At 54.0% G+C, this 57671-nt stretch carries 50 protein-coding genes (2 of these 50 cut by a window edge); 47 read left to right on the forward strand and 3 right to left on the reverse strand.

Annotated elements, in window-relative coordinates; all coding sequences use genetic code 11:
* Positions 1-1067: the 3' end of a leucine--tRNA ligase gene (gene leuS, locus MHH82_RS08985; protein WP_340965297.1), read on the forward strand. Its footprint begins 1375 nt before the window's first position; 1067 of the gene's 2442 nt are visible here — the last part of the coding sequence; the start codon falls outside the window, past its left edge; the stop codon is at positions 1065-1067.
* On the opposite strand, the gene comER is transcribed toward leuS, so the two are convergent.
* Positions 1048-1890, reverse strand: coding sequence for a late competence protein ComER (gene comER / locus MHH82_RS08990; RefSeq protein WP_015734168.1), 843 nt, complete (start codon positions 1888-1890; stop codon positions 1048-1050). The two genes, leuS and comER, sit on opposite strands and share 20 nt — an antisense overlap.
* Before the next feature lie 171 nt (positions 1891-2061).
* Between comER and MHH82_RS08995 the strand changes: the two genes are divergently transcribed.
* From MHH82_RS08995 to holA, 6 genes are all read left to right on the forward strand, one after another.
* Positions 2062-2703, forward strand: coding sequence for a ComEA family DNA-binding protein (locus MHH82_RS08995; protein ID WP_340965299.1), 642 nt, complete (start codon positions 2062-2064; stop codon positions 2701-2703).
* A 48-nt stretch (positions 2704-2751) separates the two neighbouring features.
* Positions 2752-3270, forward strand: coding sequence for a deoxycytidylate deaminase (locus tag MHH82_RS09000; RefSeq protein WP_009590851.1), 519 nt, complete (start codon positions 2752-2754; stop codon positions 3268-3270).
* A 117-nt stretch (positions 3271-3387) separates the two neighbouring features.
* On the forward strand, positions 3388-6102 hold the full coding sequence (locus MHH82_RS09005) for a ComEC/Rec2 family competence protein (RefSeq protein WP_340965300.1): 2715 nt from the start codon (positions 3388-3390) through the stop codon (positions 6100-6102).
* A 184-nt stretch (positions 6103-6286) separates the two neighbouring features.
* The gene (locus MHH82_RS09010; RefSeq protein WP_009590814.1) at positions 6287-6835 is read left to right on the forward strand and encodes an RNA polymerase sigma factor; all 549 of its coding nucleotides are present in this window, start codon (positions 6287-6289) and stop codon (positions 6833-6835) included.
* A complete protein-coding gene (locus MHH82_RS09015) occupies positions 6832-8106 on the forward strand; it encodes a zf-HC2 domain-containing protein (RefSeq protein ID WP_340965302.1) in 1275 nt (424 codons plus the stop codon). The genes MHH82_RS09010 and MHH82_RS09015 overlap by 4 nt, the downstream gene beginning before the upstream one ends.
* 287 nt (positions 8107-8393) lie before the next feature.
* Positions 8394-9413, forward strand: a complete 1020-nt coding sequence (gene holA, locus MHH82_RS09020; protein ID WP_015734173.1) for a DNA polymerase III subunit delta — start codon at positions 8394-8396, stop codon at positions 9411-9413.
* 242 nt (positions 9414-9655) lie between these two features.
* On the opposite strand, the gene rpsT is transcribed toward holA, so the two are convergent.
* Complete coding sequence (gene rpsT / locus MHH82_RS09025) at positions 9656-9928, reverse strand: 30S ribosomal protein S20 (RefSeq protein WP_009590780.1); 273 nt, start codon at positions 9926-9928, stop codon at positions 9656-9658.
* Positions 9929-10090: 162 nt separating this feature from the next.
* On the opposite strand from rpsT, the gene gpr reads away from it, so the two are divergent.
* From gpr to MHH82_RS09115, 18 genes are all read left to right on the forward strand, one after another.
* Positions 10091-11092 carry a GPR endopeptidase gene (gene gpr, locus MHH82_RS09030; protein ID WP_015734174.1) on the forward strand — a complete coding sequence of 334 codons (1002 nt, stop codon included), beginning with the start codon at positions 10091-10093 and terminating at the stop codon, positions 11090-11092.
* A gap of 162 nt (positions 11093-11254) precedes the next feature.
* On the forward strand, positions 11255-12628 hold the full coding sequence (locus MHH82_RS09035; protein ID WP_340965305.1) for a stage II sporulation protein P: 1374 nt from the start codon (positions 11255-11257) through the stop codon (positions 12626-12628).
* Between the two features lie 60 nt (positions 12629-12688).
* Positions 12689-13102, forward strand: a complete 414-nt coding sequence (locus tag MHH82_RS09040) for a hypothetical protein (RefSeq protein WP_340965307.1) — start codon at positions 12689-12691, stop codon at positions 13100-13102.
* Between the two features lie 89 nt (positions 13103-13191).
* A complete protein-coding gene (lepA, locus tag MHH82_RS09045) occupies positions 13192-15009 on the forward strand; it encodes a translation elongation factor 4 (protein WP_251493611.1) in 1818 nt (605 codons plus the stop codon).
* 206 nt (positions 15010-15215) lie between these two features.
* Positions 15216-16382 carry a radical SAM family heme chaperone HemW gene (gene hemW / locus MHH82_RS09050; RefSeq protein ID WP_015734178.1) on the forward strand — a complete coding sequence of 389 codons (1167 nt, stop codon included), beginning with the start codon at positions 15216-15218 and terminating at the stop codon, positions 16380-16382.
* Positions 16383-16457: 75 nt separating this feature from the next.
* Positions 16458-16919, forward strand: coding sequence for an N-acetyltransferase (locus MHH82_RS09055; protein WP_036666086.1), 462 nt, complete (start codon positions 16458-16460; stop codon positions 16917-16919).
* A gap of 108 nt (positions 16920-17027) precedes the next feature.
* On the forward strand, positions 17028-18062 hold the full coding sequence (gene hrcA / locus MHH82_RS09060) for a heat-inducible transcriptional repressor HrcA (protein WP_015734180.1): 1035 nt from the start codon (positions 17028-17030) through the stop codon (positions 18060-18062).
* Positions 18063-18075: 13 nt separating this feature from the next.
* On the forward strand, positions 18076-19611 hold the full coding sequence (locus MHH82_RS09065) for a TCP-1/cpn60 chaperonin family protein (protein ID WP_340965313.1): 1536 nt from the start codon (positions 18076-18078) through the stop codon (positions 19609-19611).
* Positions 19612-19670: 59 nt separating this feature from the next.
* Entirely contained in the window at positions 19671-20285 is a 615-nt protein-coding gene (grpE, locus tag MHH82_RS09070) for a nucleotide exchange factor GrpE (protein ID WP_340965315.1), read from the forward strand.
* 84 nt (positions 20286-20369) lie between these two features.
* Positions 20370-22208 carry a molecular chaperone DnaK gene (gene dnaK, locus MHH82_RS09075; RefSeq protein WP_340965317.1) on the forward strand — a complete coding sequence of 613 codons (1839 nt, stop codon included), beginning with the start codon at positions 20370-20372 and terminating at the stop codon, positions 22206-22208.
* 92 nt (positions 22209-22300) lie between these two features.
* Positions 22301-23419, forward strand: a complete 1119-nt coding sequence (dnaJ, locus tag MHH82_RS09080; RefSeq protein ID WP_009590783.1) for a molecular chaperone DnaJ — start codon at positions 22301-22303, stop codon at positions 23417-23419.
* A 241-nt stretch (positions 23420-23660) separates the two neighbouring features.
* Positions 23661-24032: a hypothetical protein gene (locus MHH82_RS09085; protein ID WP_036666185.1), complete on the forward strand. Its 372-nt coding sequence runs from the start codon at positions 23661-23663 to the stop codon at positions 24030-24032.
* A gap of 50 nt (positions 24033-24082) precedes the next feature.
* Positions 24083-24283: a YfhD family protein gene (locus MHH82_RS09090; protein ID WP_009590798.1), complete on the forward strand. Its 201-nt coding sequence runs from the start codon at positions 24083-24085 to the stop codon at positions 24281-24283.
* 184 nt (positions 24284-24467) lie between these two features.
* Positions 24468-25445 carry a 50S ribosomal protein L11 methyltransferase gene (gene prmA / locus MHH82_RS09095; protein WP_015734183.1) on the forward strand — a complete coding sequence of 326 codons (978 nt, stop codon included), beginning with the start codon at positions 24468-24470 and terminating at the stop codon, positions 25443-25445.
* Positions 25446-25447: 2 nt separating this feature from the next.
* Positions 25448-26140: a site-2 protease family protein gene (locus tag MHH82_RS09100; protein WP_015734184.1), complete on the forward strand. Its 693-nt coding sequence runs from the start codon at positions 25448-25450 to the stop codon at positions 26138-26140.
* A 72-nt stretch (positions 26141-26212) separates the two neighbouring features.
* The gene (locus MHH82_RS09105) at positions 26213-26983 is read left to right on the forward strand and encodes an RsmE family RNA methyltransferase (RefSeq protein ID WP_015734185.1); all 771 of its coding nucleotides are present in this window, start codon (positions 26213-26215) and stop codon (positions 26981-26983) included.
* A 2-nt stretch (positions 26984-26985) separates the two neighbouring features.
* On the forward strand, positions 26986-28329 hold the full coding sequence (gene mtaB / locus MHH82_RS09110) for a tRNA (N(6)-L-threonylcarbamoyladenosine(37)-C(2))-methylthiotransferase MtaB (protein ID WP_015734186.1): 1344 nt from the start codon (positions 26986-26988) through the stop codon (positions 28327-28329).
* A gap of 87 nt (positions 28330-28416) precedes the next feature.
* Entirely contained in the window at positions 28417-28872 is a 456-nt protein-coding gene (locus tag MHH82_RS09115) for an NUDIX hydrolase (protein WP_015734187.1), read from the forward strand.
* Here MHH82_RS09115 and MHH82_RS09120 read toward each other — a convergent pair.
* A complete protein-coding gene (locus tag MHH82_RS09120) occupies positions 28869-29840 on the reverse strand; it encodes a Na/Pi cotransporter family protein (RefSeq protein WP_015734188.1) in 972 nt (323 codons plus the stop codon). The two genes, MHH82_RS09115 and MHH82_RS09120, sit on opposite strands and share 4 nt — an antisense overlap.
* A 209-nt stretch (positions 29841-30049) precedes the next feature.
* Between MHH82_RS09120 and MHH82_RS09125 the strand changes: the two genes are divergently transcribed.
* The 22 genes from MHH82_RS09125 to glyQ all read left to right on the forward strand — a co-directional run.
* On the forward strand, positions 30050-31423 hold the full coding sequence (locus MHH82_RS09125; protein ID WP_036666082.1) for a class I SAM-dependent rRNA methyltransferase: 1374 nt from the start codon (positions 30050-30052) through the stop codon (positions 31421-31423).
* Between the two features lie 305 nt (positions 31424-31728).
* Complete coding sequence (addB, locus tag MHH82_RS09130; RefSeq protein WP_340965324.1) at positions 31729-35259, forward strand: helicase-exonuclease AddAB subunit AddB; 3531 nt, start codon at positions 31729-31731, stop codon at positions 35257-35259.
* A 5-nt stretch (positions 35260-35264) separates the two neighbouring features.
* On the forward strand, positions 35265-39377 hold the full coding sequence (gene addA, locus MHH82_RS09135; protein WP_340969876.1) for a helicase-exonuclease AddAB subunit AddA: 4113 nt from the start codon (positions 35265-35267) through the stop codon (positions 39375-39377).
* 54 nt (positions 39378-39431) lie between these two features.
* Positions 39432-40616, forward strand: coding sequence for an exonuclease SbcCD subunit D (locus MHH82_RS09140; RefSeq protein WP_340965326.1), 1185 nt, complete (start codon positions 39432-39434; stop codon positions 40614-40616).
* 1 nt (position 40617) lies between these two features.
* Positions 40618-44061, forward strand: coding sequence for an AAA family ATPase (locus MHH82_RS09145; RefSeq protein ID WP_340965328.1), 3444 nt, complete (start codon positions 40618-40620; stop codon positions 44059-44061).
* 282 nt (positions 44062-44343) lie between these two features.
* Entirely contained in the window at positions 44344-44703 is a 360-nt protein-coding gene (locus tag MHH82_RS09150; RefSeq protein ID WP_015734194.1) for a histidine triad nucleotide-binding protein, read from the forward strand.
* Between the two features lie 184 nt (positions 44704-44887).
* Positions 44888-45061 (forward strand): 30S ribosomal protein S21, encoded by a 174-nt coding sequence (rpsU, locus tag MHH82_RS09155; RefSeq protein WP_005547957.1) that lies wholly within the window; start codon positions 44888-44890, stop codon positions 45059-45061.
* 16 nt (positions 45062-45077) lie between these two features.
* Positions 45078-45518, forward strand: coding sequence for a GatB/YqeY domain-containing protein (locus MHH82_RS09160; RefSeq protein ID WP_006209020.1), 441 nt, complete (start codon positions 45078-45080; stop codon positions 45516-45518).
* Positions 45519-45783: 265 nt separating this feature from the next.
* Positions 45784-47145 carry an NfeD family protein gene (locus MHH82_RS09165; RefSeq protein ID WP_340965334.1) on the forward strand — a complete coding sequence of 454 codons (1362 nt, stop codon included), beginning with the start codon at positions 45784-45786 and terminating at the stop codon, positions 47143-47145.
* Between the two features lie 93 nt (positions 47146-47238).
* A complete protein-coding gene (floA, locus tag MHH82_RS09170; RefSeq protein WP_036666067.1) occupies positions 47239-48246 on the forward strand; it encodes a flotillin-like protein FloA in 1008 nt (335 codons plus the stop codon).
* A gap of 21 nt (positions 48247-48267) precedes the next feature.
* Entirely contained in the window at positions 48268-48846 is a 579-nt protein-coding gene (locus MHH82_RS09175; protein WP_340965336.1) for a hypothetical protein, read from the forward strand.
* 202 nt (positions 48847-49048) lie between these two features.
* Entirely contained in the window at positions 49049-49342 is a 294-nt protein-coding gene (yqfC, locus tag MHH82_RS09180; RefSeq protein ID WP_009590797.1) for a sporulation protein YqfC, read from the forward strand.
* Entirely contained in the window at positions 49339-50532 is a 1194-nt protein-coding gene (gene yqfD, locus MHH82_RS09185; protein ID WP_340965340.1) for a sporulation protein YqfD, read from the forward strand. Before yqfC ends, yqfD begins: the two co-directional genes overlap by 4 nt.
* Positions 50533-50538: 6 nt before the next feature.
* On the forward strand, positions 50539-51510 hold the full coding sequence (locus MHH82_RS09190) for a PhoH family protein (RefSeq protein ID WP_009590792.1): 972 nt from the start codon (positions 50539-50541) through the stop codon (positions 51508-51510).
* A gap of 14 nt (positions 51511-51524) precedes the next feature.
* Positions 51525-53825 (forward strand): HD family phosphohydrolase, encoded by a 2301-nt coding sequence (locus MHH82_RS09195; protein ID WP_036666063.1) that lies wholly within the window; start codon positions 51525-51527, stop codon positions 53823-53825.
* 2 nt (positions 53826-53827) lie between these two features.
* Entirely contained in the window at positions 53828-54325 is a 498-nt protein-coding gene (gene ybeY, locus MHH82_RS09200; RefSeq protein ID WP_036666062.1) for an rRNA maturation RNase YbeY, read from the forward strand.
* Positions 54325-54708, forward strand: a complete 384-nt coding sequence (locus MHH82_RS09205) for a diacylglycerol kinase family protein (RefSeq protein ID WP_340965345.1) — start codon at positions 54325-54327, stop codon at positions 54706-54708. Before ybeY ends, MHH82_RS09205 begins: the two co-directional genes overlap by 1 nt.
* A gap of 21 nt (positions 54709-54729) precedes the next feature.
* On the forward strand, positions 54730-55137 hold the full coding sequence (cdd, locus tag MHH82_RS09210) for a cytidine deaminase (RefSeq protein WP_009590810.1): 408 nt from the start codon (positions 54730-54732) through the stop codon (positions 55135-55137).
* A gap of 72 nt (positions 55138-55209) precedes the next feature.
* Positions 55210-56112, forward strand: a complete 903-nt coding sequence (era, locus tag MHH82_RS09215; RefSeq protein WP_015734202.1) for a GTPase Era — start codon at positions 55210-55212, stop codon at positions 56110-56112.
* Positions 56113-56250: 138 nt separating this feature from the next.
* On the forward strand, positions 56251-56391 hold the full coding sequence (locus MHH82_RS09220; RefSeq protein WP_009590824.1) for a YqzL family protein: 141 nt from the start codon (positions 56251-56253) through the stop codon (positions 56389-56391).
* A 36-nt stretch (positions 56392-56427) separates the two neighbouring features.
* Positions 56428-57183, forward strand: coding sequence for a DNA repair protein RecO (recO, locus tag MHH82_RS09225; RefSeq protein WP_340965349.1), 756 nt, complete (start codon positions 56428-56430; stop codon positions 57181-57183).
* Positions 57184-57553: 370 nt separating this feature from the next.
* Positions 57554-57671, forward strand: the 5' portion of a protein-coding gene (glyQ, locus tag MHH82_RS09230) for a glycine--tRNA ligase subunit alpha (protein ID WP_015734204.1). Its footprint extends 770 nt past the window's final position; 118 of the gene's 888 nt are visible here — the first part of the coding sequence; it begins with the start codon at positions 57554-57556; the stop codon falls past the right edge of the window.

Below are 57671 nucleotides of genomic sequence, written 5' to 3' on the forward strand. Positions count from 1 at the left end.
ATGTGGACCAGATTAAACCGTCCGGCACCGGCGAATCGCCGCTGGCCAACGTGACGGAGTGGGTGGAGACGGTTGATCCCGAAACGGGCATGAAAGCCCGCCGCGAAACCAATACGATGCCGCAATGGGCCGGCAGCTGCTGGTACTACCTGCGTTACATCGATCCGGATAACCATGACGAACTGTGCTCCAAGGAGAAACAGAAGGAATGGCTGCCGGTTGACCTGTACATCGGCGGCGTGGAGCATGCTGTGCTGCACTTGCTGTATGCGCGCTTCTGGCACAAAGTATTGTATGACCTGGGCGTCGTCGATACAAAGGAGCCTTTCCAGAAGCTGGTCAATCAGGGCATGATCTTGGGGAACAACAATGAGAAAATGAGTAAATCCCGCGGCAACGTCATCAATCCGGACGATATCGTGAACGAATATGGCGCTGACACGCTGCGCGTATACGAAATGTTCATGGGGCCGCTGGAAGCGACGAAGCCATGGAACACCAACGGCGTTGAAGGAACGCACCGCTTCCTTTCCCGCGTATGGCGTCTGTTCATCGGAGACGACGGTCAATTGAATCCTAAAATCGTGGATGGCGAGGGTACGGACGAATTCAAACGCACGCTGCACAAAACGATTAAGAAAGTGACCGACGACTTTGAGCATCTGCGCTTTAACACAGCGATCAGCCAGTTGATGATATTCATCAACGAGGGGTACAAGAGCGAAGTGCTTCCTCGCAAGGCGATGGAGAACTTCGTCCAACTGCTTTCCCCGCTTGCCCCTCACCTGGCTGAAGAGCTGTGGAGCCGTTTAGGCTACACGGAGAGCGTAACTTACGTGCCATGGCCTGAGTTTGACGAGGCTTGGACCGTAGAGGCAGAAGTCGAGATCGTGGTGCAAGTCAACGGCAAAATCGTGGAACGCGCCAAAATCGCGAAAGACATGGACCAAGAAGCCATGCAACAACATAGCCTCTCCCTTCCAAATGTCAAGCAGGCGCTGGAAGGCAAGAGTATTCGCAAAATCATTGCCGTACCGGGTAAACTGGTCAATATCGTGGCCGGTTAATCGTAAAACCGAAGGCAGCATCCAGTTTGGCCAAATCCTCCTCATACTTGTCGTGTGTGGTTTGGATCAATTGGTAGAACAACCCGTTCAGGTTCGATTCCAGCAGTGCCAGAGCCTGGGCCGTGATGCCTCCGGGAACCGCCACCCGCTTTTGCAGCTCTTCGGGGGAGAAGCCCTCCTCCGTTAGCAGCTTGCCGGTGCCAAGCAGCATTTCGCCAGCTAGTGCATTGAGGGACCTGCGGTCGATTCCGGTCATTTCAACGGCAGCGTCGATCCATTTTTCCATGAATAAACTTAAAAAAGCAGGCCCGCAGCTGGAGAAATCGGAAGTGATTCGCGTGTGCGATTCCAGTATCTTGAGCGGCCTGCTGATATAAGACAGGAGGCTTTCTATAAGCTGCCTGTCTTCTTCTTTTATTCGGGAACCATACATGCATAACGATGCTCCGCCTCCGGTGATGTTAGTGATGCTCGGTATGATTTTCGCTACCTTGCAGGGCAGCGATGATTCCAGATGGATCAGTTGGACCGGACTTGTGATGGATATGGCGATTTGCCGGGTTTCGAGCCGATCCTTGATTTCGCCGATGACCGCTTTGAATTCCAACGGCTTGATACATAAAAATAACAGGTCGCTTTGAGAAGCCGTCTCCGTGTTACAGCTGCATACCGTCAGACCGGGATGACGTTTTGCCAGCTGCAGCGGCTTTTCAGGGCTTCGGTTGCTGACCCGAATCTGCTCAGGCAGGAGTGCGCCCGATTGAATGAAGGCATCGATCAACAGACTACCCATGCTGCCCGTACCGATAAAACCGACCTTCATGTGTATGTTCCCTCCTTTCGCGCTTTACGGCAGAAATGTACCGTCCTTACGTCTAATGTATGCGGGGAAGATGCCGATTCATGACGGTTTTTCATGCGATTCCGGTGGGGAAGCCGAAGATTATTCCAGAGCTTGTACGAATTGAACTTTGAAGTTAAGGAGAGGTCTTGGATGAAACGGATATCTTTAGGTTGGAGTCTTGCCGCAACGCTTGCGGGCTGCGGACTCATCTTGTTTGCCGGCGGTACGGAACAGGGGATCGAGGGCTGGCAGCCGTTAAACGAACAGCTGGAGCAAGTCATGACCATGGAGGAGAGCGCCGGTGCGAAGGCGCTTGCTTCCGATTCCCGGGATAAGGATGCGGGAGGGGCTGCAGCCCCTGCTGACGCTGCAAAGACCGCTCAGGGTGGACAAGGCGAGCCCGCTACGAACGCGAAGGAACCAGTGCCAAGTCTGGACCCGGCTGCTGCGGCCGGGAACGGCCAAGGAGCGGAAACCTCACCATCTTCAGCTTCCGATCAGGCAGCCGTTTCCCCGGCTTCATCCCCGACGGAGGCTGTCGGTCAATCGGTCTCTGCCAATGAACCTCCAGCGCTGCCGCCGTCCATTCCGGATCCGTCCGGATTGATCAATGTGAATACTGCGGATGCAGCCACGCTGATGGAGCTGCCCGGCATAGGCGAGGCGAAAGCCAAGGCCATTATCGATTATCGGAATCAGTTCGGCCCGTTTCGAAGTCAGGCCGACTTGATGAACGTAAAGGGCATCGGGCCCAAAATGCTGGAGAAGATGAAGCCTTACGTAGGACTTTAGCTATGTGCTACAATAAAGGAGATATTGACAAGGAACAGGTGACAGATGATGAGTGCAGATCAACGTAAAGATTGGGATACTTATTTCATGGATATTGCCTTTATGGTATCTACCCGTTCTCAATGCCCTCGGCGTCATGTGGGAGCGGTGCTGGTGCAGGGCAAGAAGCTGCTCGGGACAGCTTATAACGGCGCGCCGATGGGGGTGCCGGATTGCTCGGAAGCAGGTTGTATGATCGCGGAGGATTATGAATTGGTCGTGCAGGACGGCAAGGAAAGCATGGTGAAGAAGCAGCGCTGCATCCGCACGATTCATGCCGAGCAGAATCTGCTGCTGTTCACGGACCGGATCGACAGGGAGGGCAGTACGGTGTACGTGACAGACGAGCCTTGCTGGACCTGTGCGAACATGCTTGCCAACAGCGGCATTGTCGAGGTTGTGTTCCATCGACCTTATCCCAAGGACTCCGGCAAGGTGTCCCGCATGATGGAACAGAAGGGGATTTCGTTCCGGCAGCTTGAAGCATACGAGCCGCCGCGCGAAACCTTGATGACGGTAGCGGAATAAATCATGCATTGACGATTGCGATTGATAGGAATAGAAAGTTATGGAGGAAGAACCTTTGACTGAGATTTGCAGGCAAGGGTTCTTTTTTATTTCGTCAAGAAGGGGATACATTCAAAAATGATGAAGCGAAGGCCATTACTTGTGTTTACCGTGTTATGGGTGATCGGCAGCGGTGCTGCATGCCTGTATGACGGATGGAAGCTCGCCGTGATCGCGGTCGGGCTAATTCTTCTATTATTAACTGTATGCCAGTGGGTGGGCACAGGGCGCCTGTTTACGATCTGCATGATATTCTCATTGTGCGTATCGGGGTCGTACTGGGAATGGCATGATGCGGCGAATGTAAGTGATTTCGAGTCGGTCCTTGCAGCGGAAGAGTCGACTGAACCCATTCCTGTTACTGCGTTCGGGGTGATTTCTTCTCCTGTCGAGGTGGATGGCGACCGGGCTGATTTCCAAGTAACCCTGCAGCGGGCAGATCTGATCCAAGCCAAGCATCCGGCGGTGCAAAATCAAGCCGATCCGAATGGCAGCATGATGCTAAAGACAGACGATATCGTTATGGTCCAAGTGAAACTGCTGGACAAAACGGAGCTGGAGATTGTGAACCGATGGCAGCGCGGGGACCGTATACAGCTGAGCGGGGAAATGCAAAAGCCTGGAGTGGCCCGCAATTTTGGCGGGTTTGATTACCTTCAGTATTTGCGCACTCAGAAGATTCATTGGATCGTCAAAGTGAAGGGCTCGGAACAAGCGGTGGTCCAACCGCCCGACAGCTGGAAATTAAGCCATGTTCTCAGATGGAATGATGCCCTTCGCGACAAGCTTGGAAGCAAGCTGGATCAATTGTACGGCGGCATCCATGCGGGTTATATGAAAGGACTTGTCATTGGCAATCAGGATGATCTGGATCCCGATACATTCATGGAGTTCTCGCGTTTGGGATTGACTCATATTCTTGCGATATCGGGCATGCATGTGGCTGTGGTTGTAGGATGCCTGCTATTCGTATGCACAACCCTTCGAATGACGAGGGAGGCCTCGCTGACTGCGGTGATGTGGCTGATTCCCGTATATGTCCTGCTGACCGGGGCGAGTCCTTCCATAGTGCGCGCAGGCATCATGGGAATGATCGGTTTGTATGCTGCGCGGCGGCGGCTTTTGAAGGATGGGCTGCATATCCTCAGCGTGGCCGCGCTTGCCATGCTGGTGTGGAATCCGTATTTTCTCGTGAACGTCAGCTTTCAGCTCTCCTTCATCGTGACGGCGGGCTTGATGATATTCGTGCCGAAGCTGATGCCGCTGCTGGCATTCTTGCCCCGCTGGCTGGGGGGAACCGTCGGCATAACGGTCGTGGCGCAGCTGATTTCCTTTCCGCTCACCATCCATTACTTCAACCAGGTCTCGCTTATTTCCGTTTTCGCCAATCTGATCCTCGTTCCGGTCATTAGCCTGGTCGTCCTGCCTTTAGGCATGGTGTCTCTGTTGATGGGGTGGGTATGGATGCGCGGGGCGGGCTGGCTGGCCGCCGTGACCGAATGGTTAAACCATATCACGTTCCGGATCGTTGAATGGATGAATGGTTCCTCGGTTTTTATGACATTGTGGCCGTCCCCGTCGTTAGCCTGGATACTGTGTTATTTCGTTGTCCTGTATGCATTGCTGTCCATCCTGAACAAAAGATTTAAGAATCCCGAGGGAGGGCAGAACGCTTCGAATGATACGGAGCCATTGGACGGACGCCCGTCATGGGGCGGCAGAGCAGATTTGTCCGGCGTGGGCACGCTGCCGATCGTGGGCCGTTTGGCCGGTGCATTGCGATGGAGAGGCTTCCTTCGTGCCAGTCATCATATCGAACGGTATGCCCCGGGAGCTGCGATAGCCCTGCTGTCCGGGGTTTTGATTGTTCTGCTGTACAGCGGCTATCAATCGCCGTCTACGCAAGGGGCGGGACTGGTGCAATTCCTGGATGTGGGACAGGGAGATTCGATATTGGTAACAACGCCTTCGGGCAAGCATGTTCTCATTGACGGTGGCGGGACGGTGAATTTTCGCAAGGAGAAGGACGCCTGGAAGGAAAGGAAAGCTCCGTACGAGGTAGGAGCGAAAGTGGTGGTGCCTTTGTTGAAAAAACGGGGCGTGCACCAGCTTGAAGCCGTCATCATGACCCACGGGGATCAGGACCACATAGGGGGACTCCTGGCTGTTTTGCAGGAAATCCCCGTGAAATCCGTCGTGTTTAATGGGACCTTGACCGAATCCGCTTCCTTCCGGAAGCTGATGTTATCCGCGGTTGAACAGCGCATTCCCGTATATCGGGCAGGAGCGGATTCCGTATGGAAACTTGACGGTCACACGGAGATCCGATTTTTATCCCCTCTTTTCCCAGAAAGTGGAGAAGTCATCAAAGCATTACCGTTGATTAAGGAGCAAAATCATGCTTCACTAGTATTTGTCCTTCAGATGAACGGCAGCCGCGTCTTATTTACCGGGGATACGGATCAAGCAGCCGAACGGAAAATACTGCAGCACCTGGAGGGGCAATCCCAAGATGACGCAGCCTCACGGCTTGCTGCCGAAGACCGGATCGACGTCATGAAGGTGGCCCATCATGGAAGCAAGACATCCACATCCGCGCCATGGCTGAATGCATGGAAGCCGACGGCTGCGGTAATTTCTGCCGGCGTCAACAATATGTACGGTCACCCTCATCCGGACGTGGTCGGCCGCTTGGAACGTTTTCGGTCCATCATCTATCAAACCAACCTTCATGGCGAAATCCAGATGAGGATCAAGAACGGGCATATTGAGACGCGAACGAAGATTCCATGAAGACGCCCGCTGTTCCTGGGACCGGGTTTCGTAGTATGATCTTTATAGGAAAATGCAGCGGATGACTATAATCTTTATATTTGGTATAGTTAGATGAAGTTTCCTGAAAAAATTAATAGGTTACATACTGCAACATTTTTTAATTCTATCCGTCTGTATGTATGCAGGGAGAGGGGGATCCACTGTGGTGGAGCAGGGACTCATAAGAGCCGCTCAATCGGGCGATCGCGACGCTCTAATCACCCTATTGCGAGAAATTGAGCAACATGTTTACCGAACTGCTTATTACATTTTAAACAATGAACAGGATGCCATGGATGCAGCCCAGGAAGCACTGATACGCGTATATACGAAGATCAACTCCTATGAGGAGAAAGCCCAGTTCAAGACTTGGGTCCAGCGGATCGTTACCAACATATGCATCGATAAATTCCGCAGAACGAAGCCGACAGTTTCCATCGATGAGCATGACATGGTGTTTCGGGATCATCTCGACGTGGAAAGGGAAGTGATGTCGGGCTATCTGGCCCAGGATATCCAGGAGGCCATTAACCAACTGCCGGATCATCATCGCACGGTCATTGTCTTAAGGTATTTGCAGGACCTGTCCTACAACGAAATCGCTGATTGTCTGAACCTTCCGCTCAATACGGTGAAATCCTATTTGTTCAGGGCCAGGCAGCAGCTGCAGAATATGCTCCAAGAGCATCAGAAAGGTGGTGTATCAGGATGAATTGCCAAGAGGTGGTGGAACGCATGCACCGCTATTTGGACCGGGACCTTACTTCCGATGAGACGGCCCAAATGTATCAGCATATTGCCGTGTGTCCCGAGTGTGCGGAGACCTTTAACATATTAAAGTCATTAAACAGAGAGCTTGAAGATCTTCCGGCCGTTACCCCGCCTGTCAGTCTGGTAGACGCTATCATGCCTAAACTGGATGCCATCGACCGTGATCGCGAGAGCCTTGTCGCACCTCCGGCCGTGAAAAGCCAGGAGCCTGCCGAAATGATGCCGGACATTCGGCGTCCGCGGCGTGCGGGCAGCTGGTGGAGCACGGTTGGCGGAAGAACGGCGATCGGGGCTGCCGCCGCTGTACTTATTCTCGGCGTCGCTATTTTTAATTATGAACCGAAGATGTTATCCGATGCGGAGATTCCGTATGAAGAGGCGAGCACGACCAGCGCGGGAGCAAATGAGGATTCGGCCGAGACGGAGATTCAGGATATGGTTCAGCCGTTTGCCGCCGATGGCGGCGCGGAGACTGGCGGTACGGCGAACGAGGGGAGCGATCCTTCCGCAGGTTTGCGGAGTTCGCCGCCGGAATCGTCGGAATCCGATCCGAATCCGGGCCCGAACGATGAATCAAAGGAGAAGACAGAGCCATCGGATGGGGCTAAAGACACCAGGGAAGATGCAGCAGCCCCCGATGCTCCGGTTCAGAAGAACAATGACGGGGAGCCTCAAGCACCAGACCAACCTGCAACAAGCAGCAATGAGGTACCCAAAAAAAATGACGCAAGCCCTTCGAACCCTCCGGCCGACGAGCCTGGGCAGAACTCGGAGAGCATGAGCATCCAGACTTCGCCTAATGATCATGAAGCAATGGACATCCAAACCGAGAAGGTGCCGCCGATCAGCGACCCTGCCGGCGATGCAGGCGCTGGAAGCACGGAATCTTCCGACCGTTCCACCGGATCGTACCAAGGGCTGGCGATGGTGCCGGAACAATGGCCGTCCCCGGATGGTCTGTACAGAGCCTCCCTGGAGGCCGAATATCTGGTGATCTATCGCCTGCCGTCGGGAGACCAGACTTCAGCTGAAGCGGTCGAAACGGTCGAGAGGATTCCGCTTGGTGGAAGCTGGGTATCCGGTCAATGGTCCGAGGACGGCTTAACGTTCAAGTACAAGGTACAGACGAACAAAGAGCTGGTTGAATCCGTCTACTCCATAGAGAAGGCTCAGCCGCCGGCGTCTGCGGGGCAGAAGCAGCCTAAAACATAGAATTATACAGATATAAATACATTCGGCGCACCAATGCCGGGAGATATGAATACAATATATTAGAGAGAGCATTATACCAACTACCGTCGTATGACCGGCGGCGAGGTGTTTCTAGAGCATGCTTGCCGGCGTTTATATAGATGTGTTGGGACGAAGGGACCTTGCCGCTGCCTACAGCCGAGGTCTCTTTGTTTTCGCGTGGGCGATTTCGTTTTTTATGTTTGACGTCTATCGCATTCGGGCACTGTTTTTTGGTATAGTGTACAGAGTAGAAAGGGGGGACGCCGATGGATGCCAAAGCGGCGGCCAAGGCGGTCAAGCAGGGAGACGTGTCTTCCGTCTATTTGCTGTATGGCAGCGAGAAATTCCAGATGAAGGAGTTCGCCGAATTTCTGGAAGCCCAGCTGATCCCGAAAGAAGACCGGGATTTTGCGCTGGTTCACATGGATTTAGGGGAAGTTCCGATACAAACCGTGGTAGAGGAAGCCGAGACGGTTCCTTTTATGGTTCAGAAAAAACTGATATTCGTCCGGGATACGGCTTTTTTTACGGCTGCAAAAGATAACGGGAAAGTGGATCATCGTCCAGAGGCTTTGCTGGATTATTTGACCGATCCCGCAGATTATAGCGTGATTGTCTTTATGGTGGGGCAGGAAAAGCTGGATGAGCGCAAGAAGGTAGTCAAGGCGGTCAAGAAGTCGGGGGTTGCCCTCTCCTTCATGCCTTTGGGCGGGGATGAACTTCTTCGCTGGGTGGACAAGCAGGTGAAGAAAGGCGGCTGCACGCTGCGCGCAGGCGCGGCGGAAGCGCTTGTTCGGAATGCGGGAACCAGTCTTCAGGCTTTATCGGGTGAAATCGAGAAGCTGTGTTTGTATGCGGGAGCCGACGGAGCCATCGATGTTGCAACCGTGGATATGCTGGTGGCGCGCAGCACGGAACAGAATGTGTTTGCGCTCGTGGAGGATATCGCCAATCTCCGATTGGACAAGGCGCTCGGGATCTATTATGAGCTGCTGAAGCAGCGTGAGGAGCCCATCAAAATTGCGGCCCTGATTACCAGGCAGTTCCGAATCATTCTGCAGGTGAAGACGTTATCCACCCAGAGCTACTCGCAGCAGCAGATTGCTTCCCAAATCGGGGTGCATCCTTATGCGGTGAAGATTGCTGGCGAGCAGGCCCGCAAGTTTCAGACGGCACGTCTTGAAGGCATATTGAACCATCTCGCCAATCTGGATTACCAGATGAAGACCGGGGCCGTGGATAAGGTGCTCGGAATCGAGTTGTTCCTGCTGCGGCTTGGCGCGTAAGCGAACCGAAATAACTCAAGAGCGTACAGGGACGCGCGAGCGGCCGTACGCTCTTTTTCATCTAGAGATCAGAAAGTATGACCTGCAAAGGTAAATCAACTTGATCTGGCCAGAAAAACATCCGCTATAAGCGGTCAATCCTCGGAAGAGTGTGCATCGATGAACGTTTTTCTAATCACAAAAAGCCCTGAGCAGCGTGAACTGTTCAGGGCTTTTTCCATGTCGTATTCAACAAACGTTTCTTACGCTTGGGACGTAAGAGCGTTTAGTCTTTTCGCCAGACGGGATTTCTTGCGGGCAGCTGCATTCTTATGGATCAGGCCCTTCGTTACGGCTTTATCAAGCTTCTTGGAAGCAGCTTGGAAAGCTACTTTAGCAGCTTCGATTTCTGTACCGTTCAACGCTACGTCAGCAGTTTTAACAGCTGTGCGAAGCGCGGATTTTTGAGAAATGTTAAGCGCGTGGCGTTTGTCATTTGTCTTTACACGTTTAATCGCGGATTTGATGTTTGGCATTACATTCACCTCCTGTAAGGCATTTCAATAGAGCGAAATGATTCACAACTTAAAATATTTTAGCATGGGGGTGGACAAAAAGCAATACTCATTCGGACTTCTGCATAATCTCTCCCATACTCTCGCACACTACTAACAATATGAGGAGGAGTGTGAATTTAGATGGATCTGGATCTGCAAAAATACTCGGTCCGAACGGATCTGGCCGTGGAATCAAGAGAACTGGCTGGAGGCACAGGAAGCGCGCCCATTCCCGGGGTTATGGAGGACGTGGTGCAGGAGGACGGAATCAAGATTACAAGGCTGGATGTGGAGAACGATGCTGCCTCTCAGCAAATCGGAAGGGTGAAGGGGCATTACGTCACGTTGGAGGTTCCCGATCTTCGCAAGGGCGATACGGGGCTTCAGGATCAGGTATCCGTTGTCTTCGCCCGCGAGTTTGAAGCGTTCATGTCCCGGATCGGGATTGGACCCAAGGCAAGCGTGCTCATTGTCGGGCTCGGCAACTGGAACGTGACGCCGGATTCACTGGGACCGCTCGTGGTGGAGAACGTGATGGTGACCCGCCAGTATTTCGAGCTCATGCCGGATCGGGTGGCCCCGGGCTATCGTCAGGTAAGCGCCGTTGCGCCGGGTGTACTCGGCCTGACGGGGATTGAGTCGAGCGAAACGGTTCAAGGCATCGTGGAACAAACGCGCCCCGAGTTGATCATCGCCATCGATGCACTGGCTTCGCGTTCGCTGGAGCGGGTGAACACGACCATCCAGATTGCGGATATTGGCATCCATCCCGGCTCCGGCGTTGGCAATAAGCGGAAAGGACTGACTCAGGAGATTCTTGGAGTCCCTTGCATTGCGATCGGCGTTCCGACCGTCTGCTACGCTTCCACCATCGTCAATAATGCGATTGAGCTGATGAAATCCCACTTCGGGGAAGGCGCGCCGGAGACGGGCAAGATTATGGGAATGCTGCACGATATCCCCGAAGGCGAGCGCCTCGCCCTGGTGAAGGAGGTTCTGGAGCCGCTGGGCCATGACCTTATCGTAACGCCTAAGGAGATTGACGAATTTATAGAAGATATCGCCAACATCGTGGCGACCGGCCTGAACGCGGCGCTCCATGAAGCCGTGGATCCCGGCAATGTAGGCGCGTATACCCACTGACCCATAGTAAAAGCTCCGAATCTATCGGAGCTTTTATATTTTTCCAGGATCTAGTTCTATCGAATCTCCCCGGTTCATAGATTTGAAGTATAAGAGATTACAGAGTCGCGGGAACGGCTGGATGAGGTCGGCATCTCCCGGCGAACCGAGGAGGACATCGCTATGAACAATCGCAAGTTCCGCATCTGGAATATTGCCAGAATGAAACGGAAGGTCATGGAAGGTCTGAGCATGGGGCGTACGTTAATTATACTGATGCTGGGCTCTCTTATATTTTTTATTTTGCTAGGGCTCGGGGGAATGGCGGAACAGCGGATGAATTCCTCGCCCGTGTCGTCGATGAAAGGCTTGGCCGCTTCGTTATCCAGCCATTTTTTCATCGATATGATCGGCATGGAGATGCCGCATATGACGGCTTCCAAAGAGACCTCGAGCTTCTCCGGCGAGAAAATGTCCACGTTCGTCTTTGAGCTCCTGACGAGCGTAAACCCGAAGGATCCGAAGAGCCTCCTTGCGGGAGAGCTTCCCGGCATGAAGGCTAATCAACCGGTTCAGCTGTCGCACGGCTCCGGTAACGAGGATGGCGAGGCACCGGCCGATTACCGTCCGGATCCGGCGGAAGAGCAGGCGGAGGGAGAGCCCGCCGAGACCGGGGAAGAGCCGACGCAGGGCGAACAAGGGAATAGCGGCAATGAAGGAAAGGGCGAGGATGCTCCGGATCAGGGCGGGAAGGACGAGCCCGGCAGCAAGAATGAACCCGGAAGCACCTCCAAGGACGGAAAGACAACGAACGGGAAGAAATCCGTGCTCATCTATCATTCCCACCCGCAGGAAGCGTATAACCCGCTGCTCTCGCATCCATCCGATAATCCGGGGGCGGTATCACCGACCAAGAACGTCATGCTGGTGGGCAGCTTCCTGAGCAAAAGGCTTGAAGCCAACGGAATCGGCACCCTGCACGACAAGAGCGATTATCAATCTACCGTGGAAGGATATAACTATAACTATTCTTATAAATACTCGCGCCAGATGGCCATGGAGGCCATGTCCCAGAACGACGGCATCAACTATCTGATCGATATCCACCGGGATTCGCAGCGCTACAACAAAACGACGGCCACCGTAAACGGCGTCAATTACGCCAAGGTGTACTTCATCATCGGACATGCGAACGAGAACTGGAGACAGAACGAGGCGTTTGCAAGCAAAATCAATGCCAAGCTGGAGAAGTCCTATCCCGGCGTTTCCCGGGGCGTGTGGGGCAAATCGGCGGACCAAGGGAACGGAGAGTACAACCAATCCTTGTCCCCGAACAGCATCCTGATCGAAATCGGCGGCATCGACAATACGAAGGAAGAATTGCAGCGAACGGCCGAAGCGCTGGCGGACATCATCGCCGAAGTGTACTGGCAGGAACAAGAAGCCGAGAAGGCCAGCGTTAAAAAAGAGAGTGATCCAGCGAAGAAACAGTCGGCTTCAGCAGCCAAGGACGGCAGCAAAATAGGCGCGGAGGATAAAGCGTCCAAAGCAGGTTGAAGGTTGAAGGAAAGGGTCATGAACGGAGCAGGAATGAAGGGGTAAATCAAGGAGGGGCTTATGATGTCGAGATTGGGAAAACGGTTTGTGGCGCTAATCATATGGACAGGCATCGGCATATTGGTCGGCATGCAGCTTGGAGGGGCCAAAGGGCCGGTGCCGGCCGACGGCACCGGGGGAACGCAGACCGTGGTGCAAGGCCATGCTCAGGATCCGCAAGGCGGAACTGCCCAGGGGAATGGATGGGGAGGGACGCGCAAGCATCCTCCCGCCCCTGAATCCATCGACCAGGAACCAGACGCCCGTAAGACGGCAGTGCCCGAATACGAGCCGTCGCCCAGCGACATCCTGCTCCCCGAACGCTCCCAACCGCCTGCCGATGTGCTTGCCGACAAAACGGCCGGATTGCTCCAGCAGCTCTCTGACCAAAGCATCCGCTGGGTCGTGTCGATGTTCGGATCGATTGCGGAATAAATTTCGGCTTTATTCTCAGCATTGCTGTGCATCCCCTCAACTGGTATAATAAGTTGATTCAAACATCTGGTGGTTGTTGGGGGTTAGGCATGACAGACGTACAAGTAAGACAACAAAAAATTCGTAATTTCTGTATCATTGCACATATAGACCATGGGAAATCGACGCTTGCCGACCGTATTTTGGAATTTACGGGCGCATTAACTTCGCGTGAAATGCAGGAGCAGGTACTGGATCAGATGGATCTGGAGCGAGAGCGCGGAATTACCATCAAGCTGCAGGCGGTTCGCCTGAACTACAAAGCCGATGACGGCGAGGAGTATATATTGAACCTGATCGATACTCCCGGACACGTCGACTTCACGTATGAGGTATCCCGAAGCCTGGCCGCTTGCGAAGGCGCGCTGCTCGTTGTCGATGCCGCGCAGGGAATCGAAGCGCAGACATTGGCCAACGTATATCTGGCATTGGACAACAATCTTGAAATTTTGCCTGTCATTAACAAAATCGACCTGCCGAGCGCCGATCCCGAACGGGTGAAGCAGGAGGTCGAGGACGTGATCGGGCTCGATGCCAGCGATGCCGTTTTGGCTTCCGCGAAAGCGGGCATCGGAATCAAGGAAATCCTGGAGCAGGTGGTTCAGAAAGTGCCTGCGCCAACGGGGAGTTCCGAAGAACCGCTGAAAGCGCTGATTTTCGACTCCCATTATGATCCATACAAAGGCGTCATCGTATACGTTCGCGTCATTGACGGCAGCATCAAGGCCGGCTCCAAGATCAAGATGATGGCCACCGGCAAAACCTTCGAGGTGATCGAGGTGGGTGCCTTTAAGCCGCGCATGTCCATCGTGGACGAGCTTAACGTCGGCGATGTCGGTTTCATCGTCGCGGGCATCAAGAGCGTGGGCGATACGCAGGTCGGGGATACGGTAACGGATGCCAAGCGTCCGACGGCCGAGCCGCTCCCGGGTTACCGCAAAATCAATCCGATGGTGTTCTGCGGATTGTATCCAATCGAAACATCGGACTACAACGATCTGCGCGAGGCGCTCGAGAAGCTGCAGCTGAACGACGCATCGCTCAGCTTTGAGCCGGAGACGTCCAGCGCGCTCGGATTCGGCTTCCGCTGCGGATTCCTGGGCCTCCTTCACATGGACGTCATCCAGGAGCGGATCGAACGCGAGTTTAACATACCGCTGATTACGACCGCGCCGAGCGTGATTTACCGCATTACGCAGACGAACGGAGAGCAGATTCAAATCGATAACCCTTCCCATTATCCTGAGGTCGGCAAGGTCGATTATGTTGAAGAGCCTTATGTTAAAGCAGCCATTATCGTGCCGAATGATTATGTCGGAGCGATCATGGAGCTTTGCCAAAACAAACGCGGCGAATTCGTCAACATGGAATACCTGGACACGACGCGCGTCACCATTACCTATGAAATTCCGCTGTCGGAAATCGTGTACGATTTCTTCGATCAGTTGAAATCGAGCACCAAAGGATATGCTTCATTCGATTATGAGCTGTCCGGATACCGCCGGTCCAATCTGGTCAAAATGGACATTCTGCTTAATGCCGAGCAGGTGGATGCCCTGTCCTTTATCGTGCACAAGGACCGCGCCTACCACCGCGGCCGGGCGATTTGCGAGAAGCTGCGCGAGCTGATTCCTCGCCAAATGTTCGAGGTGCCGATTCAGGCATCGGTCGGTACCAAGGTTGTGGCCCGCGAAACGGTTAAAGCGATGCGCAAGAACGTGCTTGCCAAATGTTACGGCGGCGACATCTCCCGTAAACGGAAACTTCTGGAGAAGCAGAAGGAAGGTAAGAAGCGGATGAAGCAGGTGGGCAGCGTCGAAGTGCCGCAGGAAGCCTTCATGGCCGTTCTGAAAATCGACGACAAGTAATAGGAAGCCAATGGCAGGGGAAGGCCTTTGAGTTAAAGAGCCGCTCCTTGCGTGTATAGCCTTCACGATGTAAATGATGGGAAAGCCGATTCTCGGCTTTCCTTTCTTTCATTCCAAGAGGCATAGCGTTATAGTAGAGAAGGAACTTTCAAGAAGTTACTTAAAGTAAGTCATGCCAGAGCGGTATATGAGGGGGCAAGAAAAGAATGACGGCAAACGATCAACGGACGGAAGCGGTGTACATCCATATTCCGTTCTGTACCAATAAATGTTTTTACTGCGACTTCAATTCCTACGTATTAAAGGATCAGCCGGTAATGGATTATCTGCGAGCGCTGGATAAGGAAATGGAGCTGACCGTTCAGGCTAATCCGCCGGGACGAATCAAGAGCATCTTTGTGGGCGGCGGGACTCCTACTGTACTAAAGCCGAACGAAATGGAATACTTCTTGCAGAGCGTGAAGCGCCATTTTCCGGAATGGTCCGATAGCATCGAGTTTTCAATGGAGGCGAATCCCGGCACCACGGATCTGGAGAAACTGTCCGTCATGCGCCAAGGCGGGGTGAACCGGATCAGCTTCGGGGTGCAGGCCTTCCAGAACACATTGTTGACCGGCATCGGCAGAATTCACGATACGGATGACGTATACCGGAGTCTCGATAACGCCAGAAGAGCAGGCTTTGACAACATGTCCATCGATCTGATGTTCGGTCTCCCGAATCAAACCTTGGACATGCTTGCGGAAAGCGTGGATAAGGCGTTGGAGCTCGAACTCCCGCATTATTCAATCTACAGCCTGAAGGTCGAAGAGAATACGCTGTTCCATACGATGTACCAGCGAAACCAGCTTCCGCTTCCGGATGAGGAGGACGAGCTGAATATGTACCTTCTTTTAATGGAACGGATGAAGGCTGCCGGATATAAGCAGTACGAAATCAGCAATTTTGCGAAACCCGGCTTCGAGAGCCGGCATAATATGACGTATTGGCGCAACGAAGACTATTACGGCCTAGGCGCGGGGGCGCACGGATATGTCGGCCGTCAGCGCCATGTGAACATCAAAGGGGTCAATCCCTATAATGAAGCAGCCAATAAAGGCCTTCCAAGATTGGAGAGCTTTGAGATATCTAAGGAAGAAGCGATGGAGGATTTCCTGATGGTCGGGCTGCGCGTGCTGGACGGCGTCTCGCGCAGCCGGTTCCGGGAGCAGTTCGGGATCTCCATGGAGGATGTTTTTGCCGGTCCGCTGAATAAAATGGTAGGCGCGGGCCTACTCGATGCAACCGAGGAAGGGTATAAGCTGAGCAGCAAAGGCATTTTGTTTGGCAACGATGTGTTTGGCGAATTCATAGGAAGCCTGACGACAAATTAATCTATTGAACTTATATGCGCTCTGTTGTATATTTATTCATAACATGACGGAGCGTGTAAAGGGGAGACGGACAACATGTCGGCGGTATGCAGAAAAGCAAAGTTAGAGGATGTCGAGCCGCTGTATCAGATGATTCAGGGTTATGCCGAGAAGGGGATTATGCTCCCCCGGTCCAAAAAAGTGCTGGAGAAACAAATCGGAGAATTCGTTGTAGCTGAATCCGAAGGGCACGTCATTGGCTGCGGTTCATTGTGTCAGCTGGGAAGCGATTTGGTCGAGATCCGTTCGCTCGGCATCTCGGAAGGATATAAAGGGCAAGGCATCGGCTCCATGCTGGTGGACACTCTTCTGGAAGAAGCGAAACGCCGCGAGCTTCCGAAAGTGATGGCCTTGACGTATGAGGTATCCTTTTTCATCAAAAACGGCTTTGCCGTCGTGGAGAAGGAGATTTTTCCGGAGAAGGTATGGACCGACTGCATCCACTGCAAGAAGCAGCATGCTTGTGACGAAATAGCTGTTCTTAAAGTACTGAACTGACTTGACAATCCTCAGGTCGGTTTGGTATTTTTGTTATATCGGTTAGCACTCGATGGCGATGAGTGCTAACGAAAGCGAAAATGAGCAGTCAGCAAGGAGGGAAGCGACATGTTAACAGATCGTCAGCGCATGATTTTGAATGCCATTGTGGATGACTATATCCGTTCTGCCGAGCCGGTTGGTTCAAGAAGCATTTCCAAGCGAGGGGACGTCGGCTACAGCCCGGCAACCATTCGTAATGAGATGGCTGATCTGGAGGAGCTCGGGTTTCTGGAGCAGCCCCATACCTCAGCCGGACGAATACCGTCGCATAAAGGATATCGATATTATGTTGATCATCTCACGTCGTCGTTTTCCTTGAACCCTGCGGAACTGCATATGATGAAATCATTTTTTGCAGAAAAGCTGAACGTGATGGAGCAGATGATACAGCATACAGCCGGCATTCTGTCTCAAATGACTAATTACACTTCCATCCTGCTGGGACCGGAAGTTTTTCATACGTCTTTGCGCCATTTCCAGCTTCTTCCTCTCCATGAGGATCAAGCGGTGGCCATCATCGTTACCAGCACAGGGCAAGTCGAGAACAAGGTTGTTTCGATTCCGCAGGGCGTGTCCGTATCGGAACTGGAGCAAGTGGTAAATCTTCTGAACAAGAAGCTGGTCAATGTGCCTCTATATAAACTCAAGACTCGTTTGTATTCGGAAATTGCCGAGGAAATGCAGCGGCATATTTCACATTATGAGGATCTGATGAGTATGCTGGATATCGCTCTCAACAACGAACCGGATCACCGGGGGGTCTATCTGAGCGGCACGACCCACATGCTGAACCAGCCGGAGTTCAAGGATGTTGATAAGGTTAGGGAAATATTCGAGCTTCTGGAGCAGACTCCCGCACTGATGAAGCTCATGGCACCTGCTCCCGGGGAGCACGGTGTCCAAGTGAAGATCGGCACGGAGAATACGCATGAGGCCATATCGAATTGCAGTTTGATCACTGCGACGTATTCGATCGACGGCAAAGCGCTTGGTTCGATCGGCATTCTCGGTCCTACAAGAATGGAATATGCACGGGTGATCGGCATCTTGAATGTGTTATCCCATGACCTGACGAAGCTGCTGTCACACTGGTACAAATAAAGGAGTGAGACAGATGAGCCAAGGACAACATAGCCAAGTGGACGGAGACGAGCGTTATTCCACGCTGCTGAACAACAGCAATGCCGTCCGCGCAGTTACGTCCGCCGTAGAAGGCACGCTTGGCCCCAAGGGGCTCGACGTCATGCTGGTTGGCCCGCGCGGCGAAGTGGTCATCACCAATGACGGAGTGACGATTCTGGACAAAATGGATGTCACCCATCCCGCCGCGCGCCTTCTGATTCAGGTGGCTCGGGCGCAGCAGGAGAAAATCGGCGACGGCACCACAACGGCAACCGTGCTCGCGGGCGCCCTCGTGCAGGAAGGGGTATCCCGCATCACGCGCGGGGTGCCCGCTTCCAAGGTGGTTGAGGGCCTGCGCCAGGGAGTCGAGAAGTCGATGCAGCTCTTGTCGAAGCGTGTCCGGCTGATCGACGGATTGGATGATCCGCTGCTGGAACGGACGGTGCATGTCGCCGGCCGTGAACGGAAGGACATCGTGGAGCTGGTTATGCAAGCTGCGCGCAAAGCCGGAATCGGCCGTCTGCAGGATCCTTCCTACTCGCTCGCAGACAGTATAATTGCGCTGGAGAATGCCGAGAATGAAGTGTTCGAGGGGGTTCTGCTCCGGCAGCGGCCGATCTTCGCCAGGGAGTCCAAGTCCTACGACGATGCCAGAGTGCTGGTGCTGTATGATTCCCTGGAGCCCGACGACATCGACGAAGAGGCGCTTACAACCGAAGCCGGATTCGCGCAGTATATGGATCTGCGAAAAGTGTTCGCGTCGGATTTGGACAGATTGTCCGAACTATCCGTAAAACTCATCCTCCTCGAAAAGGGCATTCATCCGGATGCGGAGCAGTTTTGCCTGGATCACGGGATGATGGTGGTACCGCGCGTATCGCGTGCGGATCTTCGCAAGGTAAGCGACATGACGGGAGCTACACCGATACGCCGCAAGGCGTTACATAAAGACTCGAAAGAGCTTGCGGCCCTTCTGGGTCATACCCCGCGCGTCGCTTATGATGAAGGCATCGAAAAAATCCGCCTGTCCTGCGGCAGCAAGGACCGCATTGTGACGGTGATCGTCGGGGCAAGCACTTCGGAAGTGGTAGGGGAGGCCGCCAGGATTGCGGGCGATGCCGCTTCGGCACTGCAGGCTGCCGTATCCGGCGGGGTGCTTCCAGGCGGCGGGACAAGCGAACTGGCCGTGTCTTATGAACTGGAACGGATCCGGGAAGCCCAGAAAGGCATGGAAGCCTTCGGCATGGAGGCAGTTTCCGCCGCGCTGCGAAAGCCGATGTCGCAGATTCTTCTGAACGCAGGTTATAATCCGCTTGAGAAGATGGAGGAGGTCCGAGCCGCACAAATCCGAGCCGACTCCGACTGCATGGGGATTGACTGCGACAGCGGGCGGGTTGTCGACTATGAAGAGCTGGGCGTGCTGGATCCGGCCCCGGTCAAACTTCACGGCCTGCGGGCAGCCGGCGAGGTTGCGGCTGCCGTGCTGCGGATTCATCATGTGATCAAGATGAAGGAAATAGGCGAATAACGCTAAGATAGATGAGTTATAGACCGTCTGGTTTAGAATATGAAGGAGGTGAAGGCGTCTTGAATAATGAGCACAAGGATGCCGTTCAAGATACAGTTACAGAAGAAACGATCGAAGAAACTTTGGAAAACAAGCCAAACACGGGTGAGAGCGGGTCTTCGGAGGAGGCCGTTAATCCCGAGCAGGAGATTCCCGTAACGGAATCGGCTGATGAAGCCGCAGGTTCGGCCGAGCTTGAGAAGCTTCAGGCCGAGCTGCAGGAGCAGCAGCAGCGTACCCTGCGGGTACAGGCGGATTTCGATAATTTCCGCCGCCGCACGCAGAAAGAGAAAGAGGATCTGGGCAAATATGCTTCCTCCAAACTGATTACGGAGCTTCTGCCCGTCATCGACAACTTTGAGCGTGCCCTCCAGGCATCCGAGGAGAACCCGGAATTTGAATCCTTCTCCAAGGGCGTCAGCATGATCTTCCGTCAATTGGAATCCGTTCTTGCTACCGAAGGCTTGAGCGCAATGAAGAGTGTGGGCGAGCCGTTCAATCCGGAGTACCACCAAGCGATCATGCAGGTGGAGAGCGATGAGTACGAGGAAGGCATCGTGGTTGAGGAAGTGCAGAAAGGGTACATGTTAAAAGATAAAGTATTGAGACCTGCCATGGTTAAAGTGAGCATGTAAACGACTTTCGATAGTCGTTTATCATATAAAAATGATGAATGTCATGCGGGGATTCGCATGAATGAATAAGGAGGAAAATTTTACATGAGCAAAGTTATTGGTATCGACTTAGGAACAACCAACTCCTGCGTAGCCGTCATGGAGGGTGGGGAAGCGGTAGTTATCCCGAATCCGGAGGGTGCCCGCACAACCCCGTCGGTTGTCGGATTTAAGAAAGACGGCGAGCGCATCGTCGGGGATACAGCCAAACGCCAAGCGATCACCAACCCGGATCGCACCATCATTTCCATTAAGCGCCATATGGGCACGAATCACAAAGAATCCATCGACGGCAAAGACTACACGCCGCAAGAAATCTCCGCCATCATTCTGCAGAAGCTGAAATCCGATGCGGAAGCATACCTGGGCCAGCCTGTAACCCAAGCGGTTATTACGGTTCCCGCATACTTTAATGACAGCCAGCGTCAGGCGACCAAGGATGCCGGCAAAATCGCGGGCCTTGAAGTTCTGCGTATCGTCAACGAGCCGACGGCTGCGGCATTGGCTTACGGCATGGAGAAATCCGAAGACCAAACCATCCTGGTATATGACCTTGGCGGCGGTACATTCGACGTTTCCATTCTGGAACTGGGCGACGGCTTCTTCGAAGTAAAAGCAACCAGCGGGGACAACCAACTGGGCGGCGACGACTTCGACCAAGTGATCATCGACTATCTGGTAGCCGAATTCAAGAAAGAGCAAGGCATCGATCTTAGCAAAGACAAAGCAGCCGTTCAACGTCTGAAAGACGCAGCGGAAAAAGCGAAAAAGGAATTGTCCGGCGTACTGACAACAACGATCTCGCTGCCGTTCATCACGGTTGCAGACGGCGTTCCTCAGCACCTTGAGATCAACCTGACCCGCGCCAAATTCGAAGAATTGTCCGCTTCCCTTGTAGAGCGTACGCTTGGACCGACTCGTCAAGCGCTCAGCGATGCAGGTTTGACAGCGAACGATATTCATAAAATCGTCCTTGTCGGCGGTTCCACTCGTATTCCTGCCGTGCAGGAAGCGATCAAAAAATTGACGGGCAAAGAGCCTCATAAAGGCGTAAACCCGGACGAAGTGGTTGCGCTTGGAGCAGCGGTTCAAGCCGGCGTATTGACCGGTGACGTTAAAGACGTCGTATTGCTCGACGTGACCCCGCTGTCCCTCGGTATCGAAACCGCAGGCGGCGTATTCACCAAAATGATCGACCGCAACACGACGATTCCTACAAGCAAATCCCAAGTGTTCTCCACTTATGCGGATAACCAGCCGAGCGTGGAAATTCACGTGCTGCAAGGCGAGCGCGAAATGGCAGCCGGCAACAAAACGCTGGGACGCTTCATGCTCGGAGACATTCCTCCTGCACCGCGCGGCGTTCCGCAAATCGAAGTTACCTTCGATATCGATGCCAACGGGATCGTAAACGTGTCCGCAACGGATAAAGGTACCGGCAAGAGCCAGAAGATCACCATCACGTCCTCCAGCGGCCTGAGCGACGCTGAAGTTGAACAAATGATGAAAGACGCTGAGCTTCATGCCGAAGAAGACCGTAAACGCAAAGAGCTGGTGGAGGCTCGCAACAATGCCGACCAACTCGTGTACACGACCGAGAAAACACTCAAGGACCTGGGCGACAAAGTCGATGCTTCCGAAGTGGAAAAAGCAAACGAAGCGAAAGACAAAGTGAAGAAGTCGCTTGAATCCGATAACCTGGAAGAGATTAACGCTTCGGTAGAGGAGCTTACACAAATCGTACAGCAGCTGTCCGTGAAGCTGTATGAGCAAGCGGCACAAGAACAACAAGGTGCTGAAGGTGCCGAGTCCGGCGCTCCTAAGAAAGACAACGTCGTGGATGCAGATTACGAGGTTGTTGACGAAGATAAAAACAAAGGTTAATCTGAATAGATTGTATGGGAAGGTCAAAGCTGCGCATCTTCGCACTTTGGCTTTCCTTATGTAAAGAGTAATAAAGAGATTGGGGTGAAACCGTGGCTGATAAGCGTGATTATTATGAGGTGCTCGGTGTCGGCAAGGATGCATCGGACGATGAGATCAAGAAGGCGTACCGCAAAATGGCCCGCCAGTATCATCCGGACGTGAACAAAGCGGCGGACGCGGAAGCCAAATTCAAGGAAGTGAAAGAGGCTTACGATGTATTGAGCGATGGTCAGAAGCGTGCGCGTTATGACCAGTACGGTCATATAGATCCGAACCAAGGCATGGGCGGAGGCGGTTTCTCCGGTGATTTCGGCGGTTTTGGAGATATATTCGATATGTTCTTTGGCGGCAATGGACGCCGTGATCCGAACGCGCCTCAGCGGGGGAACGATCTGCAATACACGATGACGGTTGAATTCAAGGAAGCCGTATTCGGCAAGGAAACGGACATTACCATTCCGAGAACGGAGACATGCGATACATGTCACGGCTCAGGAGCGAAGCCGGGCACGCAGCCGCATACCTGCTCGGTGTGTAACGGAAGCGGGCAGCAGGAGGTCGTGCAAAATACGCCGTTTGGACGTATGGTGAACCGCCGCGCCTGCTCGAACTGTAACGGAACCGGAAAGATCATTAAAGACCGCTGTTCGACTTGTAACGGCAACGGCAAGGTGAAGAAACAGCGCAAGATTCATGTTCGTGTACCTGCAGGCGTGGATGACGGAGCTCAGCTGCGCATGACGGGCGAAGGCGAAGGCGGATTCCGCGGCGGCCCGGCCGGCGACCTGTATATCGTAATCCGCGTGAAGCCGCATGACTTCTTTGAACGCGAAGGGGACGACATTTATTGCGAAGTGCCGCTTACCTTTGCCCAAGCCGCGCTTGGCGACGAGATCGAGATTCCGACGCTCACCGAGAAAGTGAAGTTGAAGATTCCGGCCGGCACGCAGACGGGAACTTTCTTCCGCTTGAAAGGCAAAGGGGTGCCACGGCTGCGCGGTATGGGACAGGGTGACCAGCATGTCAAGGTTGTGGTCATTACGCCTAGCAAGCTCAGCGATGAACAGAAAGAGCTGCTTCGTCAATTCGCTTCGCTTGATGGCGAACAGACCCATGAACAGGAACAGTCCTTTTTTGACCGTGTAAAAAAAGCTTTCCGCGGTGATTAATCCACGATAGGGGTAATTCCCTCATAGCATAGCAAATAGCAAAAAGCAAAAAGCAGCAGGCTCTAAAGGTTTCCCTACCTTTGGCCTGCTGCTTTTTGGTTTGGGGCAGAAGAAGCAGCAGGGATATCCCACTGCTTTACAGGTTCGTATCGCTCAAGAATAAAAGGTTTGACAATGAAGCAACCTAGGATAGTTCCATCTCGGAAGATGCAATCTTGAATAGGAAATGCAGGTGAATGAAGTGGCAGAGAAAAACATATTGGCCTATTTCAAAAGTCCGGAAGAAGCCCGGCATGCGGCCCGCAAATTGCAGTCGCTGCGCGTTGCCGATATGTCCATCGACCGGTTTAGCGCCGATCCCGGCGGGGAGCTCAACAATCCGATGAATCCGTTGACAGGCAACATCGCAAGCTTAACAACGATGACCTTAAATGCGGATATTTCGGGGCCGGGGGCCGGAATTCTCGGAGCTGCGGACCCATCGGCCAGCGGGATGAGCACCGGCGGTGAAGATGGAACCGAAGGCCGGGATATTTTACTGACGGTTGTACTGGACGAAAGCGTCTTCCCGCAAGCCATGCGGTTAATCGAAGAATCCGGCGGCATGATTTAAGGTTCCAGGCACCGCTCTGAGTGTTGATATCGGAAAGGAGAATGACACCCATGATGAGACGCGTAAAAAAAGGGAAGATCTCGAGCAAAACCGAGAAGATGATTGCGCTGCAGTCCGCCAAGGCGGAGGATGTTGAGTTTTCGGCTATGGAAGCCGATCACGATGATGTGGAAGCGCTGCGTCGAAGCGAGGCAGCAGATGAACGCCAATTGAAGAAAATTTTGGATGAAACCAGTAAAAATGTAGATTAATCGCTACCGATGTGGAATGTGGAAAAGCCCGCTTGCCTTCTTTTAATGAGGTTGCAGCAGGGCTTTTTTGAATTTGATGAATGTCTTTGAAAAGTTATCATGGTATTTTAGTGCAAACTTTGTATCCGGGGTCCTCAATATAGTACAATGATACTTACGTATGAATGAGGAGGAACTATTGCACATGTTATGGCGTGAATTAACGATACATACCACGGAGGAAGCCGTGGAGATGATTACGAATTTCCTGCATGAAGCGGGAGCCGGAGGCGTTTCGATCGAGGAGTCCGGTACTACGAACAAAAAGCGGGACACCTCTCTGGGACAGTGGTTTGACGAGATCGTTCCGTTTAACGATATTCCTGAAGGTCAGGCCGTCATCAAAGGTTACTTCGACGAGACGGTGACGCTGGAAGCGATCCTCGATGAAATAACGCCCCGCGTCAACGAGCTGAAGGAATTCGGTATCGAAACGGGCGAAGTGCGGTATGAGATGAAGACGGTGGACGAGAATGATTGGGCTACGGCCTGGAAGCAGTATTTCAAACCGATCCGCGTCTCCGACAGGCTGACCATCAAACCGACGTGGGAAGAGTACACCCCGGAATCAGAGCACGAGTCCATCATCGAGCTGGACCCGGGCATGGCCTTCGGCACAGGAACGCATCCGACGACTTCGTTATGCTTGCGTACATTGGAGATGGTGATCAAGGGCGGAGAGGAAGTCATCGATGTCGGGACAGGCTCAGGCATTCTCTCCATCGGCGCAGCGCATCTGGGCGCTTCACGAATTCTGGCTCTCGACCTGGATCCGGTCGCGGTATCCAGCGCGACGGAGAACACCCGCCTGAACGGCCTGGAAGACCGGATTACGGTGAAGGAAAGCGACCTGCTCTCCGTACTCACGGATTCGTCCGATGACTCGGATCTGGGCGTGACGCTGCCGGTACAAATCGTGGTGGCAAACATCTTGGCCGAGGTTATTCTGCTGTTCGTGGACGACGTATACCAGGCTCTTCAACCGGGAGGGGCTTATATCGCTTCGGGCATTTACAAGAACAAGGAAGAGATCGTGGAGAAGGCTTTGATTGCTTCCGGTTTCGAAATTGCGGATATTTGCCGCGAGGATGATTGGGTTGCATTCGTGGCGAGGAAGAACTGATTATGGATTTTTTGGACCAACTGCTATTTTACCCGTTGGAACAGCTTCCTTTTTACCTGATTGCTTTGATCATCGCATTTACCGTGCATGAGTTCTCGCATGCCTATTTCGCCAATAAATTCGGAGACCCGACGGCCAAGCTGCTGGGCAGGGTCACGCTGAATCCGGCGGTGCATTTCGATTTTCTGGGGATTCTTCTCCTGCTGATTGCAGGTTTCGGCTGGGCACGGCCGGTGCCGGTCAATCGAGAGAATTTTAGCAACCCCCGCCGCATGAGCATCATTGTTGCGGCGGTCGGTCCGCTTAGCAATCTGGTGCTGGGCTTAGTGGGGGCACTTGTTTACGCTATCCTCTATCAAACAGGGGTTATTCCTCCGGAGGGAATTACTAAAACGGATCAAGCGGTGCATTTATTTTTTAATATATTTATATTGCTCAATTTCTTTTTATGCCTGTTCAATCTGATACCATTGCCTCCGCTGGACGGTTATAGAGTTCTAGAGAATGCGCTCCCTCCACGGATAAGTGCGAAGATTCAGAAGTTTGAGCAATGGTCGATTCTTGTATTCTTGTTGATCATACTGTTGCCCGTATTCCAGAATTATACGATCAAACCTCTTTATGATGCGGCGTATGCACTGTCTTCCGAAATTTTGGACATGTTCATTATGATGACCGGCGGTTACCGGCTCTGATTTACTCTGGTCAGTTTGCGTGAAAAGTTGTATGATGGGGTTTGGCGATTTTTGAGTTAGGTGAGGATAGAGATGCAGCGATATTTTGTGACTCCCGCGCAATTCGAGGGAGACCGTGTTGAGATTACGGGCGACGATGCCCGTCATATTGCCAAGGTCATGCGAGGCAGGCTTGGCGATAAATTGATCGTGAGCGACGGGGTATCCCGCGAGGCCTTGATGGAGATTGAGCGCATCGATGCAGGCAGCGTGTTTGCCGTTGTGATTGAACCCATGGAGATGTCGCAGGAACCGCTTCTGCAAGTGAGCATTGCCCAGAGTTTGCCGAAAGGCGACAAGATGGAGACCGTCATCCAAAAGTGCACCGAGATCGGCGCGGTGTCCTTTGTTCCCTTCCTGTCGGAAAGAACGATCGTTCAGTACGATGCGAAAAAGGAAGGGAAGCGGCTGGAGCGCTGGCGCAAAATCGCGAAGGAGGCGGCTGAACAGGCGCATCGCAACCGGATACCGTCTGTTGAACAGCCTCTGACGTGGAAGAATCTGCTTGCAGCGTTTTCCGGTTATGATGCCGTATATTTTTGTTATGAAAAAGAGCAGGGTTCCCAGCTGAGGGACGTGCTGAAGCCTTTTGCAGAGCAGGCGCTGCGTGAATCGGCCAAGCCTGCCAGCTTGCTGCTGGTCGTTGGACCCGAGGGCGGCTTTACGGAAGAGGAATGCCGAGCGGCCGAAGCTGCGGGAGCCGTAGCCGTGGGACTCGGAAGGCGGATCCTTCGCTGCGAGACCGCCGGCATGACGGCGCTGGCCTGCGCACTATACGAATCTGGAGAAATGGGGGGCGTTTGAACATGCCATCCGTAGCGTTTTATACGTTGGGTTGCAAAGTCAATTTTTACGATACCGAGGCCATCTGGCAATACTTCAAGAATGAAGGCTACGACCAGGTGGACTTCGAACAAACCGCAGATGTTTATTTGATTAACACCTGCCACGTTACCAACACAGGGGATAAGAAGAGCCGCCAGATGATCCGGCGCGCGGTTCGCCGAAATCCCGAGGCGATCGTGGCCGTAACGGGCTGTTATGCCCAAACCTCGCCGGCCGAAATTCTGGATATCCCGGGCGTGGATCTCGTCATCGGGAACCAGGATCGCGAGAAAATCATGGATTTCATTCATGACATCGAAAAGACGCGCCAGCCGATTAACGCCGTGCGTAATATCATGAAGACCCGGGTATTCGAGGAAATGGACGTACCGGATTTCGCGGAACGTACTCGCGCATTTCTGAAAATTCAGGACGGATGCAACAACTTCTGCACGTTCTGCATCATCCCTTGGTCCCGCGGTTTGTCGCGAAGCCGTGATCCGAAGAGCATCATCAAGCAGGCGCATCAGCTGGTCGGAGCGGGTTATAAGGAAATCGTGCTGACCGGTATCCACACCGGCGGATATGGGGATGATCTCGAGGATTACAGATTGTCCGATTTGCTGTGGGACCTTGATCGGGTTGACGGTTTGGAACGGATCCGCATCAGCTCCATTGAAGCAAGCCAGATCGATGAGAAGATGCTGGACGTGCTGAACCGCTCCAGTAAAATGTGCCGCCATCTTCACATTCCGCTCCAAGCGGGGGATGATACGGTACTGAAACGGATGCGCCGTAAATATACGACCGAAGAATTCTATAACAAGATGGGCCTGATTCGTCAAGCGATGCCGGATGTGGGCATTACGACGGACGTCATCGTCGGCTTCCCTGGCGAAACGGATGAGATGTTCCGGAACGGATATGACCTGATGAAGGCGATTCAATTTTCGGAAATGCATGTATTCCCGTATTCGAAGCGTACCGGCACGCCGGCGGCACGAATGGAGGATCAGGTGGACGAGGAAGTGAAGAATGCGCGTGTGCACGATCTGATCGACTTGTCGGAGCAGCTTCAGCTGGCTTATGCCGAGCGTTTCGTGGGCCAGATTCTGAACGTGATACCGGAGCGCGAATACAAGGGTGCTCCCAAAGGCGGTAAAATGCAGGGTTACAGCGACAACTACCTGCAGCTTGTATTCAACGGATCGCCTGATCTCGAAGGCAAGCTGTGCCGCGTAAAAGTAACCAAAGCCGGTGTAAATGAATGCGAGGGCGAACTCCTCAGCGTCATGGATCATGGATTAAAGGCAGCTGCCCAGTAATATTCCATAGCGGCCATACCAGACAAGGATTTCATTTCCTGGCTACCGGAAGTGGAGTCCTTGTTGTACATGAAGGAGGAACAGGACATGGCATATACACAAATTTCCGCGGGCGGCGTTGTATACCGTTATTATGAAGGGGCGCTTCAGATCCAACTCATCTTGGACCGTTATGGAAAAACCTCGCTTCCCAAAGGCAAGATGGAAGCCGGTGAAACCGTCGAGCAGACGGCTCTCCGAGAAATACGCGAGGAGACAGGTATAGTCGGATCCATCACTTCTCCAGTGGACATTATTGCATATAAATACCATCATCCCGAATTCGGCCAGGTCGACAAGGAAGTTCACTACTACCTCGTTAAGGCGGAAGGAGGCATCCTAAAACCCCAAATCGAGGAAATCAACGGGGTGGACTGGTTCGAGCCTCTTGCCGCATGGAGGAAGCAGCGGAGCAACGGGTACAATAACAACGATATCATCCTGCGTAAAGCGCTGATGCTGCTTGAAGTCGCTATTCCGGCGGATGAAGATATGAAATTTTAGGACGGCAACCGCTTGTTCCAGAAAGGCAGATAGCAAAGAGGAAGCGCGATCAGCGAGCATGCGATGTTAAACAGGGTTTGCGCATGGGCGATTTGCCCGGCCGGATCTGCGGCTAACCATCCGGATACGGCGGTTAATCCCGCTGTGAACGGAATAAAGAGCAGGACTCCGCCGATATTAAGCCCCAAATGGGACCAAGCCACGAATCGTCCGGCGCGGCTGCTGCCAATCGCTGCGATGAGCGCCGTCACGCAGGTGCCGACATTGGAGCCCAGCACGATCGCGACGCCGATCTCGGGAGGCAGCGCTCCGCTGGCGGCGAGCCCCATAGCCATGGCGATGACCGCGGCGCTGCTGTGCATCAAAGCCGTCAGGATCGCACCGGCTGCAATGCCCCAGAGGACGCTTTGCGAGGCGTGGTCAAGGAACCATTGGAACAACCCGAGGCTTTGAAGGGTCGGCCCAATGGATTGCATGATTTGTATCGCGAGCAGCACCAGTGAAAATCCGGCGACAGCGAGGCATAAAAATTGGCTGCGGATCAACTGGTTTTTTAACTTGTCGTGACTCGCAGGTACGCGTTCGCTGACAAGAACGGCCCCGACCCACAGCATCAGCGAGAGGACAAGCAGTGGCATGGCGGCTTGTCCGATCTGCAGGCTGATGAGTTCGGTCGTTACCGTCGTGCCGATGTTCGTGCCGAGAATAACGCCCAAGGTACCGGACAGGCTTAACAATCCGGCATTGGCAAAGCCTATCGCCAGCACGGTTACGGCGGTGCTGCTCTGCAGCAGGGCCGTAACCGCCGTGCTGGCAACCATGCCTTTCAGGGGCGTGGATGTCGCTTTGTGGAGCCACTTATGCAAGAGCGGTCCGGCCCAGCGCTGGAGGGCGACCTCCATGACCTTCATGCCGAACAGAAACAGGACAAGACCATAACAGACGGGAAACCAGAGCGTGGATAGCATGATGTTCTCCTTTTTGTAAAATAAGGTGGGAGCGGAGTTTCCAGCAAAGCCGAAAGTCATCGGTCATCGCAAGAAAACGATCTCTTCACTCGGTCGGGTAACTGTGAAAGCACGTCGGTCGACGTTTTTCTTAATTACGTATATGACCCTTGGCGGACATGCATACCTATTGCAATAAACCAGGGGATAATTTTAAGGAGTGAAATACAGTGCCATCGGTTATTTTGGAGCGCAGTCGAAAAAAGAGACTGGAGCAGGGGCACCCTTGGGTGTATAAAAGCGAGATTGCTTCTGTCGAGGGCGAGCCCGAGCCGGGCGATATCGTATCGGTGTTCAATCATCAAGGCCGTTTTCTTGCCTCCGGGTATTACAATCCGCAATCACAAATCACCGTGCGCACCGTTTCGTATGAACCGGTCGAAGCGATGGACAAGGCTTTTTTCGCAGCCAGATTTGAGGAATGCCTGAAACACCGGGAGCGGTTTATCGGAGACGAGAATGCTTACCGGCTGGTATATGGCGAGGCTGATTTTCTGCCGGGACTGATCGTGGACCGTTTTGCCGACGTGCTGGTCGTGCAGCTACTGACGCTGGGCATGGATCGATGCCGTGCGGACATCGTGGAGGCGCTTGTCGAAGTGGTACAGCCGAAAGGAATTTACGAGCGCAGCGACGTTTCCATCCGGGAACTGGAAGGGCTGGAACAGCGCAAGGGAACTCTTTACGGGGAGTGTCCCCGCCACGTCGTCGTGACGGAGAACGGCTTGAAGATCAAAGTGGATATCGAAGAGGGTCAGAAGACCGGATATTTCTTTGATCAGCGGGAGAACCGGGCATCCATCAAACCGTTAATGACCGGTTGGGGAAGCCGCAGCGGGATTACGCTTCAGGCCGTGGAGCGGGACGGTGAGACGAAGACCCTGCCGGTAAACAAAAGCGGAAAAGAAGTTACGTTCCCGTATTGGGACGGCGCAACGGTGCTGGAATGCTTTTCGCATACGGGCAGCTTCACGCTGCATGCATGCAAATACGGCGCCAAGAAAGTCACCTGCCTCGACATATCGGAGCATGCCATCGAAAGTGCCAAAGAGAACGTGGAATTGAACGGATTCCAGGATCGCGTGGAATTTGTGGTGGATGACGCCTTCCAATATTTGCGCAGCCAGGTAAAGGGTTTGGAAGAGCGCGAGCTACGTGCCCAAGGGGACCAGAAAGTGGATACCTCGAAACCGTTGACCGCGGGCGGAGGGCGATCCTGGGACGTGGTCATTCTGGACCCGCCGGCGTTTGCCAAAACCAGGTCGGCCGTCAAGGGGGCTTGCCGCGGGTACAAGGATATCAACCTCCACGGCATGAAGCTGGTCAACGAGGGCGGATATCTGGTTACGGCAAGCTGCTCGTACCATATGCGGCCGGATTTGTTCCTGGAGACGATCCAGGATGCGGCGAAGGATGCCGGCAAAATTCTGAGATTGGTGGAATGGCGTGCGGCCGGCAAGGACCATCCGCAAATTCTTGGGGTCGACGAGGGACATTATTTGAAATTCGCCGTCTTTGAAGTGCGCAGCAAATCAAAACTGTAAACACCCCAGCTTGGCGGTTCATATAGAGGATCTTGCAATGGTGGATAACCACGATGGCAGGGTCCTTTTTCATATGTCCGAAATCGTTGGGAATGGGAATGAAATCCAAACGTATGTTCCACCAATCAGGACTTATGTTATACTAGTAATCAGCATCTTTTTTGATAGAGCCGAACCATCACGCAAGATTTGACATACATTTTTGATCTTGAACTACTAGATTCAAAGGGCATGATTTCACCGGGTCAGCAGCTGGTTTTGAAGGTGAATGAGTCTCTTTCGGCAAGATGTAAAGGAGGCATAGCATGAGCGTTCAATTTGTTATCGGCAGGTCGGGCAGCGGCAAGAGCACGTCGATCCGCCAAGAGATGATCGAACGGTTGGAGCATAATCCCAAGGGGGATCCGATGATCTTGATCGTTCCGGAGCAAGGCTCCTATGAAGCGGAGCACGCGCTCGTCAATGCGGGAGGCATTCGCGGCATGATGCGCGCGCAGGTGCTTAGCTTCCGCCGTCTGGCTTACCGCGTCATGCAGGAAACCGGCGGAGCCGCGAAAGTGGCGATCAGCGAGGAAGGCAAGCGGATGCTGCTGTATAAAATTCTGCGGAGGCGCAAGGAAGAGCTCCACATGTTCGGCGCCTCGGGAGAGCAGCATGGCTTTGTCGGCAAGCTGAGCGAGCTGTACACGGAAATGAAGCGCTATTGCATTGACGCCTCATGCGTGGAGGAGCAGCTGGGACAGATGGTATCCGGCTCCGGGAATTCACCGATGCTGCGGCGGAAGCTGGAGGACATCGTAACGGTCTTTCGCGATTTCGAGGTTGAAATTTCACGGTTTTACATGGATGAGGAAGACACGCTGGCCTCATTGGCTGAGGGTGTGACCGAATCGGAATATATCAAGCGTGCCGACATCTGGATCGACGGCTTCCACGGCTTTACGCCGCAGGAGTACCGGGTGCTGCAGGAGATCATCGTGCATGCCAAGCGAGTGACGATCGCGCTGACGCTGGACAAGCCTTACAGGAACGGGACGGTTCCGCATGAGCTGGATCTCTTTCATCCTACTGCGGTGACGTACATAAAGCTCAAAGGGATTATCGATGAGATCGGGCTGGAGGCGGAGCACCGCATTCTTCATCCCGATGTTCTGCCGCGGTTTCAGGAATCTCCCATGCTTGCCCATCTCGAGCGCGGTTATGATCGGAAGAAGCGCTGGGCGGAACCGGATGAAGGCCCGGACACAGCGAGCAGTCCAAACCGCGGGAGGAAAGGTCTGCTTTTACACGCTGCCAGCCATCGCCGGGCCGAAATCGAGGGAGCTCTGCGCGAAATGCTGCGGCTGGCACAGGAGGAAGGGGCAAGATACCGCGAAATGGCTGTTTTTGTCCGGAATATGGGGGACTATGAGCATCTGATGGGTCCTTTGTTCAGGGAATACGGCGTTCCTTATTTTCTCGATCAGAAGCGGAGCGAGCTTCACCATCCGCTGGTCGAGTTCATTCGCTCAGCGCTTGATGTCATCGGACGCCGGTGGCGTTATGAAGACGTATTCCGCTGCGTGAAGACGGATCTGCTGCTGCCGCTGGACGGTTCGCTTACCCGTGAGGACATGGACCGTCTGGAGAACCATGTGCTGGCTTCCGGAATCCAGGGCACGCGCTGGACGGACGGCCGTCCCTGGAAGGGAGTTCCAAGCCTTTCTTTAGAAGAGGGGGAAAGCGAGATCCGCAATCAGGACGGCATGGCGGCGATCGAGTACGCCAGGAAGGTGATAACGGAACCGCTGCATACGTTCGAGAAGCGGATGAAAAAGGCTGCGAGCGCGATGGATCAGAGCACCGCGGTCTATCGGCTGCTGGAGGAGTGCGCTGTGCCCGAGAAGCTGGAGCTGTTAAGCCGGGCTGCACTGGATGCCGGGCGTCCTGAGGAAGCCCGGGAACATCGCCAGGTATGGGGAGCCGTGCTCGGCCTGCTCGACCAAATCGTCGAGATGATGGGCGCGGAGAAGCTAAGCACCGAATTGTTTACCGGCGTGCTGGGTACGGGACTTACGGAAATGAAAATGGCTCTTGTGCCTCCGTCTCTGGACCAGGTGCTCATCGGCAGCATGGACCGGACGCGGACGGGCGGGGTGAAATATGCTTTCCTTCTCGGCATTAACGACGGCGTGCTCCCGGCCCAGTTCCAGGATGACGGCATCCTGACGGAGCCGGAACGGGTTCATCTTGAAGACCGCGGGCTGGAGCTTGCCCCGAGCATATCCCGAAGACTGCTGGATGAACGGTTTCTGATCTATAATGCGCTGACTTCGGCCAGCAAACAGCTGTGGGTCAGCTACCCTGCAGCGGATGATGAAGGCAAGCCGTTACTGCCATCCGAGGTGGTGCGGCATCTGAAGCTGATGTTCCAGCTGGAAGAGGAGCCTTTGTTTCCAAGACCGCATGCCGGGCAATCGGCCCTTGAGCAGGAGGGTTATGCGGTCCGTCCGGACAAGACGCTTGCTTATTTAGCGGGCCGGCTTCGCGACTGGAGGAATGGGGAGGAGATCCCGGATTTGTGGTGGCATGTTTACAACTGGTATGCGGAGCAGCCGGGTTTGCGGCCCCGCCTCACGACCATGCTCTCCTCCTTGTCTTACCGGAATGAAGCCCGGCCTCTCAAGCTGGAAACCAGCAGACAGTTGTACGGAACGAAGCTGCGGACAAGCGTATCCCGGATGGAGCGCTTTGTTGCCTGCCCGTTCTCCCATTTTGCCTCCCATGGGTTGAAGCTGAGAGAGCGGCAGCTGTACAGGCTTCAGGCTCCCGACATCGGACAGCTGTTCCATGCTGCCTTGAGCAGCATGGCCGTCAAGTTCCAATCGCAGCATCGAAGCTGGGGAGACCTGACCGCTGAGGAATGCCTGCGCGAAGCGGAAGCGACCGTGGATCGGCTCGCACCGATGCTGCAGGGTGAAATCCTGCTCAGCTCCAAGCGGTACGGCTATATTTCGCGAAAGCTTAAAAACATCGTGGGCCGAGCGTCGGTCATATTGGGAGAGCAGTCGAGGCGCGGCAAATTCGAGCCGATCGGCCTTGAGCTTGATTTCGGTCCCGGAAAGCCGCTGCCTCCCCTGGCGTTTGAATTGCCGAACGGGACCAAGATGGAGATTGTCGGGCGCATAGACCGGGTCGACATGGCCCGAGGCGAGCATGGCATCATGCTTCGGGTCATTGATTATAAATCGAGCCAGAAGGATCTGCGGCTGCATGAGGTCTATTACGGCTTATCCCTGCAGATGCTGACCTATCTGGACGTGCTGCTGACGTTTGCGGAGGAATGGCTCGGCGAGCAGGCCCTGCCTGCGGGAACCTTGTACTTCCACGTGCATGATCCGGTATTGCAGTCCGCCAACGGCATGACGCCGGAGCAGGCGGCAGAGGAGCTGCTCAAGCGCTACAAAATGAAAGGTCTGCTCCTGGCAGACCGCGAAGCGGTGTCCCTCATGGATTCGTTCCTTGAAAAAGGGCACTCTGCCATCCTGCCCGTCGCCGTCAAAACGGACGGCAGCTTCTACAGCAGCGCGGCCGTGGCAACGCCTGACCAGTGGGAGACCCTGTTGTCCGCCGTGCGGGAGAACATGCTGAACATCGGCTCCCGCATCACAGGCGGCGATGTCGCGATTAAACCGTATCGGATACAGCAGGAGACCGCCTGCACGTTCTGTTCTTTCCGGCCCGTATGTCAGTTCGACGACGCGATTGAGGGCAGCGAATACCAGCTGCTGGGCAAACCGGGCAAAGATCAGGTGTGGGATATGCTTGGACATCCGAAGGGAGGAGAGAGCCGGTGAGAGAGATGATAGCAAAACCCGAGGGAAGCATGTGGAGCGACGACCAGTGGAAAGCCATTGCGCTGTCGGGCGACGATATGCTGGTTGCAGCTGCGGCAGGTTCAGGGAAAACCGCCGTGCTGGTTGAACGGATCATTCGCAAAATCCTGGACGATGCCGCCGGGTTCAGCGTAGATCGGCTGCTTGTGGCTACCTTTACGAAAGCCGCCGCTGCCGAAATGCGGGGACGGATCCGGGAAGCGCTGGACCGTGAGCTGGACCGGGATCCGGACAATGAGCATATCCGGCGTCAGCTCGCTTTGCTTGGCAGAGCGTCGATTACAACGCTGCACTCCTTCTGCATGGAAGTCATTCGGCGATATTATCAGTTAATACCGCTGGATCCGGGATTCCGCATCCTGAACGAACATGAGGCGGATTTAATGCGGCAGGATATGCTGGAGGAGCTGTTCGAAGAGAAATACGGTGAGGCGGAGGGGGACCCGGAAAGCCGGTTTCTGCGCTTGGCGGACTGGTTCAGCGGCGAGCGAACGGACGATGCGCTGTACCGTCTCGTGCAGCGTCTATACGATTTCTCCCGCAGCCATTCATGGCCGTCACACTGGCTTAGGGAGACAGCCGCCGGCTTTCAGGTGGCCGATACGGAAGCTCTCGGTAACACGCCATGGGTCCAGAGCATCTTGGCTGATGCACGCCTGGCTTTGAACGGAGCGGCAGGGCTGCTGCAGCAAGCCAAGGCCATTGCCCTGCAGCCGGGAGGGCCAACACCGTATGCGGACAATCTCGATGAGGACTTGCGACTGGTGGCTTCCCTGCTGGAGGCCATCGATACTTCGCCGTGGGAATCGTTGTACGGCATTTTCCGCGAGGCGTCTTTCGGCAAGCTCAAATCCGTTCGGAAGGATGAGGTGCTGCCGGAGCTGCAGGAGCAGGTCAAGGAACTGCGCGACAACGTGAAGAAAATCGTAAATGAGCTGAAAAATGCATTGTTCGGCCGTCCGGCATCGGAGTTTTTGCGGGAGCTTCATACGGCAGCGCCGCTGATGATGGAGCTGGCCGAGACGGTGATCGCGTTTGGCGAGCGTTACAGGGAGGCCAAGGCGGCCAAAGGCATGGTCGACTTTAACGACCTTGAGCATTACTGCCTCCATATACTTCGCCATCCCGATTCCGTGCCGGGACATATGATGCCTTCCGATGCGGCGATGGATTACCGCGAGCAGTTTGATGAAGTGCTGCTGGATGAATATCAAGATACGAACAGCGTGCAGGAAGACATCGTACGATTGATTTCCCGGGAGATGCCGGGCAACCGGTTTATGGTCGGCGACGTGAAGCAGAGTATTTATCGGTTCCGTCTGGCGGAACCGGGACTGTTTCTCGATAAGTACAAGACGTTTTCTTCCGGGACAGGCACGTCCCAAACAGGCATCCGAATTGATCTGGCCCGTAATTTTCGCAGCCGGATGGAAGTGGTGGACGCCGTCAATTTGCTGTTCCGGCAGATCATGAACGAATCGGTAGCCGAGATTGCCTATGATGAACGGGCCGAGCTTGTATGCGGAGCTTCTTTTCCGGAACAGGAAACGAACGGAGGCGCGAATCCCTACATGCCCGAAATGCTGCTGATCGACCGTGCCGGAAAAGGTCCGGAGGAGCAGTCCGATGAATCGGCTTCCGAAGAGGACGGGGTTCAGCTTGAAGCTGAGGCGCTCGAAATGGAAACCGCCCAGCTGGAAGCCCGCGCCATCGCCCGCAAAATCCGCGAAATGACAGGCGAAAGCGGAAAGCCGCTCATGGTTTACGATAAAGGGTTGAAAACGATGCGGCCCGCCGGGTACGGAGACATGGTCATTTTGCTGCGCTCCGCCATGGTTTGGGCACCGTTAATTATTGAGGAGTTAAGGCTGGAGGGAATACCGGCATTCGGCGAGCAGAACAAGGGATACTTTCAGGCTACGGAAGTGGAAATCATCTTATCGCTGCTGCAGGTGATCGATAATCCGCGGCAGGACATTCCTTTGGCTTCGGTATTGCGCTCGCCCATTCTTGGATTATCCGAGGAAGAGATGGCACAGGTTCGCCTGTGCGCGAAAGGGACTTATTACGATGCGCTGAAGGCAGCGGTCTCGTTAAGCGTCGCGCCGCCGGTCATGGATCCGGCACGCCCTATGGGCTTCGTCGACGGAAAATGGACGCCGGGCGCAGGACTGGAAGGCCTGGCCGAAGCCGCCGCCGGTCATGAGCTCGTAGCAGGCAGCCATCTTTCGGATGCCCCGCTAACGGCGGAGGGCCATGCTATCGAAATATCGGCGGAGCTTGGCGCCAAACTTGGATTGTTTATGGATCGGCTGCAGCGCTGGCGGCAGGAAGCGCGTCAGGGAAGCCTGAGCGATCTGATCTGGGGGATTTACAGCGAAACCGGATATTTGGATTGGGTTGGCGGCTTGCCCGGCGGCAGGCAGCGTCAGGGCAATCTGACCGCCCTATATGACCGGGCCGTGCAGTATGAACAGGACACAGCCTCCAGAGGGCTCTTCCGTTTTCTGACCTTTATCTCGCGTCTCCGCGAGCGCGGCGGGGATCTTGGCACGGCCGGAGGCACGGAAAGCCAGGGCAACGCGGTGCGCCTGATGACCATTCACAAGAGCAAGGGCCTGGAGTTTCCGGTCGTGTTCGTGGCGGGATTGTCCAAAAATTTCAACCAACAGGATTTGAACGCCCCCTTCCTGATGCATAAGGAGCTTGGCTTCGGACCGAAGTTCGTGGATGAAGGCATGCGCGTAAGCTACCCGACGCTGCCAAACCTGGCGATTCGGCGCAGATCGCAGCTGGAGCTGCTGGCCGAGGAGATGCGGGTGCTCTACGTTGCGCTTACAAGGCCGAAAGAGAAGATGATCCTGGTCGGCACGGTGAAGGATTTGCCGAAAAAGGTGTCCGCTTGGGCACAGGCCGATTTTAACCCGGAGTTGCTTCTGCCGGATTACGTCCTTGCCCGGGGACGGAGCTACCTGGATTGGATCGGTCCGGCCGTGATACGGCATCCGTCTGCGGGTCCGCTCCGCGGACAGGCGGGATTGCCGGAAGAGACGAGCTCGCGCGCGTTAGCGGCAGACCGATCGCAATGGATATTCTCGATTGAAACGCCGGAATCCCTGGCACAGGGCATGACCGGCATGAGCGATGACGTTCAGGCGGACAGCGAAAATCGAATGATGAAGCTGAATGCCCTGCGCAGCCTCGAGCCTGTTCCGGAATCTGCGATTGCCGAAGCGGAAGAGGAGGGGACGGATGTTCAGCGGGCTTCCATCGATCAGCGGTTGTCGTGGAGTTATCGTTATGAAGCGGTCAGTCAAATATCGGCCAAAACGTCCGTAACGGAGATGAAAAAGCTGCTTGCCCTGCAGGACAGCCCCTCCTTGGATTTATTGGAGGAACGGGCCGTGAAACGCCAGAGCAGGGAAAGTATCGACGCAAGCACCTCCTTCACGCTGAGCCTGCGGCGGCCGAAATTTATGGAGTCCACGAAGCTGACGCCCGCCGAGCGGGGAACCGTCTATCATACCATCATGCAGCATCTGCCGCTTCAACGGCTGGAAGACGCTGCAGAACCGACAGCGGAGATCGAAGAAACCATCCGTTACCTGGTGGAAAAGGAGATCATCACCGGTGAGCAGGCTTCCGCGGTGGAAGCAGCCGAGATCAGCAGCCTTTTTGATTGCGACCTTGGAAAGCGGGTGCTGTCAGCAGAGGATGTCTGGCGCGAGATGCCGTTTTCCTATGCGCTCCCAGCGGCAGAAGCTTATCAGGGGCTGGCTTTTCTGGACCCGATTTCGGAACATTCGGCCCAAGGATTGCCTGAGATGGAGCTGCTGCGGGACGAAACGGTGCTGATTCAAGGGGTTGTGGACTGCATGTTCAGGCATAACGGCCGCCTTGTGCTGCTTGATTATAAGACCGACCGGGTGCTGGAGCATCGCGGCGGCCTGACGGCCTTGGCTGACCAGTATCGTTTTCAGCTGGACCTGTATGCAAAGGCTTTGGAGGATATTTTAGGCGAACCTGTGCATGAGAAATGGCTGTACTTTTTTGATGGGGGACATGCCGTACAGGTATAACCTTTCGGTAAGTTATGTTTTGTTAGACGTTTGAAGCGGGAGAGGAGATTATCGATGCGTATTTTGCATACCGGGGACTGGCATCTGGGGCGCACGCTCGAAGGCCGAAGCCGGCTTGCCGAGCAGGAGCGCTTTCTGGATGAACTGGTTAAGCTGGCGGACGATCAGCAGGCGGACCTGATCCTTATGGCGGGGGATGTTTATGATTCCGTCAATCCGCCTGCGTCAGCCGAGCAGTTGTTTTACGAAGCGGCCGCCAGACTTACGGAGGGAGGCCGCCCCATGGTGGTCATTGCAGGCAACCATGATCAGCCGGAACGGGTTGCATCGGTTACGCCGCTTGTTGCAGCCAGAGGCATCACGCTGATAGGGACACCTATCGCCGATGCGGTAACGGTTGCCACAGCCCGTACCGGAGAAACGGCCAAGATCGCAGCTCTGCCCTACCCGTCAGAGGCCAGGCTCAACGAACTGTTATCGGTCGACGGGGATGAGGATCAGCTTCGCCGCGCCTACAGCGAGAGAGTCGGAAAACTGATGAGGATGATGGCAAGGGAATTTTCTCCGCAGACGGTCAATCTGGCGATGAGCCATATCTATGTCCTTGGCGGCGTCGAGAGCGATTCCGAGCGTCCGATTCAAGTCGGGGGAGCGTACACGGTTGATCCGTCGGCACTCGCTGTCGGCGCTGCCTATACGGCGCTGGGTCACCTGCATCGTTCCCAGGCTGTGAAAGGGGAGGGGATGATCCGCTACAGCGGATCCCCGCTGGCCTACAGCTTCTCGGAAGCGGGACAGGCGAAATCGGTGACCATGGTTGACGTATCGCCGGGAGGAGCTCCCGTGATTGAGGAGCTGTTTCTCAGCAGCGGCCGCCCGCTTGTCCGATGGAAGGCCAAAGGCGGCTTGGATGAAGTCTACCGCTGGCTGGATGAGGGGCGCGATCCCGAGGCCTTCATTGATCTGGAGGTATCCTTAACGGAGGCCATGGGGCTTGCCGATATTCAGCGGCTGCGCAAGAGCAGGGACGGCATCGTCCACATTCGTCCGGTATACCCGGAGATGGAAGCGTTGGAGCTGGAGAGCGAGCGCTCAAGGCTGCCGCTGCCGGACCTGTTCCGAAAGTTCTACCAACGGCAAACCGGGGGAGCTGAGCCTGAGGATCACCTGGTCGATTTGTTTCTGGAGCTGGTTGAGGAAGAGGAGTCTGAGTCTGACGGCACGGAGGTGAAGTCTTAGAATGAAGCCGATTTTGTTGAAGTTATCCGGACTGCAGAGCTACCGAAGCACGCAGGAGATTGATTTCGAAACGTTGTGCGAAACCGGGCTCTTCGGTATTTTCGGACCGACGGGCAGCGGGAAATCCACGCTGCTGGATGCGATTACCTTAGCCATGTACGGAAAAGTGGAGCGCGCGGTTAACGGAACCCAGGGCATCATGAACCACTCGGAGGACGGTCTGTCCGTCTCCTTTACGTTTGAGTTGTCTTCCGCAGCCGGGCTGGAGCGATACCGGGTAGAGCGCAGGTTCAAACGGGTTAACGAGCTTTCCATCAGCAATACGGTGAGCCGTTTCATTCGCGTTACCCCCGAAGGGGATCAGGTGGTGGCGGATAAATTGGCCGAGGTCACCCGCTGCGTCGAAGAGAAAATCGGGCTCAAAATGGACGATTTTACCCGTGCGGTCGTGCTTCCGCAGGGAAAGTTCGCCGAATTCCTTTCCCTGAAGGGGAGCGAACGCCGGCAGATGCTGCAGCGGTTGTTCCATTTGGAACGGTACGGGGATCAGCTTGCGATCAAGCTCAGCCGCCGTGTTAAGGATACGGAGGGTTCTCTGAAATCGGTCGAAGCGGAACAGCAGGGTCTTGGAAGTGCAGGCAAGGAAGCTTTGGCGGAAGCAACTGCGGTGCTGGAACATGCCAAGAAACACGCGGCGTTATCCCGCAATCAACTCCAAGCCGCCATGGAAGCCCATGAAGCTATGGGAAAAATTCGCGAGCTGGATATGGAAAAGCGGCGGCTGCAGGGGAAGCTGGACGAGCTTGCCCAGCATGAGGAAGAGATGCAGCGGTTGGAACGCCGCCTTGAGCTGACAGGGGCTGCGGCCGCCGTTCTCCCCGCGCTTGAGGCATGGCGCGAATCCGGCAAGGCATGGGATCAGCGGCGGCGGACTGCCGAAGGGCTCCTGGCGCAAGCCGCGTCCGCCCAGCAGGCAGCCGAGCAGGCGGTGAAGGCGGATGAAGCCGCCCAAGCTGCGCTTCGGGCCGAGGAACCGAAGCTGGTGCTTCGGGAGCAGCAGCTGGAGCAGGCCGTTTTATTGCAGCGGGAACGTGATGCATTACGGGAAGAACTGGCCAAGCTGGATGCGCAGCGAACGAAAGCGCGCCAAGAGCGCGAAGGGGTAACCGCTCTGCTGCATAAGGAGCAGGAGCTGCTCGAACGAGGCCGCAGGCGGCAGGAGGAGCTGCAGGGCAAGCTGAAAGGGCTGGAGACCCGCTCAGGGGAGCGCCAGGCGCTTCATTTGGCGATGCAGAAGGTTCAAGCGCTTGAGGCTGTCCGAAGGCAGAAGCACAAGTCCGAGCTCGAACTGAAATCGCAGGAGGGCAAGCTGAAGGAGCTCGAGGCCAGATTGGGTACCATGCAGAAGCAGGAGCAGGAGCTGCAGCGCGACTACATACAGCTCTCCATGCAGGCTGACAGCTTGCAGCGTGACGCAGCCGAAGCATCGGCATTTGCCGATCGGATCGCCGCCGCCGCAGTCGAGGTAAGCCAGGTGATGAGCCGATCGCTTCGGGACAGACAGCTTCATGCGCTGTCCCTTTCGCTGGCCGCCGAGCTCCGGGCAGGCGAGCCTTGTCCCGTGTGCGGAAGTCAGCATCATCCGCAACCGGCCGTTTCGGCAGGACAGCCTGAAGAGACTTTGGATGAGGGCATGGACCGGCTGACGCGGATCACGCATCAAATCCAGGAAGCCAGACTGACCCTGCGGGGGCAGCATAACGAAGCGGAGTCGCTGGCGAGTCAATCGCGTTCGCAGATCGGCACTTTCGCAGAAGGCGAATTGATTGACGCGATTTCCTTCAGGCAGAGCGGATCGATGGAAGCCGCGGTAACCGCCATGCCTGTCGCTGAAGGGCCGTATGACGCGGAAAAGCTTGCTTCGAATACAGCCTGGCTCATAGAAGCGGCTGATGCTCAAGCTGCTGCCATCGGACAATGCCGAGCGGAAGTTTCCAAGGTGCAGCAGAGTCTCCTGGCATGTCGGCAGGAGCTGATGAAACAGAGCGCCGCGCTGGAGAATGGGCAAGCGGCAGAGCACCAGATGCGGGATCAGTTAGCCGGGTTGGAAACCGAAGCTGCGGACATTTTGGCTTCCTGGCAGGAAAGCAAGCCGGAATTTCCTTTGGAAGAGGCAGCTGCCCGTTTTCAGCTCATGCAGGAGAAGGATGCGGAATCCGAATCGATTAAGGAAGGGCTCGAGCGCAGCGTTCCATTCATCGAAGAGAAAAAGGAGGCCGTCCTCCGCTTGGAGCAGCAGCTGCTTGAGCTCGAAAAGCTGCAGATTCAATGGGATGCGCAGCGGGAAGGAAAGGCGGATGGCCTGAAGGATAAAGAAGAGCGGCTTCAGGCTTGGATCGGAGACCGGTCGGCCGAGGAAATGCTGGGCGAGTGCAGGTCCAGGATGAAGCTGCTGAAGGAGTCCGCGGAAGAAGCCAGGAGCGAATGCAGGAAGGCAGAGGAGGCGGCTCGGCATGCAGCCAAGGAAGCGGCGCTTGCGGAACAGGCGGAAAGAGCCGCGCAGGAGCAGCACGTGGCTGCCAAGCTTGCCTGGGAGAACCAGCTGGCCGCCTCTCCGTTCGCTACGGAGCATGCCGTCATGGAAGCCTGCTTGACCCCGGAAGAAAGCGAACGATGTGCCCAGCTCGTGAAAGCGCATCGGGACGGGCAGCGGGAATGGACGCTGAGGCTTCGCGACGTCGAGCTGAAGCTTGGCACCCGCCCGTTCCAAGAAGAGGACTGGGAACGGTGCACAGCCGAGCTTCAGGCGGCCCGTGCAACCGACGAGGAAGCGCTGCAGGCGAGAGCCCGGGCGGAGCGGGATTTGGAAGACTTGAACCAGCGTCACGTCCGGTTCATGGAATTGGAAGAGCGGCGCCTAAACCTCCAGCGAGAGAGCGAACGCTTGTCCAAATTGCAGTCCTGCTTGCGCGGCAACGCGTTTGTTGAATATATTGCGGAAGAACAGCTGATGCAGGTGAGCCAGTCGGCCTCCCAGCGTCTTCGCTATTTGACCAAGCAGCGCTACTCGCTTGAGGTGGATTCCGGCGGAGGTTTTGTCATTCGGGACGATGCCAACGGCGGCGTCCGGCGTCCGGTATCCACTTTATCCGGCGGCGAGACGTTCCTGACCTCATTGGCCTTGGCTTTGGCGCTCTCCGCCCAAATCCAGCTGCGCGGGCAATATCCGCTGCAATTCTTTTTCCTCGACGAAGGATTCGGCACGCTGGATCCGGAGCTGCTGGAGACGGTCATCACCGCGCTTGAGCGCCTCCATACCGATAAGCTAACCGTCGGCATCATCAGCCATGTGCCCGAGCTTCGGGCACGCCTGCCGCGCAAGCTGGTGGTACAGCCGGCGGAACAGGCGGGAGCGGGATCCCGGATTGCAATCGAATCGATGTAGCCGCAAAACATAAGGCGGTGTGATTTAAATCACGGAAACAGCAACAAGGGGCTGTTATAGTACAGATAAGCCGACATATAGAAGAAGCACCGGGCTGGCGCTTGATCATGAGAGATTCCTTTCTTTTCCCTTGCTCTCGTGATGAAGCGCCTCCTTACTGGACAGCTGCGTTCCAGGGGTGCTTCTCTTTTTTTTTATATGGATCATCTTCCATTGATTGGACGCACTGCCCGATTTCTTATATGATAAAAGCATGTAAACGTATGAAAGGGGTAACCGCGAATGGATTGTGTTTTTTGTAAAATCGTAGAAGGTGAGCTTCCTTCCACGAAGATACTCGAGAATGATAAGGTGCTCGTATTTCAAAACATCAACCCGGAAGCGCCGGTTCATGTCTTGATCATTCCGAAGAAGCATATCGCTTCCATGAACGATATTGGGGATGAGGACCTGCTGCTGATTGGCGAGATGCACAAAGCGGCTAAAGAGGCCGCGGCCAAGCTGGGCATTGCGGAGAGCGGTTATCGGTTAATTAACAACTGTGGTCGCGATGGGGAACAAACGGTGTTCCACGTGCACTATCACCTGATGGGCGGCCGCCGCTTAGGCGCATTAACCGGCATTTCCCCGGCTCATACATAATTTCTTGCATAGGAAGAAATATATCAGCCTCGCAGCGCATGGCCGCCGCGGGGGTGTTTCCATTGCACGGACTATCGTAAATTAAACGCCCAAGGTTGACACCCTATTTCGGTTTGCCCTATAATGAAGTTTGATGAACCGTGTTAATGCTCTTGGACGGTCTGGTCGGAGGGAGGGAAAACTGGTGTCTGAAACTAAAGTTCGCAAAAACGAGACAATTGATGCTGCACTTCGTCGCTTCAAGCGTTCCATTGCTAAAGATGGCGTATTGGCTGAAGTGAAGAAACGCAAGCATTATGAAAAGCCAAGCGTAAAGCGCAAGAAAAAGTCCGAGGCTGCTCGTAAGAGAAAGTTTTAGGAGGATCTGAACTAGCATGAATCTTAGCGAACGATTGAACGAAGATATGAAGCAAGCGATGAAGAGTAAGGACAAGTTCAAACTCTCAACGATTCGAATGGTTCGTTCGACGATAAAAAATCTTGAAATAGATTTGAAACGAAGTTTGGATGACAACGAAGTGCTTGATATTTTTAGTCGTGAAATCAAACAGCGCAAAGATGCCCTCCAAGAATTTGAAAAAGCGGGACGCGACGATCTTGCCGCCGATGCAAAAGCAGAAATTGAGCTCCTTAGCGCCTACCTCCCGGAACAGCTTACTGAAGAAGAAATTAAAGTCATTGTACAGCAGACCATCCAGGAAACCGGTGCTTCTTCAAAAGCCGAGATGGGTAAAGTAATGAGCGCTCTCATGCCGAAAGTTAAAGGGCGTGCAGACGGAAAGCTTGTCAATCAAGTTGTTCAACAATTTCTGTAACAACATAAGTGAAACACCCCTTGTTTTCTCAAGGGGTGTTTTTTCTTTGTCGTGAAGGAGCAGGGCTTGGAGAAGCCGAGCGCCTTGATCGATGGTTTTTTCCATGGATGGGCATACTTTTTGAAACGAAATCGTTTCTGATTCGTAATAACTACCATATGGGTGCAAGTAGATACATATGCTTATGCAAGAGGCAGGCCGCTGAACCTGTTTTGTCGAAATGAAGGTAGAGGTGGCCGAATTAAGTCGAAAAGGAGGGGAAAAGATGAGTAGAAAGTTGTGGATGCGCAGATTCCTGACATTAACAGCAGCGGTCGTGATGATGCTGATATCGATCGGAATGTATGCAGCACCGATGAAATCCGCGATGGCGGCTAACATCGGGTCGGTGTACGTCATTCCGGTGAAGCAGCCGATCGAACGCGGCTTAACCAGCTTTATGGAACGCGGATTTAAGGAAGCCAAAGAGATGGCGGCAGGACTGATCGTCCTGGAAATCGATACGCCGGGCGGTCTTGTCGACCAAGCGGGTGAAATTGCTACCTTGATGAAGGGCAGCGAGATTCCGATCGTGGCTTACATTACGGGCGATGCGGCATCGGCCGGCAGTTACATCGCACTCAATGCAGACAAGATTGCCATGTCCGAGGGCAGCATGATCGGCGCGGCTTATATGGTGGATGCCAGAGGCAATCGGATCGAAGATGCCAAGCTGGTTTCCTGGTGGAAGAGCAAGATGGCAGGAGCTGCCGAAGCGGGTGGTCGAAACAAAGAAATCGCGATGGGCATGGCTGATATCAATCTGAAGGTCGACATGCCTGAAATCGGTTTGACGAAGCAGCCAGGCGAGATTATATCCTTGACGCATGATGAAGCGCTGAAGACAGGCTATGCGGACACGATTGCGAACAGCACAGAAGAAGTCATCGCTTGGATGGACTATTCCACGCAGGACGTATTCCGGATGGAGCCGACCTTCTCGGAGAAGCTGGCTACATTTCTTACGCATCCCGGGGTCATGACGCTGCTGTTGTTCATCGGTATCGCAGGTGTCATTATCGAAGTCATTGTTCCAGGCTTTGGCGTGCCGGGAATTCTTGGCGTGGTTGCATTCGTGCTCTATTTCTTCGGCAATCAGGTGGCCGGATTTGCCGGTTGGGAGACCTGGCTGCTGTTTGTGATCGGTATCGTGATGCTGGCGATGGAACTGTTTGTGCCAAGCTTCGGGATACTGGGCATCATCGGTTCCGCCAGTTTGATTGCCGGCGTCGTCATGGCGGCCTACAGCACCTCTCATGTTGCTCTGTCCCTTGGGGTTGCGGCGGCATCGGCCCTGGTGGCCATCATTGTGGTTGCCCTCGTATTCAAGGAACGGGGAGTATGGCGCAAGTTCATACTCAGCGACAGCTTATCGAAGGAACAGGGGTATATTCCGAATGAAGACCGGGATGTTCTGATCGGTTTGGTCGGAACTTCGATAACGCCGCTTAGGCCGGCTGGAACGATGGAACTTGAGGGACGTCGCCTTGATGTGGTTACCCTTGGCGGCTTCATCGATTCCGGCAGACCGGTCCGCGTCATCAAGACGGACGGTACCCGAATCGTGGTAGAGGAAGAAAAAGGGTGAACCTCTGCGCGTAATTGTGTAGTATTAAAAGAGCCCGTGTTTAAACGTTCTACGTGATGAAGGCAAATATTCAATATTGGAGGGTAAACGAATATGGAATTGGATGGTTCTTTGGTACCGATTCTTCTAATCGGGGTTGTCGCGATTATCCTGCTTAGCGTGTTTTTCAGTTTCTTCCCGTTAATGCTCTGGATCTCGGCGCTCGCTTCCGGCGTGCGCATCGGGATTATTACATTGGTGGCCATGCGCCTGCGGCGCGTAACGCCTAGTCGGATCGTGAATCCGCTCATCAAGGCCACGAAGGCAGGACTTGGTCTTAATATCAACCAGCTGGAGAGTCACTATCTGGCCGGAGGTAACGTAGACCGGGTGGTCAACGCCTTGATTGCAGCCCAGCGCGCGAACATACCGCTTGAGTTTGAAAGAGCTGCGGCGATTGATCTTGCCGGACGCGATGTACTGCAGGCGGTTCAAATGAGCGTTAACCCGCGCGTGATCGAGACGCCGGTCGTAGCAGCCGTGGCGAGAGACGGTATTGAAGTGAAGGTTAAAGCCCGCGTGACCGTGCGTGCCAACATCGACCGTTTGGTCGGGGGCGCAGGGGAAGAAACGATCATCGCCCGTGTCGGCGAAGGTATCGTAACCACGGTCGGTTCAAGTAATTCCCATAAAGACGTGCTGGAGAATCCGGATTCGATCTCAAGAACCGTGCTGTCCAAAGGCTTGGATGCGGGCACTGCGTTTGAAATCCTGTCCATCGATATCGCGGACGTCGACGTAGGCAAAAACATCGGTGCTTACCTGCAGACCGAACAGGCGGAAGCCGACAAGCGCATTGCCCAAGCGAAGGCGGAAGAGCGCCGTGCCATGGCGGTAGCTCAAGAGCAGGAGATGAAGGCCCGCGTCGTGGAAATGAGAGCGCGCGTGGTGGAATCGGAATCCCAAGTTCCGCTGGCGATGGCCGAAGCGCTTCGCAGCGGCCAGCTGGGCGTGATGGATTATATGAACCTGAAGAATATCGAAGCCGATACGCAAATGAGAGGTTCCTTCGGTAAGATGGGTGAGAATAATGACAACTCCGGAGACAACAAAACCAAGTAACCACGATGAGGTGAGCCTATAGTGAGCTGGTTAATCGAAAATTTTTACATTGTAGCTGTTATAGGCTTCTTCATCATCTCCGCCCTCGGAAAGCGCGGCAAGAACGCTGAGGACGGGAAAAACCCCCGTATGCCATCCTTCGGCGGCGAAGGGGACCGTCCTGCAAGACCGGGGCAGCAGCGGCCACAGCGGCCTGAAGCAAGACGGGTACAGACCGCTCCGCAAGTCTCCCGTCCGGCACCTGTTCAGGAAAGCCCCCGGATCGACAGGATCGATGAGGAAGAAGCGGATACCGGAAACGGATATTCTCTTGAGCATCAAGAGATTGACCGAATGAAACGAAGGCTTGAAATGAGTTCGAGCCACGACAGTATGGATCATCGAATCGAGATGATGCAGAGGGATCTGGACCGGATCCACTCCCATCTGAATCGGATGACACTCGATATACCGGAAACCGTTGTCGAAATCCACGACGAGGATCAGGAACAGGTCAAGAATGGCCGATCGGTTCTTGCTGAACAGGCTCGAAACGGCATTGTGTGGGCTGAGATATTGGGTCCCCCGCGCGCCAAACGCTCCATGAATCCTCGCCGGTAAACGGCGGGCGCGTCTGAGGTGTTCAGAGCCATAGGTTAGGGTAAATTTTTAGAAATTAGCTGCGATTCATAGATTCTTAGATTCATAGAAGCGGGAGACCGCCTCGTCAGATTTTTGACGGGGCGGTCTTTTTACTTTTCATCTCATAAAACGGCTGCCTGGGGCATAAGGTGTACAGTACAGGAAGGGGGAAAGTCTCCATATGTCCCGCATCAGCCGCAAGCTGCAGAAATGGACCCAAGAAATGCTTGATTTGCCACAGGACCTGTTATTTGATTTACCGCGGTTGACCCTGATTGGCAATAAAGAGCTGCATATCGAAAACCATCGCGGAGTCCGGCATTTTTCCGAGGAACGACTTGTGTTGTCATTAACGCAGGGTTCTTTGGAGATTTCCGGGACCGGGCTTGCGATTCAGGCCATTCAAAGCCATGAAGTGACCATCATTGGCACCATTCATAATATTCAATACATAGGATTGGGGGAGAAACCGTGAAGATTCCGACGATGATCCATCTTCGAGGATATTTGAAGCTCGCCGTTCGCGGTGAGCATGTGGAAGCATTCATCAATTCATTGGCGGAGGCCGGAACCCCGGTTTGGGATGTAACACCGACAGGGGCGCATTCAGCAGAGTTTAAGCTGCTGCTGAAAGATTTCAAAGGGCTCCGTCCGCTGTTAAAACGGACAGGCTGCCGTACGCGCATCAAGGAGCGTTTTGGTTATCCTTTTCAAGCACGACGTCTGTTCAAACGCAAAGCTTTTGTTATCGGCGTCGTTGCGTTTTTTATGATTCTGCTGACACTTTCGTCCATGGTATGGAACGTGGAAGTCGAGGGGAATGAAACGATTGCGTCGGAAGATGTGCTCGATGCGGCCAAACAGGAGGGCATTTATCCGTTTCAATGGATATTTAAGCTGCAATCGATGGACAAGCTGTCCGGCAATATGACCGTCCGTCTTCCGGGAACCTCTTGGGTAGGGGTGGAACGCAACGGGACGCGCATACGCATTCAGATCGTCGAGGCAGCCGTGCCGGAGAAACCGCCTCTCCAGAGCCCAAGGCATCTGATCAGTACCCAGGACGCGGTAATTACTCACATGTACGCAGAGAAGGGGGTTCCTAAAGTAGGGATCAACAGCCGGGTGAAGAAGGGCGACATTCTGATCTCCGGGGTTCTTGGGGATGAGGAGAACTCGGAAAGAGTCGTAGCCAAGGGGGAAGTTAGAGGTCTGGTATGGCATGAATACGATATCGAAATTCCGTTGGTAAAAACGCATAAGGTCTATACGGGCGAAGGAAAGAAGCGCTCCTATATCGTGTTCGGGGATCGTGCCGTTCAGTTGTGGGGCTACGGGGAAATCCCGTATTCGCAGCAGGAGACCCTGACCTTCTATGATCCGCTGACTTGGAGGACGCGCGTGCTGCCGCTCGGCTGGATGACGGAAAAAATCATGGAGGTCACCGAGGTCCAGCGGACCATTACCGAGGATGAAGCCAAAAAAGAGGGAATCGAGGGGGCGCGCCGCGATATTTTGGCGAAATATGGGACCGATTCAAGATTCGTAAGCCAAAAAATTTTGCATGATAAGAAAGAGAATGGTAAAGTTTATATGAAAGTGCTTTTTGAGGTGGAAGAGACCATCGCGAAAGAACTTCCCATAGTATACGATCAAGGAGAATGAGGCTATTTGTCACAGCAAACGACCAGCATTCAAATTTTACTTCAAAGCGCGTCAGAAGGTCTGTCCTTATTCGGACCACAAGATACATTTCTAAAATTAATCGAAAAAGAGATTCCTGCGACGATCGATTCACGGGAAGCCGTCATCACGATTCGGGGACAACATCGAAATGTGGAGAGTCTTCAGCAGCTGTTTGAAGTGCTGCTCCAGCTTGTGCGCAACGGCTACATTTTGACCGAGCGCGATATTCTTTATGCTGTAGAACTTGCCAAGGATCTGAGAGCCGATCAGCTGCTGGATCTGTACAAGGGCGAGATTACGACAACTTTCAAAGGTAAGCCTATTCGAGTAAAAACCATCGGTCAGAAGCACTATGTGACCACCATCAAGAAGCGGGACATCGTATTCGGCATCGGTCCTGCCGGAACAGGGAAGACCTATTTGGCCGTCGTTCTGGCCGTAGCCGCGCTGAAGGAAGGATCCGTCAAAAGAATCATTCTGACAAGGCCCGCGGTGGAGGCCGGAGAGAGCCTGGGCTTCCTGCCCGGAGACCTGCAAGAGAAGGTTGACCCTTATCTGAGACCTTTGTACGATGCCTTATACGACGTCATGGGCCCGGATCAAACGGCCAAGGCGCTGGAGCGCGGGTTGATCGAAATCGCGCCGCTCGCGTACATGCGCGGACGGACGCTGGACGACTCGTTTATTATTTTGGATGAAGCACAGAACACCACGCCGGAACAGATGAAGATGTTTCTGACACGGCTCGGATTCGGTTCGAAGATGGTCATTACAGGGGACGTGACCCAGATTGACCTGCCGCGGGGGAAAAAATCAGGACTTATCGAAGCTAAAACGATATTAAGCGGAATTGAGGAAGTCGGATTCGTCTATTTTGCCGAACAGGATGTTGTACGTCATTCCTTAGTACAAAAAATCATCGTCGCTTATGATAAAGCAGCAGAAAACCAAGATTAAAGGGGATTGTCGCAATGGCCTCCAAAGAACCATCGACGGACAAGTCCATGTGGAGTAAAAACAGCGGATGGAAATATAGCGTGGCAACACGCTATATTCTGTTTCTGCTGCTTGCTTTGCTCTTCTATATCAGTCTAGCATCCAAGCTTTTACCGGAACGCTATGACATCCAGGTCAATACGAAAAGCGAAAAGAATATCGTGGCGCCCGTTCAAATCGAGGACAGCAAGGCGACGCTGAAGGCACAGGAGGCGGCGGCGGAGAACGTCCAGCCGATTTACCCTCTCGTCCCGCTGCGGAACGACGTTCTGGTTACGCAGATCCTTGACCGTATTGAACGTTTGAACCAGGACGTGGATATCAGCTCCGCCGAAAAGGTGGAGATTTATCGCAAAGAAATTCCGCGGATGGCCAGAGAATTCGTGCAAAATTTCGTGTCGGCCAACAGCACGAATGAAGCCTACTCCAAAGAGCTGCTTCAGGAAATGCAGCGGGTCATCGAAGAACAAACCTATCGGATTCCCGAGGAAACGTTCATTAAGATACCGCGGTTGAATTCGGAAGATATTATCCAGATGAAGCCCGTAGCCCGCGAGATCGTTTCCAGGCTGATGCTGAACGAGATCGTGGATGCCGACACGGCCCGCACCCGCGTGGCGGAACGAGTGAACACCAGCTCGTTGAATGATCGGACCGCCAGGGAAGTCGTTCAGGAACTGGCGAGTTTAACGATTACGGCCAACAAGTTCTATGACGAGGTCGCCACGAAGAATGCGAAGGTTGAAGCTCGCGAGAATACCCCGCCCGTCTTTATCAAACAAGGGGACATCCTTGTGGCAAAGGGTCAGCTCATCACGCCGGAGCTGTACGAGCTGCTCGGCAAGAACGGGCTGCTGAAGGACGACATCAACTATTGGCCGGAGCTTGGCGTTTTGCTCCTGTCCGTTTTGCTGTCCCTCGGCATACTGATGTTCATCCGGCAGTCGGAGCCGGGCAAATTCAAATACAACAACTCGCAACTGCTGATGTTGGTCCTGGTGTACGTCATTACGCTGATCACCATGCATTTGACCGCATTTCTGCAGAGCGATTCCCAGATGTACGTGGGGTATTTGGCGCCTGTCGCGATCGGCGCGATTCTGGTTACCCTGCTGCTGGAGACCTCGCTTGCCTATTTCAGCGTCATTATCTTCAGCATCATGGCAAGCGTCATATTGAACGTTCAAGGGGAACTGTTCGACTTCAAGTTCGGGTTATTCGCAGCCGTGACTTCCTGCGTGGCGATCTTCTCGATCCACCGCGCGAGCCAGCGGTCGACGATGCTGAAGGGCGGCATCATGGCTTCTCTCTTCGGCGCCTTGATCGTGTTCATTATGCTGCTGCTCAATAACGACACGTGGACTACGACGGAAACGCTGTATTCGATCGGTTTTGCCATCGCGGGCGGACTGTTAACGGCGATCCTGGTTATCGGGCTCATGCCGTTCTTTGAAGTCACCTTCGGCATCCTCTCGGCGCTGAAGCTGGTTGAATTGTCGAATCCGAACCATCCGCTGCTCCGTAAACTGCTGACAGAGACGCCGGGCACATACCATCACAGCGTCATGGTCGGTAACTTATCCGAGGCAGCTGCGGAAGCGATTGGCGCCAACGGACTGCTGTGCCGCGTCGGTTCTTATTATCACGATATCGGAAAAACCAAGCGCCCGATCTATTTCATCGAGAATCAGAACAATATGGAGAATCCGCATGATTCCATAGAACCGAAGCTGAGCAAATCCATTATCGTAGCGCATGCAAGGGATGGCGTGGAGATGCTCAAGGAGTACAAGCTGCCCAAGCCGATAAGGGATATTGCGGAGCAGCATCATGGCACCACGTTTTTACACTATTTCTATCATAAGGCGGTTCGCCAGGCGGAAGAGCAGGGCGTCGAGCCGGATTTCACGGAGGATGATTTCCGCTATCCGGGGCCGAAGGCCCAATCCAAGGAGTCTGCGATTGTCGGCATCGCCGACAGCGTGGAAGCGGCCGTCCGATCATTGCGTAAACCAACGGTCGAACAGGTCGAATCGATGATCGAGAAGATTATCAAGGGGCGTCTGGATGACCATCAGTTTAATGATTGCGATTTAACGATGAAGGAACTGGACATCATCGCCAAGACGTTAAAGGAGACGGTGATGGGGATTTTCCATTCCCGGATCGAATATCCGGAGGATGTGAAGCGTCCCAAACTGTCCGCGCCGAACGGCGAAGCCTCGACCGCATCGGAGACGTCCGCAACAAGTGAGGAACAGAGAAGGAGCGTATAAGAATGAGCCTGCAGCTGGCATGGAATAATGAACAAGAGGATTTTCAGATTAGCGAGGAATTGATCACCCTGCTTGAAGCGATTCTGCAGAAGGCCGGAGAGGCTGAAGGCGTAACCGATGGCGAGGTTGATCTGACCTTTGTTGATGATGAAGGGATCCATGAATTGAACCGGGAGTACCGGGGAATCGATCGTCCGACCGACGTGCTCTCCTTTGCAATGAATGAAATAACGAACGATGAGCTCGAGATCATTTATGAGCTGGAAGAGGGAGAAGAGCTGGAGAGCGTGCCGGATGTACTGGGCGATATCATTATTTCGGTCCCCCGGGCGAAGCTGCAAAGCGAAGAATACGGTCACTCCCTGGAGCGTGAGCTGGGTTTTCTGTTTGTTCACGGATTTCTTCACTTGCTCGGATATGACCATCAGGATGAGGCAAGCGAAGCCGAAATGATGGGCAAACAGGAAGCCGTACTAGCCGAAGTAGGATTAACAAGATAGTGAAGCCGCACAGACAATCGTTATACAGGGCTTTTGGGTGCGCCATGCGAGGCATCTTGACGGCTGTACAAACGGAACGCAATATGAAAATCCACATTGCTGCTGCCTTGATTGTGTTCATCGCAGCAGCTTTGCTGCAATTGGATCGAATCCGCTGGTTATTTTTGGTATTGGCGGTTTCCCTTGTATTCATCGCGGAGCTGGTCAATACTGCGGTGGAGGCCATCATCGATCTGGTCTCGCCTGAAGAACATGTGTTAGCCCGGGTGGCTAAGGATACGGCAGCCGGTGCAGCACTCGTTGCAGCGGTTTTTGCCATCGTGATCGGCATTATGGTCTTCTATGAACCGGTATGGGAATGGATACATACTTTAACAAACTGAACGATATAGGAGGAACTAGATATGGATGCAGGTTTGTTGATGCAAGAAGCGATTAAGGCGCGCACGCGGGCGTACATACCTTATTCGAAATTCGGCGTGGGAGCGGCCCTGCTGGATTCTCGCGGACAGGTGCATTTGGGCTGCAACGTGGAGAATGCAGCCTACGGACCGACCAACTGCGCGGAGCGCACGGCATTGTTCCGGGCGATTGCCGACGGTCATGAAGCGGGGAGTTTCCAAGCGATCGCCATCGTTGCGGATACGGACGGCCCGTGCACGCCGTGCGGCGTATGCCGGCAAGTGCTGGTGGAGCTGTGCAAGCCGGATATGAAGGTCATTATGGGCAACATGAAGGGCGACATCAAGGAGACGACCGTCAGCGAACTGCTGCCGGGGGCGTTCGGTCCATGGGATTTAAACAAGCAGTAAGACTCCAAATCATATAGTATGGAATCATGTAGTACACAACACGCAGATACGGAACCGTAACGGAGGCATGGTATGCAAAAAAAACAATTTAAATCCGGTTTTGTGGCAATTATCGGCAGACCGAACGTAGGAAAATCGACGCTGATGAACCAAGTGATCGGCCAAAAAATCGCCATCATGTCGGACAAGCCGCAAACGACAAGAAACAAAATCCATGGCGTTTATACGACCCCGGATTCCCAAGTGGTCTTTCTGGATACGCCGGGCATCCATAAGCGTCAGTCCAAGCTCGGAGATTATATGAACCAGACCGCTTTGAGCACATTGGGTGAGGTTGAAGCGGCATTGTTCCTGGTTGACGCGTCCGAGGGCATCGGCGGGGGAGACCGGTATATCGCCGAGCAGCTGCAGAAGATCAAGACGCCGATCATCCTGGTGATGAACAAAATCGACAAGATTGAGCCGCCCGCTCTGCTGCCTCTGATCGAGCAATATCGGAAGCTGCATGATTTTGCAGAGATCGTCCCGATTTCCGCGAAGCTCGGCAGCAATGTGAACACGCTGCTCGAGCAAATCCAGAAGTATTTGCCGCCAGGCCCGCAGTACTATCCTGAGGACCAAGTGACGGATCATCCGGAGCAATTCGTATGCGCCGAGCTGATTCGCGAGAAAATTTTGCACATGACCAGGGAGGAAGTGCCTCATTCCATCGCAGTCACCATCGAGGACATGCGGGTAGAAGAGAACGGAACCGTCTATATTTCCGCCGTTATTTTCGTAGAACGCGATTCCCAGAAGGGCATCATTATCGGCAAGCAGGGGGCGCTGCTTAAAGAAGTGGGCAGACAGGCCCGCCAGGATATTCAAAGGCTGCTGGGGTCCAAGATTTTCTTGGAGCTCTGGGTTAAAGTAAAAAAAGATTGGCGCAATCAAGAACGCGTTCTTCGCGATCTCGGATTTCACCGCGGGGAATAATGAAGCCGGCTCAAATTCGAGGGAAATCATACGCGGCTGCCGCCTGCCAACAATTGCATTTCATAAATCTGCTCTAGAGGCACATCCTAATTTTCGTAGATGATGCAGACGTCATTTCCGAAGAGAGGATGAATACGAATGCGAGATTTTTCGTGGAAGTATTTTGCGATGACTGGAGATGTCGATGCGTATTTGCTGTATAAGGAAGCCGAGGGTGAATCGGTCCTTGCAGCTGCATCCGTTGAAGACGAGGCGGCCCCGAATGAAGAAGACGAGTAATCATTGGTTGTTCCAGGAATGGTTGGGGGAAAGCGCATGCTATATCGGGCGGAAGGGATTGTCATCCGCAGCATGGACTACGGTGAAGGGAACAAAATCATTACACTTTGCACCAAAGAATCGGGCAAGGTAGGCGTGCTGGTCAGAGGAGCAAAGAAGGTGAAAAGCCGTCATGCTGCTCTGACGCAGCTGTTTACTTATGGAGAATATGTGTTCTTCCGAAATGGTACCGGGCTTGGCAACTTGAACGCCGGCGAGATTATGGAATCTCACCACGGGCTCAGGGAGGACCTTGTAAAAGCCGCCTATGCTTCTTATGCCTGCGAGCTCTTGGATCGGGTGCTGCAGGATGAGGAGACGGGCGCTTTTTGGTTTCATCAGCTCAAGGCCTGCCTGGAAGCCCTTCAGGAGGATAAGGATCCCCAAATTATCATCAATCTGTATGAGATGAAAATTTTGCAGGCGGCAGGGTACGGGCCGGAGCTGGATGTTTGCATTTCATGCAATCAATCCAGAAAAGACGAAGATATGCTGGTGAGCCCCCGCCTTGGCGGCGTGCTGTGCCGTTACTGCAAACATCTGGATCCGCCGGCGATGGCCATCTCAACCAGAACGTTGAAGCTGCTGCGCCTGTTTGGACGCCTGAACCTGAGGCGGCTGGGCAATGTAGACGTAAAGGACGAAACGAAGGCCGAGCTCAAAAAAGTTATGCGAGCGTTGATGGATATGCAGCTGGGGCTGCGTTTGAAATCGCAAAACTTTTTGGATCAAATGGACAAGTACAACATTTGACGTAAGGTATGGAATGAGGTATTATATTTATCAGTTTATTAGTTTTTTGAATACTGACATGCATTGAACGGGAAAGTAGTGAATAATCGATCCAATGATAGCGAGCCGGGGGCGGTGGAAGCCTGGCGGGAGATATTCATGAACAGGGCACCCGGGAGCATGGTGAAACGATAAAGTGGGTTTTGCTTATCGCTGGAGATCGTCAGATCACTCGGCGGCAAAAGCAAGGCCAAGTAGGGTGGAACCGCGGGAAGCTACAGCTCTCGTCCCTATGTCTGTACAACAGGCGTAGGACGAGAGCTTTTTGTTGTACAGAGAAATGTTAGCATGATGGATTGGATTCGAAAAAGAAAACAAAGGAGCTAAAATCATGAATTTCCAGCAGATGATTTTGACGCTGCAGCAATTTTGGGCGGAACAGAATTGCATCATCGTGCAGCCGTACGACACGGAAAAAGGCGCCGGTACCATGAACCCGATGACGTATT

The sequence above is a fragment of the Bacillus sp. FSL K6-6540 genome, from assembly GCF_038007545.1.

Coding starts and splice junctions, on each gene's coding strand:
- comER (WP_015734168.1), bottom strand. CDS start 1,890: ATGAAGGTCGGTTTTATCGGTACGGGCAGCATGGGTAGTCTGTTGATC.
- MHH82_RS08995 (WP_340965299.1), top strand. CDS start 2,062: ATGAAACGGATATCTTTAGGTTGGAGTCTTGCCGCAACGCTTGCGGGC.
- MHH82_RS09000 (WP_009590851.1), top strand. CDS start 2,752: ATGAGTGCAGATCAACGTAAAGATTGGGATACTTATTTCATGGATATT.
- MHH82_RS09005 (WP_340965300.1), top strand. CDS start 3,388: ATGATGAAGCGAAGGCCATTACTTGTGTTTACCGTGTTATGGGTGATC.
- MHH82_RS09015 (WP_340965302.1), top strand. CDS start 6,832: ATGAATTGCCAAGAGGTGGTGGAACGCATGCACCGCTATTTGGACCGG.
- holA (WP_015734173.1), top strand. CDS start 8,394: ATGGATGCCAAAGCGGCGGCCAAGGCGGTCAAGCAGGGAGACGTGTCT.
- rpsT (WP_009590780.1), bottom strand. CDS start 9,928: ATGCCAAACATCAAATCCGCGATTAAACGTGTAAAGACAAATGACAAA.
- gpr (WP_015734174.1), top strand. CDS start 10,091: ATGGATCTGGATCTGCAAAAATACTCGGTCCGAACGGATCTGGCCGTG.
- MHH82_RS09035 (WP_340965305.1), top strand. CDS start 11,255: ATGAACAATCGCAAGTTCCGCATCTGGAATATTGCCAGAATGAAACGG.
- MHH82_RS09040 (WP_340965307.1), top strand. CDS start 12,689: ATGATGTCGAGATTGGGAAAACGGTTTGTGGCGCTAATCATATGGACA.
- lepA (WP_251493611.1), top strand. CDS start 13,192: ATGACAGACGTACAAGTAAGACAACAAAAAATTCGTAATTTCTGTATC.
- hemW (WP_015734178.1), top strand. CDS start 15,216: ATGACGGCAAACGATCAACGGACGGAAGCGGTGTACATCCATATTCCG.
- MHH82_RS09055 (WP_036666086.1), top strand. CDS start 16,458: ATGTCGGCGGTATGCAGAAAAGCAAAGTTAGAGGATGTCGAGCCGCTG.
- hrcA (WP_015734180.1), top strand. CDS start 17,028: ATGTTAACAGATCGTCAGCGCATGATTTTGAATGCCATTGTGGATGAC.
- MHH82_RS09065 (WP_340965313.1), top strand. CDS start 18,076: ATGAGCCAAGGACAACATAGCCAAGTGGACGGAGACGAGCGTTATTCC.
- dnaK (WP_340965317.1), top strand. CDS start 20,370: ATGAGCAAAGTTATTGGTATCGACTTAGGAACAACCAACTCCTGCGTA.
- MHH82_RS09090 (WP_009590798.1), top strand. CDS start 24,083: ATGATGAGACGCGTAAAAAAAGGGAAGATCTCGAGCAAAACCGAGAAG.
- prmA (WP_015734183.1), top strand. CDS start 24,468: ATGTTATGGCGTGAATTAACGATACATACCACGGAGGAAGCCGTGGAG.
- MHH82_RS09100 (WP_015734184.1), top strand. CDS start 25,448: ATGGATTTTTTGGACCAACTGCTATTTTACCCGTTGGAACAGCTTCCT.
- MHH82_RS09105 (WP_015734185.1), top strand. CDS start 26,213: ATGCAGCGATATTTTGTGACTCCCGCGCAATTCGAGGGAGACCGTGTT.
- mtaB (WP_015734186.1), top strand. CDS start 26,986: ATGCCATCCGTAGCGTTTTATACGTTGGGTTGCAAAGTCAATTTTTAC.
- MHH82_RS09115 (WP_015734187.1), top strand. CDS start 28,417: ATGGCATATACACAAATTTCCGCGGGCGGCGTTGTATACCGTTATTAT.
- MHH82_RS09120 (WP_015734188.1), bottom strand. CDS start 29,840: ATGCTATCCACGCTCTGGTTTCCCGTCTGTTATGGTCTTGTCCTGTTT.
- addB (WP_340965324.1), top strand. CDS start 31,729: ATGAGCGTTCAATTTGTTATCGGCAGGTCGGGCAGCGGCAAGAGCACG.
- addA (WP_340969876.1), top strand. CDS start 35,265: ATGATAGCAAAACCCGAGGGAAGCATGTGGAGCGACGACCAGTGGAAA.
- MHH82_RS09140 (WP_340965326.1), top strand. CDS start 39,432: ATGCGTATTTTGCATACCGGGGACTGGCATCTGGGGCGCACGCTCGAA.
- MHH82_RS09145 (WP_340965328.1), top strand. CDS start 40,618: ATGAAGCCGATTTTGTTGAAGTTATCCGGACTGCAGAGCTACCGAAGC.
- MHH82_RS09150 (WP_015734194.1), top strand. CDS start 44,344: ATGGATTGTGTTTTTTGTAAAATCGTAGAAGGTGAGCTTCCTTCCACG.
- MHH82_RS09160 (WP_006209020.1), top strand. CDS start 45,078: ATGAATCTTAGCGAACGATTGAACGAAGATATGAAGCAAGCGATGAAG.
- MHH82_RS09165 (WP_340965334.1), top strand. CDS start 45,784: ATGAGTAGAAAGTTGTGGATGCGCAGATTCCTGACATTAACAGCAGCG.
- floA (WP_036666067.1), top strand. CDS start 47,239: ATGGAATTGGATGGTTCTTTGGTACCGATTCTTCTAATCGGGGTTGTC.
- yqfC (WP_009590797.1), top strand. CDS start 49,049: ATGTCCCGCATCAGCCGCAAGCTGCAGAAATGGACCCAAGAAATGCTT.
- MHH82_RS09195 (WP_036666063.1), top strand. CDS start 51,525: ATGGCCTCCAAAGAACCATCGACGGACAAGTCCATGTGGAGTAAAAAC.
- ybeY (WP_036666062.1), top strand. CDS start 53,828: ATGAGCCTGCAGCTGGCATGGAATAATGAACAAGAGGATTTTCAGATT.
- cdd (WP_009590810.1), top strand. CDS start 54,730: ATGGATGCAGGTTTGTTGATGCAAGAAGCGATTAAGGCGCGCACGCGG.
- era (WP_015734202.1), top strand. CDS start 55,210: ATGCAAAAAAAACAATTTAAATCCGGTTTTGTGGCAATTATCGGCAGA.
- MHH82_RS09220 (WP_009590824.1), top strand. CDS start 56,251: ATGCGAGATTTTTCGTGGAAGTATTTTGCGATGACTGGAGATGTCGAT.
- recO (WP_340965349.1), top strand. CDS start 56,428: ATGCTATATCGGGCGGAAGGGATTGTCATCCGCAGCATGGACTACGGT.